Raw genomic sequence first — 55,692 nt, forward strand, 5'->3', positions numbered from 1 at the left:
TCACAAGACCCGGACGGGGTTATAAATTTGGCATTGAACATAGTGCACGCTGTTGAGTTCTCAAGAATCGGACACATCCCGCCTCCACACCACAGAAGGTGCTTCACAACGGAAGTGATCGAAGATGTTGTACCGAGAGCCGGCCTGAATCAGGCGGGCCGTTCGATTTGTTCGTGTCGCCGAGACCGGGTAGGCTTATTAGAACCGAAGTCCCGATCGCCTCCGTGGCAACTCGACTAACTTAGCACATCCGCAGGCCGTGTCAAATCGGCGTCTTCGTGATGCTCGGCGTCAGATCCGGAGATCGTCTGGCCGTCATCGTGCCCGACCGAGGTCGTGCACCGAAGCCGAGGACCTGGATCCTGCGGAGGCTTTGCATCTTACGCTCGCGATCCGCCGCCATCAAGAGACGAATCTCTAACAGGCTTGAGAGCGAGGGGATGGTCATCGCTTGAGGGGGGCCGGCGGGTCACGATGCTCTGCATCCGACTCTCGCTGTCCGCTCCTTTGGGCTGACGAGGAGTTACATTACGTCGAGGTTTCGCGGCCCTGCAAATCGCTCGCCGCCCGGGCGTGTCGCGATTCGGCTCCTCGAGACCGAGCCGAGGGGCCTCAGGCGACGAACGCGCCGGCGAAGCTCTTCTTGCCGCGGCGCAGCACGGCGATGCCGTCGATCAGCGGGAGGTCGCCGAGCACGGCGGTCTCGTCCGGCACCACGGTGTTGTTCACCGAGAGTCCGCCCTGGCCGAGCGCGCGCCGCGCCTCGCCGAGACTCGCGACGAGTCCGGTCTCCACGAAGGCCTGCACGACCGGGGTCGACGCGGTCGCCTCGATCGTCGGCACCGCCTGGAGTGCTCCGCGCAGGATGTCCGCGTCGATCCCGTCGAGCGATCCGCGCCCGAAGAGCGCGGTAGACGCGGCGATCACCGAGGACGTCACCGACTCCCCGTGCACGAGTGCGGTCACCTCGCTCGCGAGAGCACGCTGCGCCTCGCGCTTGAACGGCGCTTCGACACTCGCGCGCTCGAGTCGCTCGATCTCGGTCCGCGGCAGGTAGGTGAAGGTCTTCAGCCGGGCCGCGACATCGCGGTCGTCCGTGTTGAGCCAGAACTGGTAGAAGGCGTAGGGGCTCGTCAGCGCCGGGTCCAGCCAGACGGCGTTGCCCTCGCTCTTGCCGAACTTCGTGCCGTCGGAGTTCATCACCAGCGGAGTCCCGATCGCGTGCACCGACACTCCCTCGGTGCGGTGGATCAGATCCGTCCCGCTGGTGAGGTTGCCCCACTGGTCGCTGCCACCGGTCTGCAGCACGCAGCCGTACTGCCGGTAGAGCTCGAGGTAGTCCAGCCCCTGCAGGATCTGATAGCTGAACTCCGTGTAGCTGATTCCGGCGTCCGAGTTCAGGCGCGCGCTCACCGCGTCCTTCTTGAGCATCGTGCCCACCCGGAAGTGCTTGCCGATCTCGCGTAGGAAGTCGATCGCCGACAGCGGCGCCGTCCAGTCCAGGTTGTTCACCAGGCGCAGGGGGTTCTCCCCCTCGACCGAGAGGAAGCGCGACACCTGCGTCTGCAGGCGGGACACCCACTCGACCACCGTCTCGCGGGAGTTGAGCGTCCGCTCCGCCGTCGGCCGCGGGTCCCCGATCAGTCCGGTCGATCCCCCGACGAGACCGAGGGGCCGGTGCCCCGCGAGCTGGAGCCTGCGGAGAACGATCAGCTGCACCAGGTTGCCGAGGTGCAGGCTCGGCGCGGTCGGGTCGAAGCCGCAGTAGTAGGTGATCGGGTCTCCGGCGAGGAGCTCGCGCAGCGCCTCCGCGTCGGTCGACACGTGGATCGCGCCGCGCCAGACGAGCTCGTCCCACACGTTCTCGAACGAGGGATCGAGCATCGGGGCGGTCGCGGATCCACGGGAGTCCTGATCGGTCACTCGTCCAGGGTAGCGCGGGGCACCGGCGGCGACCGCCGCGCGATCAAGCACTGCGGCTTGATCGCGCGGTATCAAGTGCGCATACTTGATCGGGGAGGTCACCGTGTTCGTCATCACCGCCGATCAGCGCGACAGCCGCCACGACGACGACCGGGTCGACCGGGTGATCGCCGAGCTGCTGGAGGCGCACGAGTCCGCCTTCGTGCTGCCCCCCGAGCGGACGGCCGGCGACGAGTTCCAGTTCGTGCTGGCGGACGCCGACTCCGCCGTCGCCGTGGTGCTCGCCCTCCACCGATCCGCGCACTGGAGCATCGGCCTGGGCATCGGCGCGATCGAGCGGCCTCTCCCCCGGACGACGAGGGCGGCGCGCGGTGCGGCCCACTTCGCCGCGAGGCGCGCGGTCGAGGCGGCCAAGGGGCGGGCGACGCGCGTCTCCCTCGATCCGGAAGGGCTCGGGCCGGAGGACTCGGCCGCGGACTCCGCCGTCCGCGCCTTCCCCTCGGTCCGCGACGCGCAGGCACTGCTCGATCCGCTGCTGCACCTGCGCGACTCGCGGACCCCCGCAGGCTGGGAGATCGTCGACCTGCTCGACGCCGGGCTCTCGCAGAAGGACGCGGCCGAGCGTCTCGGCGTCTCCCCGCAGGCGGTGAGCCTCCGGGTCCGCGCGGCGAGCGCCCGCGCCGACGGGCCGGCGCGCGACGCCCTGGCGCGGCTGCTGACGGTGGTCGACCGTACGCTCGACCCGGACGCGGCGGCGAGCGCCGAGCGCAGCGAGCACTCGTCAGGCGGAGCCGCACTCGCGACCGCGTCCGCACCTGCGTCCGCACCTGCATCCCCATCCGAGAGGACCTCCCGATGACGGCACTCCCAGCCTCGCTCCCCGAGACGCTCTCCGTCGCCGTGCAGTCGGCCTCCTGGACCGGAGTGCTCCTGGCACTGGTCGCCGGTGTCGCCGGATCCGTGCTCGCCGTGCGCCTCCGCCGACCCCCGCTCGGCTGGATCGCACTCGGCGCCGCGGCGACGGCGTTCCTGCTCACCGGAGTCGCCGGCTCCGCCGCTCCCCCGGCCCTCGCCCTCGCCGTGGTCGTGCTCGCGTTCGTCCTCGCGGTGATCGGCGGCGGCCCGGTCGTGCTGCTGACCCTCGACCTCGCGACCACGGACTCGCGCAGCGGCGCGCACGGCGGGATCATGATCGCCGCCACCCAGCGGTCCGGCGCTCCGGGCTCGCCCACCGCCATCGGCCAGCCCATCGAGGTGCTCCGCGGCGGCACGACCATCGGAATGCTCGAGCGGATCGCGACCGCGGGCGCCCTGCTCAGCGGGCTGCCGGAGGGGGTCGCGGTGATCGTCGCCGTCAAGGGCGTCGGCCGGTTCAGCGAGCTGGCGTCGCCGGAGGCGCGGGAGCGCTTCATCATCGGGACCCTCGCGAGCCTCGCCTGGTCGGCGGCACTCGGGATCCTCGCGCGCCTCTACCTGGCGGGCTGACCTCCGCCGGTCGCCGGGCGACGCCGCGGCACCGCACGGCGGTAGGGCGAGACCGTCGGGTCGCCCGTGATCGAGAACCGCCAGGGGAACGCGGCGTCCCCGCCCTCGCCGGAGACCCCGGTCCGCGCGGACGTCTCGATCGGCACCGGATGCTCGCGGGGAACCAGCTCGAACGCCCTCGTCATCGGGTCCCCCGACTCGGCGAGCGCCACCCCGAGCGCCTTGGCGAGCCGCGCGGGACCGCGCGCGAGGTCGCGCGGCCGCACCGGTCCGCGGCGCCGGAGCGCCAGCTCCTCCCCGACCACCACCTCGCCGGCGCGCAGCAGCACGGCGGAGGCGGTGCCCGCGGGCGAGCAGACCAGGTTCACGCAGGTGTGCATTCCGTAGCTGAAGTACGCGTAGACCGTTCCGGGCTCCTGGAACATCGGCGCGTTCCGCGGCGATCGGCGCCGGTGCGCATGCGAGCCGGGATCCTCCCCGAGACCGAGGTACGCCTCGACCTCGGTGAGCCGCACGCCGACGAGGCCCTCGTCGGTGCGGTGCAGCAGCACGGCGCCGAGCAGGTCCGGCGCCACCTCGAGGGCCGAGCGCGAGAGATCGACCGGGGCCGGCATCCCTAGAAGAAGCTCTGGCCCGAGACGACCGTGACGACGATCACCGCGATGATCACGACACCCGCGACGACGACGAGGGTCCGCTGCTGCCACGGCGGCAGCGGCGGGCGGCCGTCGTCGTCGGCGCCGGGCGGGCCCTGGAGCGTCACGAGGCGTCCCCGCGCAGGGCGGATCGGACGACGCGCACGCGCTCGGTCAGCTGCGCGAGCTGCTCGGCCACCCGGTCGGGTGCCGTGCCGCCCACGCCGTCGCGGCTCGCGACCGAGCCCTCGATGCTCAGCACCGAGCGGACGTCGGGCGTCAGCAGCGGCGACACCGAGCGCAGCGCCTCGTCGTCGAGGTCCTCCAGTCCGAGGCCGCGCGTCTCGGCGAGCTTGACCAGCTCGCCGGTGATCTCGTGCGCGTCCCGGAAGGGCACGTGCTTCTTCACCAGCCACTCGGCGACGTCGGTGGCCAGCGAGAACCCCTGCGGAGCGAGCTCGGCCATCCGGTCGGTGTGGAACGTCAGGGTCGCGATCATCCCGCTGAACGCGGGCAGCAGCACCTCGAGCGTCGTGACCGAGTCGAAGACCGGCTCCTTGTCCTCCTGCAGGTCGCGGTTGTACGCGAGCGGGAGCGCCTTGAGCGTGGCGAGCAGCCCGGTCAGGTTGCCGAGCAGGCGACCCGCCTTGCCGCGCGCGAGCTCGGCGATGTCGGGATTCTTCTTCTGCGGCATGATCGACGACCCGGTCGAGTAGCCGTCGTCGAGCGTGACGAAGGCGAACTCCCGCGTGTTCCAGAGGATGATCTCCTCCGCGATCCGGGAGACGTCGATGCCGATCATCGCGCTGACGAAGGCGAACTCCGCGACGAGGTCGCGGCTCGCGGTGCCGTCGATCGAGTTCGGCACGCTCGCGGCGAAGCCGAGCTCGCGCGCGACCGCCTCCGCGTCGAGCCCGAGGGTCGAGCCGGCGAGGGCGCCCGAGCCGTACGGCGACACGTCGGCGCGCACCGCCCAGTCGCGCAGGCGCTCGAGGTCGCGCAGCAGCGCCCAGGCGTGCGCGAGGAGATGGTGCGCGAGCAGCACGGGCTGCGCGTGCTGGAGGTGGGTGCGCCCGGGCATGATCGCCGCGGGGTGCGCCGAGGCCTGCGCGGCGACGGCGTCGATCAGCTGCACCACGTCCTCCGCGATGATCGCGGCGTGGTCGCGGAGGTACATCCGCACGAAGGTCGCGATCTGGTCGTTGCGCGAGCGGCCCGCGCGCAGCTTGCCGCCCAGTTCGGAGCCGGCCTCGAGCATCAGCCCGCGCTCGAGCGCGCCGTGCACGTCCTCGTCGGCGTCGTCCGCGGTGAAGCGGCCCTCGACGACGGCCGTGCGCAGGCGCTCGAGCGCGTCGAGCATCGCGGTCAGCTCGGAATCGTCGAGGTATCCGGCGGCGGCGAGCGCTCGCGCGTGCGCGCGGGATCCGGCGATGTCGTACTCGGCGAGCTGCCAGTCGAAGTGCGTCGACTTCGAGAGCGCGGCCAGCTCGGGCGACGGGCCGCCGGCGAACCGGCCTCCCCAGAGCGCTCCGGCCTCGCCCGCGCGGGCGGAGGGTCGTTCCGTCATGGTTCTCCTCGGTGTCGGCTGTCGAGTCTACTGAGCGGCGTCGGGGGTGCCGGCGCGCTCGAGGAGCCAGACCAGCAGGGCCTTCTGCGCGTGCAGGCGGTTCTCCGCCTCGTCCCAGATCACGCTCTGCGGGCCGTCGATGACGTCCGCCGTCACCTCGTAGCCGCGGTCGGCGGGCAGGCAGTGCAGGAACAGCGCATCGGGGGCGGCGGCGGCCATCGTGCCGGAGTCGACGCGGTAGTCGCGGAAGGTGGCGACGCGCGCGGCCTTCTCCTCCTCCTTGCCCATCGAGACCCAGGTGTCGGTGATCACGATGTCCGAGCCGCTCGCGCCCACGGCGGGATCGGCGGTGGTCGTGGCCGAGCCGCCGGTGGTCGCGGCGATGCGCTGGGCGTCGGCGAGCACCGCGGGATCCGGCGCGTAGTCGGCGGGCGAGACGATGCGGACGTGCATGCCCGCCGTCGCGCCGGCCAGCAGGTAGGAGTGCGCCATGTTGCTGGCACCGTCGCCGAAGAAGGTCAGCGTCAGACCGGCCAGGCGTCCTCGGTGCTCGCGGATCGTCAGCAGGTCGGCGAGGAGCTGGCACGGGTGGAACTCGTCCGAGAGTGCGTTGACCACGGGGACGCGGGTGCCCCGCGCCATCTCCTCGAGCCCGGACTGCGCGTAGGTGCGCCAGACGATCGCCGCCACCTGGCGCTCGAGGACGCGCGCGGTGTCCGACGCGGTCTCCTTGCCGCCGAGCTGGCTGCTCGCCGTCGAGATGATCAGCGGGCTGCCGCCGAGATCGGCGATGCCGACGGCGAAGGAGACCCGGGTGCGGGTGGAGGACTTGTCGAAGATCACCGCGACGGTCTGCGGCCCGGCGAGCGGGGTGCGCGCGAAGCGGTCGCGCTTGAGCTCGACGGCGAGATCGAGGATCTCGGCCTGCTCGGCGGGGGTGATGTCGTCGTCGCGGAGGAAGTGGCGGGTCACGGCTGCTGGTCGCTTTCGATCGGTGGAGGAGGTCGGGTCGGTCAGGCGTCGAGCGCCCGCACCGCGCGGCCGAAGCGGGCGACGAACTCGTCGACGTCGGCGGCGGTGATGATGAGGGGCGGCGCGAGCCGGATGCTGGAGTCGTTCGGCGCGTTCACGATGAGCCCCTCCGCCATCGCGGCGGCGGCCAGCTCGGCGGCGACCGGCTCGGACAGCGCGATGCCGAGGAGGAGTCCGGCCCCGCGGACGCCGGCGATCAGCGGTGAGCCGAGACCGAGGACGCCGTCGGTGATCTGTGCGCCGCGGTCCCGGGCGTTCGCGAGCAGGCCGGCGCGCTCGATCTCCGCGACGACCGCTCCGGCGACCGCGGTGGCGAGCGGATTCCCGCCGAAGGTGCTGCCGTGGTGGCCCTTCTGCAGCAGCTCGGACGCCTCGCCGAACGTCACGAGGGCGCCCACGGGGAAGCCGCCGCCGAGACCCTTCGCCAGGGTGATCGCGTCGGGCAGGATCCCCGCCCGCTGGTAGGCGAACCAGCTGCCCGTCCGGCCGATGCCGGTCTGGATCTCGTCGACGATCAGCAGGGCCCCGCGCTCGCGGGTCAGCTCGCGGGCCCGCTCGAGGAAGCCGTCCGGCAGCGGGAGGACCCCGGCCTCGCCCTGGATCGGCTCGACGATCAGCGCCGCCACCGACTCGTCGAGCGCGGCGTCGAGCGCCTCGACGGTCGCATCGATGTGCTCGACCCCGCCGGGCATCGGCTCGAAGGGCGCGCGCATCGCGGCCTTGCCGGTCATCGCGAGCGCACCCATCGTCCGCCCGTGGAAGGCGTTCCGCAGCGCCAGGATGCGGTGCCGACCGCCGGCCCCGTGCAGCCGGGCGAGCTTGAAGGCCGCCTCGTTCGCCTCGGTTCCGGAGTTCGCGAAGTAGACGCGCCCCGACTCGCCCGCGCCGGTGAGCTCCCGGAGCTTCTCGGCCAGCTCGATCTGGGGAGCGGTGGCGAAGTAGTTGGACACGTGCGCGAGGGCGCCGGCCTGCCTGCTCACGGCCTCGACGAAGACCGGGTGCGCGTGGCCGAGCGAGTTCACGGCGATGCCGCCGAGGAAGTCGAGGTACTCCCGGCCGTCGACGTCCCAGACGCGGCAGCCCTCGCCGCGCTCGAGCACGGCCAGCGGCGCGGCGAAGGTCTGCATCATCGCGGTCGCGTAGCGGTCGCGGGCGGCGTCGGTCCGCCCCGCGGGAGCGGTGGTCGGATCGGAGCCCGGGAGGGCGGGCGCGGAGGCGCCGGGAACGGTGTCGGTGGACATGTCGAGCCTTTCGAGCAGAAGCGGTCCGGCCGCGGAGGCCGTCGGTGCGCGCACCCCGTCGGGGCGGCGCTCGGAGCCGGGGCCGCCGGTGGTCAGCGGCCCGACGTTCGCTCCCGGTCGCGCGGGTCGGCGGAGGCGACGACCTCGGTGCCGACGCCCTCGGAGGTGAAGACCTCGAGCAGCATGGAGTGCGGCACGCGGCCGTCGATGATCGCGGCCTTCGGCACTCCGCCGCGGACGGCGTCGAGGCACGCCGTCATCTTCGGGATCATCCCCGACTCGAGCGAGGGCAGCAGCGCGGCGAGCTCGTCGGAGGCGATGCGCGAGACGAGGGAGTCGCGGTCCGGCCAGTCCGCGTAGAGCCCGGCGACATCGGTGAGGATCACGAGCTTCTCGGCGCCCACGGCGACGGCGAGCGCGGCCGCGGCCGCATCGGCGTTGACGTTCAGCGACTGGGTCGGGTCGTCGGAGTCGGGCGCGATCGAGGAGACGACGGGGATGCGGCCCGCGTCGAGCTGGGCGAGGACCGCTGCCGGGTCCACGGAGATCACGTCGCCCACCAGGCCGAGGTCGTGCTCGACCCCGTCGAGGACGACGCCGCGCCGACGGCCGACGAAGAGCCCCGCGTCCTCACCGGAGATCCCGGCGGCCAGCGGGCCGTACTCGTTGATCCGCCGCACGATGTCGCGGCTGATGCTGCCCGTGAGCACCATCCGCACGACGTCCATCGCCTCCGGGCTGGTCACCCGGTAGCCGCCGCGGAACTCGCTGGTGATGCCGAGCCGGTCGAGCATCGCCGAGATCTGCGGGCCGCCGCCGTGCACGACGACGGGGCGGATGCCGGCGTAGCGGAGGTAGACGATGTCCTGCGCGAAGGCGCGCTGGAGCTCCTCCGACACCATGGCGTTGCCGCCGAACTTGATCACCATCGTCCGGCCGTGGAAGTGCTGCAGCCACGGCAGGGACTCGATCAGCGTGCCCGCCTTGACGGCGATCGCGTCGCGGAGCGCCAGGCTCTCGGCCCCGGTCGGGTTCTCGTCGGCCATCAGCTGGAGTACGCCGAGTTCTCGTGGACGTAGTCGTGGGTGAGGTCGTTCGTCCAGACCGTCGCCGTCGCGTCGCCCGCGTGCAGGTCGATGTCGACCGAGACCGCGCGCGGGGCGAGGTCGACGAGGTCGCGGCTCTCCCCCGGCTCGCCGGCCCGGCAGACCTGCACGCCGTTCATCGCCACGTCGATCCCGTAGGGGTCGAACTGAGCGTCGGTCGTGCCGACCGCCGCGAGCACCCGGCCCCAGTTCGGATCGTTGCCGAAGATCGCGGCCTTGAAGAGGTTGCTCCGCGAGACGGCGCGCGCGACGACGACGGCCTCGTCCTCGGTCGCTGCATGGAGCACCCGGATCGCCACGTCGTGCGCCGCGCCCTCCGCGTCGGCCTGGAGCTGGAGGGTGAGGTCGCGGCAGACCTCGGTGAGCGCCGCGGTGAACTCGGCCTGCTCGGGGCGCACGCCGCTCGCTCCGCTCGCCAGGAGCGACACGGTGTCGTTGGTCGACATGCAGCCGTCGGAGTCGAGGCGGTCGAAGGTGACCCGGGTCGCCGAGCGCAGCGCGGTGTCGAGCTCGGCGGAGTCGAGGACCGCGTCGGTCGTGATGACGACGAGCATCGTCGCGAGACCCGGGGCGAGCATCCCCGCGCCCTTCGCCATGCCGCCGACGCTCCAGCCCTGCTCGGAGCGGACGCTCGCCTGCTTGGGCACGGTGTCGGTCGTCATGATCGCGCGGGCCGCGGCCTCGCCGGCCTCGGGGCCGGTGGCGTCCTCTATCGCAGCGGCTGCCTCGGTCACGCCCGCGGTCAGCTTGCCGAGGTCGAGCTGGTCGCCGATGAGCCCGGTGGAGCAGACGAGGACGTCGCCGGCCGAGACGCCGAGGCTCTCCGCGACCGCCTCGGCCGTCGCGTGGGTCACCTGGAATCCCGCGGCCCCGGTGTAGCAGTTGGCTCCGCCGGAGTTCAGCACGATCGCCGAGACGACGCCGTCCCGCATCACCTGCTCGCTCCAGAGCACCGGGTTCGCCTTGCAGCGGTTGCTGGTGAAGACGGTGGCCGCGTTCTGCAGCGGGCCGAGGTTGTGCACGAGGGCGAGGTCGCGGGCGCCGGTCGACTTGAGGCCGGCCACGACTCCGGCCGCGGCGAATCCGGCTGGGGCGGTGATGCTCACGGCGCGACTCCGTTCGTGCTCAGGCCGAGGGTCTCGGGGAGGCCCAGGGCGATGTTGGTCGACTGGATCGCGGCACCGGCGGTGCCCTTGACCAGGTTGTCGAGGGCGATGACCACGACGGCGCGGCGGGCGCGCTCGTCCACGGCGAGTCCGATCAGCGCGGTGTTCGCGCCGACGGTGTCGGCGGTGCGGGGGAACGTCCCGGCGGGCAGCAGCTGGACGAAAGGCTCGTCCGCGTACGCCGATTCCCAGGCCTCGCGGACGTCCTCGGCCGAGACGCCGGGCGCGAGGCGGGCGGTCGAGGTCGCGAGGATGCCCCGCGACATCGGCACGAGGACCGGGGTGAAGGAGATCGAGACCGGACCGGCCCCGGCGAGCGCCAGGTTCTGCCGGATCTCGGGGTTGTGCCGGTGCCCGCCGCCGACGCCGTAGGCGTGCGCCGAGCCGATCAGCTCGCTCGCCAGCAGGTCGGTGCGCAGGCTCTTGCCCGCACCGGACGGGCCGACCGCGAGGACAGACACCAGGTCGGCGGGCTCGATGACGCCGGCGTGCAGACCCGGTGCCAGGCCGAGCGTGATCGCGGTGACGTTGCAGCCGGGGACCGCGATGCGGCGCACCCCCGCCAGCACGTCGCGCTGGCGACCGGATCCCGGCAGCATCAGCTCGGGCAGGCCGTAGGGCCAGGCTCCAGCGAAGTCGCCGCCGTAGTAGTCGGCCCAGTCCTGCTCGTCGGTCAGCCGGTGATCGGCGCCGCAGTCGACCACGAGGACGTCGTCGGGCAGGGTCGCCGTGATCTCCCCCGACTTGCCGTGCGGCAGCGCGAGGAAGACGACGTCGTGGCCGGCGAGGTTCTCGGTCGTCGTGTCGACGAGCTCGAGGTGGCGGAGCGAGCGCAGGTGCGGCTGGACGGCCGCGAGGGGCTGACCGGCGTTCGAGTGCGCCGTCACCGTGCGCACCTCGAACTCGGGGTGATCGGCCAGCAGGCGCAGCAGCTCGCCGCCCGCGTAGCCGCTCGCTCCGGCCACCGCCACGGAAAAAGTCATGCCCGAGAGCCTACTCGCTGGCGGGACCCGCCTCCGCCGGACGGGGCGGGGCGGCCGCCGGCCGGAGCCGGCGGCCGGGCCTCACGCGCGGGGCTGCGCGCCGAAGCGCTCGGCGGCCAGAGCGGTGCCGCTCTCCTTCGCCGCGCTGGCCTCCGCCGCGGTCAGGGTGCGGTCGGCAGCGCGGAAGCGCAGGGCGAACGTGAGCGACTTCGACCCCTCGGCGACACCCGCACCGCGGTAGTCGTCGACCAGGCGGATCGCCTCGAGCAGCTCTCCGGCGCCCTCGGCCACGGCGGCCTGCAGGTCGGCCGCAGCAACGGCGACCGGGACGACCAGCGAGAGGTCCTGCGTCGCCGCGGGCAGCGCCCCGACCGGGCGCGCCACGACGAGCCGGCCGGCACGGGCGATCAGCGGATCGAGGTCGAGCTCGACCACCGCCACGCGGTGCGGCAGGTCGAGGTCGTCGGCGAGCGACGGGAGGATCTCCCCCGCGTAGCCGATCACGGCGTCCTCGAGCAGCACCTCGGCGGTGCGGCCGGGGTGCAGGGCGGCGTGCGAGCCCTGGCGGATCCGCAGCTCGACACCCGAGGCGGCAGCGACACCGCGGACGACGTCGAGGGCGTCGCGCCAGTCGAAGTCGCGCGCCGCGACGCCGGGCTGGCGCTCGAGCGCCGCACCGGTCAGCAGCGCCGCCACGTGCAGCGGCTGCCGCGGGATGCCCGCGTTAAGCGCCGCCTCGATCTCGGCCGACGGCCGGGCGCCCGCGAGGGGCAGCGGTCCGGAGCCGAACGGGCGGTCGCTCTGCGGCAGGAAGACCGAGCCCATCTCGTACACGGCGAGATCGACCAGACCGCGCGAGCGGTTGCGCGCCGCGACCTGCACGAGACCGGGCAGGAGCGAGAGCCGCAGCTGCCCCGCCGTCGCGTCGAGCGGGTTCGCCAGGGCGACCTGCTGGACCGGCTCGCCGTCGACGGAGCCGAAGCGGTCGTTCATCGCGCGGGAGAGGAACGGATACGACAGGACCTCCACCAGACCGGCCGCGGCCAGCGACTGCGCGACCGTGCGGCGCAGACGCTGCCCCGCGGTGAGGCCGCGGCCGGGAGGCGCGACGGGGAGGATCGACGGGATGCGGTCGTAGCCGGTGATCCGGGCGACCTCCTCCGCGAGGGTGGCGCGGTCGGTCAGGTCGGGACGCCAGCTCGGCGGCGTCACGAGCAGGCCCGCTCCGCCGTCCGCGACGCTCGCGCCGATCTCGGCCAGGGCGCCGCGGATCTCGTCCGGCGTGTACTCGAGGCCGATCAGCCCGGAGACGTAGCCGTCGGGGAGCTCGATGGCCTCCGCGCTGCCCGCCTCGGCGAGCGCGGAGCCCAGCTCGTCGGCGGTGCCGCCCGCGAGCTCGACCAGCAGCTGGACCGCGCGCGCGGCCGCGACCGGCGCGACCAGCGGGTCGACGCCGCGCTCGAAGCGGCGCGACGCCTCGCTCGGCAGCTTGTGCCGGCGGGCCGTCCTCGCGATCGAGACCGGGTCGAAGTTCGCGGCCTCGATCAGCACGTCGGCCGTCGTGTCCGTGATCTCGGTGCGGGCGCCGCCCATGACGCCGGCCAGCCCGATCGGCCCGCCGTCGTCGGTGATCAGCAGGTCCTCCGCGTGCAGGCGGCGGGTCTGGCCGTCGAGCGTCTCCAGCGTCTCGCCGGAGCGGGCCCGGCGGACGACGATGCCGCCCTCGAGCCGCTCGAGGTCGTAGCCGTGCAGCGGCTGCCCGAGCTCGAACATGACGTAGTTCGTGATGTCGACGACGAGCGAGATCGAGCGGACGCCGGCGAGGCGGAGGCGCGCGATCATCCACGGCGGGGTCGGCCGCGACGGGTCGATGCCGCGCACGACACGGGTGACGAAGACGGAGGAGCCGACGCGCCCGCGGATCGGGGCGTCGTCCTCGACCGCGACGGGGAAGACCGGCGCGGAGTCGAGGCGCTCGGGCGCGCTGATCGCGAGAGCCGGGTCGCGGAAGGCGGCGCCCGTCGCGTGGGCGTACTCGCGGGCGATGCCGCGGATCGAGAAGGCGTAGCCGCGGTCCGGGGTGACGTTGACCTCGACAGCGGCGTCGTCCAGGCCGAGCAGGGCGATCGCGTCGGTGCCGACCTCGGGGTCGATGCCGAGGCTCGCCAGGCGGAGGATGCCCTCGTGGTCGTCGCCGAGGCCGAGCTCGCGGGTGGACGCGATCATGCCGTCGGAGACGTGGCCGTAGGTCTTCCGCGCCGAGATCGGGAACGGCCCGGGCAGCACGGCACCGGGGAGCGACACCACGACCTTGTCACCGGCCGCGAAGTTGTGCGCGCCGCAGACGATGCCGCGGACGTCGTCGCCGCCGTCCGCCGCGCGCTCGCCCTCGGGCGCGACGCGGACGGTGCACCAGTTGATCGTCTTGCCGTTCTTCTGCGGCTCGGGCACCAGGTCGAGGACCTCGCCGACGACGACGGGGCCGGACACCTCGAAGCGGTGGACGTCCTCCTCCTCGAGGCCGACCGACACGAGCGCCGCGTGCACGGCCTCGGTCGTGACGCCCTGCTCGAGGTCCACGTACTCGCCCAGCCAGCTCAGCGGGATGCGCATCAGATCACCATCCCGTACTGCTCGCTGAAGCGGACGTCGCCCTCGACCATGTCGCGCATGTCCTTCACGTCGTTGCGGAACATCAGGGTCCGCTCGATGCCCATGCCGAAGGCGAAGCCGGAGTACTCGTCCGGGTCGATCCCGACGGACCGCAGCACGTTCGGGTTCACCATCCCGCAGCCGCCCCACTCGATCCAGCGCGCACCGCCGACGAAGGTGGGGTGCCAGACGTCGAGCTCGGCGCTCGGCTCGGTGAAGGGGAAGTAGTTGGGGCGCAGGCGGATCTTCGCCTCGTCGCCGAACATGATCCGGGCGACGTGCTCGAGCGTGCCGCGCAGGTGCGCCATCGTCAGTCCGCGGTCGACAGCGAGACCCTCGAACTGCGTGAAGACGGGGGTGTGCGTGGCGTCGAGCTCGTCGGTGCGGTAGACGCGGCCGGGGGCGATCACGTAGATCGGCGGCGTGCGCTCGAGCATCGAGCGGATCTGCACCGGCGAGGTGTGGGTGCGCAGCACGAGGTGCGACTCCACCGGCTCGACGAAGAAGGTGTCCTGCATCGCGCGGGCCGGGTGGTCCTCGTCGAAGTTGAGGGCGTCGAAGTTGAACCACTCGTTCTCGAGCTCGGGCCCCTCCGCGATCTCCCAGCCCATGCCGACGAAGACGTCGGCGATCGACTCCTGCAGGAGCGAGAGCGGGTGGCGGGCGCCCTGGCGCGCGAAGGCGGCGCCGGCGGTGACGTCGACGCGCTCGGCGTCGAGCGCGGCGGCCTGCTCGGCCTCGACCAGCTCCGCCTCGCGCTCGGCGTACGCGTCGCCGACCTGCTTGCGTGCCCCGCCGACGAGCTTGCCGGAGGCCGCCTTGAACTCGGGCGGCACGGAGCGCATCAGCGCGTTGAGGCGGGCGAGGGCCGAGCCCTCGCCGAGGTGGGCGGTGCGGGCCGCCTTGAGGGCGGCGGAGTCGGCGGCCGAGCGGATCGCGCTCAGCGCCTCCGCGGTCGCCGTCGCGACGGCCTCGTCGGTGATGGGGTTGCTGTCAGACACGATCCCCCAGTGTAGGGATGCCTCGCGCGGCCCGCTGGCCCGACGCTCGCACCCCGCCGATCGCGGGTCGGCCCCTCCGCTGCGGATCGCGAACCGACTCCACTCCAGCGGCCGACGTATCGAGATCCACCGGCGCCGGAACGGCCGGTGCTGGTCCGCCCCGCGGAGCGGTGGGTCTCGATACGGCCCTGCGGGCCTACTCGACCAGCATGCGCGGGCCCACTCGACTCGACCAGCATGGGCGGGCCCACTCGACTCGACCAGCATGGGCAGGCCCACTCGACTCGACCGGCGTGGTCGGCCCGCCCGAGCAGCGTCAGCGTCTCCCGAAGGGACAGCGTGCAGCTCGCCGCGCGCTGCGAGGCGAACGTGTGAATCGCGTGCCAGCGATTCGCGCCAGCCGAACGTACGACGCCCTGCGGAACGCGCCCACTCAGGAAGCCGACCGCGGTCGGGATCGCCGACGGCGATCCCGACGAACAAGCTCAGTCCTGCGCGGCCAGGAGCGCGGTGTCGGTGGTCGCGCGCGCGGCCGGGTGCCCGGTGCCCTTGCGTCCGCCGTTCTTGGTGCGGATCTCGACCCACTTGGCGATGCCGGAGAGGATGAGGCAGATGCCGATGTAGATCGCGCCGACGACGATGGCGGCGGGGATGATCGGGCTGTCCAGGCTCGGCTGGTTGCCGAGGTAGCGGGCGTAGTAGAGCAGCTCGTTGTACGTGATGATCGAGCCGAGCGCCGTGTCCTTCAGGGCCACGACGAGCTGGGCGATGATCACGGGCAGCATCGAGCGGATGGCCTGCGGGAAGAGGATGAGGCGCATGACCCCGGCCTTGGCCAGGCCGATCGCGTAGCCCGCCTCCTTCTGACCGCGCGGGAGCGACTCGATGCCGGCGCGGAAGATCTCGGAGAAGACGGAGCCGTTGTAGAGGGTGAGCGCGATGACCACGGCGAGGTACGGCGAGAGCTTGAGCCCGGCGAACGGGAGCCCGTAGTACATCAGCATCATCAGGATGAGGACCGGGATCGCCCGGAACAGCTCGATGAAGAGCGTCACCGGGACGTTGATCCAGCGGCGGTCCGACAGGCGTCCGATCGCCAGCAGCAGGCCGAGCACGAGACTGGCGACACCGGCGGTGGCGAACGCCGCGAGGGTCTGCCCGAGGGCCGCGCCGATGCTCTGCCAGACCAGCGGGTAGCCGAAGGCGCGCCACTTGGCCTCGGAGAACTGCCCCGACTCGGCGAAGCGCCACAGCACGAAGGCCAGCAGGGCGACGAGGAGGAGCACGACGACCGCGCCGATCGCGCGGTTGCGGGCGACGGCCCGGGGTCCGGGATTGTCGAAGAGGACGGAGCTCATCGGGCGACCCTCCACTTCTTCTCGAGCTGTCGTTGGACGAGGGAGAGCCCCGTGACGAGGACCACGAAGACCAGGGCGACCCAGAGCACGACGATCAGGCTGTTCTCACCGCGCTCGTTGAGGACGCGGACGATGGTGCCCGCCTCGGCGACCGAGAAGCCCGCGGCGACCGTGGTGTTCTTGAGCAGGGCGATCAGCACGCTCATCAGCGGCGGGATGACCGAGCGGAACGCCTGGGGCAGCACCACCTGGGTCATGGTGAGACCGAAGTCGAGGCCGATCGCGCGGGCCGCCTCGGCCTGGCCGATCGGCACGGTGTTGATGCCGGAGCGGAGCACCTCGGCGACGTAGGTCGCGGTGTACACGCTCAGCGCCGCGATCGCGAGGTTCGTGTACTCGACGTCCGGCAGGTCGAGCTTCGGGTAGCCGAACGCGAAGAAGAACATCAGCAGCGTCAGCGGCGTGTTCCGGATGGTGTTGACGTAGACGGTGCCGACCGCTCGCGCGATCGGGACGGGCGAGACGCGCATCGCTCCCACCACGGTGCCGAGGAGGAGGGCGAAGACGAGCGACACGACGAACAGCAGCAGGGTGTTGCCGAACGCGGGGACGAACACGTCGAGGTTGTTCAGGAGAACATCCATGCTGCGTGCCCTTTCATCGGGGAGGTGGAAGCGGTCGCCGGTGCGGCGTGGGGCAGGAGGAGTCCCGGGGCGCCGCGCTCGGCACCGCCCCGGGACTGCTCAGGGTGTCGGCCTAGTAGGCGTCGACCGCGGGCTGCTCCACCGTGGTGCCGGACTGGCCGAGGGTCTCGTCGTAGATCGCGCTCCAGGTGTCACCGCCGTCGGTCAGCATCTCGTTGATGAAGCCGCGCAGCGCGGTGTCGTCCTTGGCGAGGCCGATGCCGTAGAGCTCGGTGCTGAAGGGCTCGCCGACCACCTTGAGGTCGTCGGGGCGCTGGGCGGCGTAGCCGATCAGGATCGCGCCGTCGGTGGTGACCGCGTCGACCTGGCCGTCGGCGAGGGCGTCGACGCACTGCGAGTAGGTGTCGAACTCCTCGGTCGGCACCTCGGGGTAGTTGGTGCGGATGTTCTGGATCGGGGTCGAGCCGGTCGCGGAGCACACGGTGGTGTCGGCCGAGAGGTCGTCCGGTCCGGTGATCGTGTCGTTGTCCGCGGCGACGAGCAGCTGCTGCCCGGTCTCGAAGTACGGACCGGCGAAGCCGACCTGCTCCTTGCGCTTGTCGGTGATCGAGTAGGTGCCGACGTAGTAGTCGATGTCGCCGTTCACGATCGACGCCTCGCGGTTGGCCGAGGGGATCGGCTGGTACTCGATCTGGTCCTCGGAGAAGCCGAGGGAGGCGGCGACCCACTTGGCGATCTCGATGTCGAAGCCGGAGCGCTCACCGGTCGCGGCGTCGAGGTAGCCGAGACCCGGCTGGTCCTCCTTGACGCCGATGGTCACGGTGTCGTCCGCCGTCATGGCGTCGAAGGTGGGGCTGCCCTCGAGGGTGACGTCGGTGGCGACCTCGTAGGCCGCACCGCTCCCCTCGGAGCCGGAGTCGGAGCCGGCGCCGGTTCCGGAGTCTCCGCCGGAGCAGCCGGCGAGGGTGAGGGCCGCTGCGGCGAGTCCCGCGGTCATGAACATGAGCTTGGTGCGCATGATCGTCCTTCCTGGGGTGTGGCCCGCTGGAGCGGGCGATGTCGGGTCGCTCCCCGCGGTTCGGGGCACGACCTGTCGAACGGCGGCCGGAGCGGGGTCCGCCACGGCGCCGGGGACCTAGTGGGTGATCAGCTTGGAGAGGAAGTCCTTGGCCCGGTCGGTCCGCGGGGCGGTGAAGAACGACTCGGGGTCGGTGTCCTCGAGGATCTCGCCGTCGGACATGAAGACGACGCGGTGCGCGGCCTTCCTGGCGAAGCCCATCTCGTGGGTGACGACGATCATCGTCATCCCCTCCTCGGCGAGGCCGACCATGACGTCGAGGACCTCGTTGATCATCTCGGGGTCGAGCGCCGACGTCGGCTCGTCGAAGAGCATCACCTTCGGCTTCATCGCGAGGGCGCGGGCGATGGCCACGCGCTGCTGCTGGCCGCCGGAGAGCTGCGCGGGGGTCTTGCCGGCCTGGTGGCCGACGCCGACGCGGTCGAGGAGCGCCTGCGCCTCCGCCTCGGCCGCCTTCCGGGAGAGCTTGCGGACCTTGATCGGCCCGAGCGTGACGTTCTCGAGGATCGTCTTGTGCGCGAACAGGTTGAACGACTGGAAGACCATGCCCACGTCGGCGCGCAGGGCGGCGAGCCCCTTGCCCTCCTCGGGCAGGCGCTGGCCGTCGATCGAGATCGTGCCGCCGGAGATGGTCTCGAGGCGGTTGATCGTGCGGCAGAGCGTGGACTTGCCCGACCCGGACGGACCGAGCACGACGACCACCTCGCCGCGGTTGATCGTGAGGTCGATGTCCTTCAGCGCCTGGAACTCGCCGTAGTGCTTCTGGACCCCGTCGAGAATGACGAGGGGCTCGCGGGCGGCTGCGGACGATCGCCCGGCCTGGGAGGGTGCTTCCATTCCGTCAGAGAATCACACGGGCATGGGTGGGTCAAATCATGAGCGGATTCTTAACCAGAGCGCAACAACCGGGGCCCGTTCTCAGCCCATTACCACGCCGAGGTGGTCTTCTCTCAGACTTGGCGCGAGACGTCTCAGGACGAGCGGGCGCCGACAGGTCAGGAGCGGAGTGCGAAGGCGCTCTCGTAGAGGCAGACCGAGGCGGCGGTGGCGAGGTTCAGCGACTCCGCGGCTCCGTAGATCGGCACGGCGACGACGCCGTCCATCAGCTCGAGCGACTCGTCCTCGAGACCGCGCGCCTCGTTGCCGAACACCCAGACCGTCGGCTGCGCGAGGTCGCCGCGCGCGCGGACGTCGAGCAGGCCCTCGCCCTTCACGTCGGCGGCGACGGCGCGCAGACCCGCGGAGCGCAGCCGCTGCAGCACGTCGGGCAGCTCGGCGCCGACCGCGACGGGGAGGTGGAACAGCGAGCCCGTGGTCGAGCGGACGACCTTCGGGTTGTAGAGATCGACGGAGCGGCCGGTCAGCACGACGGCGTCGGCACCCGCGGCGTCGGCGGCGCGGATGATCGTCCCGAGGTTGCCCGGGTCGCGGACCTCCTCGAGCACGGCGACCAGGCGCGGCTCGGACGCCACGACGTCCTTGAGCGAGGTCGGGAACTGGCGGCACACCGCGACGAAGCCCTGCGGGGTGACGGTGTCGGCCATCGCGTCGAGGACGTCCTCGGTCACGTACTCGATCTCGACGTCGGCCTCCTCGGCGGCCGCGGCGATCTCGGGGTGGCGCTCCAGGGCGGTCGGAGTCGCGAAGGACTCCATGAGCAGCTCGGGCCGGTAGCGCAGCGCCTCGGACATCGCCTGCGGGCCCTCGAGGAGGAAGAGCCCCGACTCCTGCCGCGCCGGGCGCCGGGTGAGCTTGGCGACGGAGCGGACACGGGGAGAACGGGGGTTGTCGAGCATGCGGCGAGCCTATCGGCGCGCCGCTGCGGGGCCCGGGCGACACGACGCCCGCGGGGAACGCCAACGCGCAGGGACTCGGTCCGCCGTCCTCACCCGGGAACGACGAAGGGGGCCACGACTCTCGTCGTGACCCCCTCCGGGCAGAACCGGGGAGCGGACTACGCGGCCTTCGGGGCCGAGGTGTCAGCGGGCAGTGCGGCCTTCGCGCTCGCCACGAGGGCGGTGAAGGTCGCGGGCTCGGTGATCGCGAGGTCCGCGAGGATGCGGCGGTCGACCTGGATGCCGGCCAGGGCGAGGCCCTGGATGAAGCGGTTGTAGGTCAGGCCGTTCGCACGGGACGCGGCGTTGATGCGCTGGATCCAGAGGCGGCGGAACTCGCCCTTCTTCGCACGGCGGTCGCGGTACGAGTAGACGAGGGAGTGGGTGACCTGCTCCTTCGCCTTGCGGTACAGACGCGAGCGCTGGCCGCGGTAGCCCTTGGCGCGCTCGAGGATGACGCGACGCTTCTTGTGGGCGTTGACCGCCCTCTTGACTCTTGCCATTTCTCTTTCTTCCTATCGATCCGGGTCGGTGGTGCAGAGGACGGCGGGCAGTGACTGCCGCGCCGGACGACTACAGACCGAGAAGCTTCTTGGCGACCTTGGCGTCCTGCGGGGCGAGGACCTGGTCCTGGTTCAGACGACGGGTGCGGACGCTGGACTTCGACTCCAGGTTGTGACGCATACCGGCCTGCTGCTTCATGAGCTTGCCGGAGCCCGTGACCTTGAAACGCTTCTTGGCACCCGAGTGGGTCTTCATCTTGGGCATGTTCTCTCCTTGTCGACGTCGCACGCGCACTCGGCGGGCGAAACTGGTGCCCCGCGAGCGGGGCGTCCACCGGCCCCGATGACGGGGCGGCGAAGTATCAGACGGACTCGGCCTCGGCCGGGTCCTCTTCGGGGGTGTTGGCCTCGCGACGAGCGGCGCGGACGGCGTTCGCCTCGGCCTTCGCCTCGGACTTGTTCTTCAGCGGGCCGATGACCATCACCATGTTGCGACCGTCGATGGTCGGGGTGGACTCGACCTGGCCGAACTCGGACACGTCCTCCGCGAAGCGCTGCAGGAGTCGCACGCCCATCTCGGGGCGGGACTGCTCGCGACCGCGGAACAGGATCATGGCCTTGACCTTGTCGCCGGCCTTCAGGAAGCCCTCGGCGCGCTTGCGCTTGGTCTCGTAGTCGTGCTTGTCGATCTTCAGGCGGAAACGGACCTCCTTGAGGATCGTGTTCGCCTGGTTGCGACGGGCTTCCTTGAGCTTCTGGGCCTGCTCGTACTTGAACTTCCCGTAGTCCATGATCTTGGCGACGGGAGGCTTGGAGTTGGGAGCAACCTCGACCAGATCCAGGTCTGCGTCCTGCGCGAGTCGCAGGGCGACCTCGATTTTCACGACGCCGACCTGTTCTCCGGCGGGACCCACGAGGCGGACCTCGGGGACGCGGATTCGGTCGTTGGTACGGGGATCGCTGATTGCGTTTCTCCTCTGATCTCGGTGAGTTGCTGCTCTGCAGCCGGATTCTTCATCCGGCGCATCCCGAGAGAGGTGATTCCCGTGCGCAGCGCGTTCGACGCGCTGCGCTGCACCCTACGACGCGCTCCCCGAGACGTGTCTCGAGGACCGCAGCCCTGCCCCCGTTGCCGGAGGCGGAGTGCTTCTGACCCGGTAACCTAGTGAAGCGGTCAAGCGCGGGTGGGAGAATCTCCACTTTCGAACCGAGGACATGCCTCGGAGCCCGCATCACCATAGCAGACTTCCGGCCGGAAGGGCAGCGGGCGGCGCCCGCCTCTCCCCCTCCCCCGCGAGCGCCCCCCTCGAGCACCGCCTCGGGGCGCCCGTGAGCGCCGGTCCCACCGAACGAAGGACCCATGGCTCAGCACGACGACGACTACGCCCGACGGTTCGGCGACGACTCCTCCGACGTGGAGGCGGCCCGCGACATCGCCGAGGTGCCCGCGGTCGAGATCATCACCACCGCCGCGGTCCACCTGATGAGCGCCGCCGCGGTGAAGTGCGGTCTCGCCGACGAGCCGGGAGCCCAGGTGGACCTCGACGAGGCGCGCAAGCTGATCAACGCGCTCGCCGGTCTAGTCACCGCGGGGGCGCCCGACATCAGCGACATGCACGCGCGCAGCCTGCGCGACGGGCTCCGCACGCTCCAGCTCGCGTTCCGCGAGGCGTCGCCGATCGCCGATCCGATCGGCAAGGGCCCGGGCGAGAAGTGGACCGGCCCCGTCACCTGAGCCGTGGCTCCCGGGCTCAGCCCGCGGAAGCGGACGCGAGCTGCAGGGTCATCGAGTCGACCCGGGCCGCGACGACCTCATCTGCGGCCCAGCGCTCCCCCAGTCGCGCGACGAGGTCGCCGAGCGCACTGCGGTCGAGACCCGGCCGCAGCTCCAGCACGATGACGAGCTCCGGGCCCGACAGCCGCTGACGGGCGTCGCCCGGCCGCACCGCGAGCGACACGACCGCGTCCTCGGCGGCAGCGCTCGCCCCCAGTGCGGCGAGGACCTCCGGGTCGCCCGGGCTCGGTCGCCACGGTGCCCCGCCGGCGATCGCCCAGAGCGCGGGGCGGCGCACCGCGAACTCGTGCGGAGAGGCGGGGTCGAGCACCATCAGCTCGGTCTCCTCCGCCACGGCGGCCAGCGCCGCCCGACGGCCGTCCACGGGGACCGGCCGCGCCAGCGGATCCCAGCGCCGCATCGCGTCGACGTCGCTGAAGACGGGGAGCACCGTGCGCCCGTCCGGACCCGCGACGGTCACGATCGAGAGCTCCTGCGACTTGTCGGCCCGCAGGCCGCCGACTCCCTCGGCCTCCTCGCCGAGCCTCGCGACCAGGGGGATCAGCAGGCGGGAGACGCGCAGAGCGTCGACCACCGCCTCCGGCCCCGCGTCCGCGGAGGCGAAGGCGTCGAGAGCGCGGACCAGCTCCTCCGGGGCGCTGCCGTCGTCGTCGGAGGACGCGGCCTGCTCGAAGTGCCGACCGGCCCACGGGGTGCCGGCCGAGTCGGTCAGGTGCGCGGGGAGCGCACGCCCCTCACCCGAGGGCGAGCCGGTCACTCGGAGGCGACGTCGAGCGCCTCGGCGAGCGTGAACGCTCCGGCGTAGAGCGCCTTGCCGACGATCGCGCCCTCGAGTCCCTGCGGGACGAGGTCGCGCAGGGCGGCGATGTCGTCGAGGTTGGAGATGCCGCCCGAGGCGATCACCGGGCGGTGCGTGCGCGCCATGACCTGCTCGAGCAGCTCGAGGTTCGGGCCCTTGAGGGTGCCGTCCTTGGTGACGTCGGTGACGACGTACCGGGTGCAGCCGGCCTCCTCGAGGCGCTCGAGGACCTGCCAGAGGTCGCCGCCCTCCTTGGTCCAGCCTCGGGCCGCGAGGGTGGTGCCGCGCACGTCGAGCCCGACGGCGATCTGGTCGCCGTACTGGGCGATGACGCTGGCGGCCCACTCCGGGTTCTCCAGCGCGGCGGTGCCGAGGTTGATGCGCTTCGCACCGGCGTTGAGCGCCGACTCGAGGCTGCGGTCGTCGCGGATGCCGCCGGAGAGCTCGACGTTGACGCCCTTGACCTGGCGGATGACCTTCTTCATGATGCCGTGGTTGTCGCCGCGGCCGAAGGCGGCGTCGAGGTCCACGAGGTGGATCCACTCGGCACCCTGGTCGGCCCAGTCGCCGGCGGCGTCGATGGGGTCGCCGTAGTTGGTCTCGGTGCCCGCCTCGCCCTGCGTCAGGCGGACGGCCTTGCCGCCGGCCACGTCGATCGCGGGGAGAAGGACCAGGCCCGGGGCCTTGGTGAACTCGCTCATCGTCATCCTCAGTCTCGGAGCTGGTGCGGTCGCAGCGCCTGGGGCGCCGCCGACCACCGGCCGATCCTAGTTCGTGCGGAGCCCGCCCAGCCAATTGGAGAGCAGGCGGAGCCCAGCGGCACCCGACTTCTCGGGGTGGAACTGCGTCGCGGACAGCGGGCCGTTCTCCACCGCGGCGATGAACGGGCCGCCGTGGTCGGCCCAGGTCACCGCGGGCCGCGGGAACGGCGGCATGACGTCCAGCGTCCACTCGCGGGCGCCGTACGAGTGCACGAAGTAGAAGCGCTCGTCCTCGATGCCGTCGAACAGGCGCGAGCCGGCGGGGACCTCGACGGTGTTCCAGCCCATGTGCGGCACGACCTCGGCGGGGAGCAGATCGACCGTCCCCGGCCACTCCCCCAGACCCTCGCTCTCGACACCGCGCTCGACACCGCGCTCGAAGAGGACCTGCATGCCGACGCAGATGCCGAGCACCGGGCGGCCGCCGGCGAGGCGCATCTCGATGATCTCGCCGCCGCGCGCCGCCGTCAGTGCGGACATCACCGCGCTGAACGCGCCGACGCCGGGGACGAGCAGACCGTCGGCCTCGAGGGCACGGGTGCGGTCGGAGGTCAGCTCCACGTCGGCGCCGGCGAGCTCGAGCGCCTTGACGGCGGAGTGCACGTTGCCGGAGCCGTAGTCGTAGACGACGACCGACGGCCGGGCGCCGCTCACAGGGCGCCCTTCGTCGACGGCACCCCGGCGACGAGCGGATCGAAGGCCTTGGCCTGGCGGAACGCGCGGGCGAACGCCTTGAACTCGGCCTCGGCGATGTGGTGCGGGTCGCGGCCGCCGAGCACGGTGACGTGCACGGTCAGCCCGGCGTTGAAGGCGATCGCCTCGAAGACGTGGCGCACCATCGAGCCGGTGAAGTGCCCGCCGATGAGGTGCAGGGCGAAGCCCTCGGGCTCGCCGCCGTGCACGAGGTAGGGGCGGCCGGAGATGTCGACGACGGCCTGGACGAGCGCCTCGTCGAGCGGGACGAGCGCGTCGCCGAAGCGGGAGATGCCCGCCTTGTCGCCGAGCGCCTGCTTGATGGCCGTGCCGAGGACGATGCCGATGTCCTCGGCGGTGTGGTGGATGTCGATCTCGATGTCGCCGGTGGCGCGGACCGTGAGGTCGGTCAGCGAGTGCTTCGCGAAGGCGGTCAGCAGGTGGTCGAAGAAGGGGACGCCGGTCGACAGGTCCGCGACACCGGTGCCGTCGAGATCGATCGACAGCTCGATGCTCGACTCGCTGGTGGCACGACGGAGGGTGGCGGTGCGCCCGGGATCGGCGCTCGAGGAGGTCATGCCTCCAGTCTATTCGGGGCGCCGCCGACCCTCCGGGCGGCTATTCGCGGGCGAGCGCCACCGCGGGATCCGCCGCCGGGGCGGGCAGCGCGGCGACCGCCTCGAGGAAGGCGGTGGTCTCGGCCTCGGTGCCCGCGCTCACCCGCAGGTGGTTCGGGATGCCGACGTCGCGGATCAGGATGCCGCGGGCCAGGAGGGCCTCGAACATCGCACCGGGGTCGGCGACACCGCCGAAGAGCACGAAGTTGCTGCCCGTCTCGTGCGGTGTGTAGCCGAGGGCGCGCAGGCCGTCGATCATCCGGTCGCGCTGGACGATGATCTCGCCGACCATCGCGAGCATCTCGTCCGCGTGGGCGAGCGCGGCCGTCGCGGCGGCCTGCGTCAGCGCGGAGAGGTGGTACGGGAGGCGGACCAGGCGGAGGGCGTCCACCACGGCGGGGTCGGCGGCGAGGTAGCCGAGCCGGACGCCGGCGAAGGCGAAGGCCTTGCTCATCGTCCGCGAGACCAGCAGACGCGGGCGGCCCTCGAGCAGGCTGAGCGCGGTCGGCGCGTCCCGGCCCGCGAACTCGGCGTAGGCCTCGTCGACGACGACGATGCCGTCGGTCGCGTCGTACACGGCGGCGATGGTCTCGAGGTCGAGCGGAGTGCCGGTCGGGTTGTTCGGCGCGCAGAGGAAGACGATGTCGGGCGCCTCGCGGCGGACCGCCTCCGCGGCGTGGGCTGCGCTCACCCGGAAGTCGGCCTCGCGCTCGACACCGATCCAGCGGGTGCCGCTGCCGGAGGCGAGGATCGAGTACATCGAGTAGGTCGGCGAGAAGCCGAGCAGCGAGCGACCGGGACCGCCGAACGCCTGGAGGATGTGCTGGAGGACCTCGTTGGAGCCGTTGGCGGCCCAGATCGAGTCGGCGGTCAGCCCGTGGCCGAGGTAGCCGGCCAGGGAGTCGCGCAGCTCGCGGAACTCGCGGTCGGGGTAGCGGTTGACCGTCCGGAGGGCGACGGACACCCGCTCGACGATGTCGGCGATGACGTCGTCGGGGACGGGGTGGGTGTTCTCGTTGACGTTGAGCGCCACGGGCACGACGGCCTGCGGTGCGCCGTAGGGCTGCTGCCCGCGGAGGTCGTCGCGGAGGGGGAGATCGTCGAGAGTCGTCACCCGGGAATGCTAGCGGGGCGGTCTCGGCATGCGGTCAGCCCGCGATGTCGTACTGCGCCGGGATGGCGAGGCGCTGGCCGGGCTCGAGCCCGGCATTCGCCAGCTGGTTGAGCGACTGGATGTCGGCGACGACGTCGCGCGGGTCGGACCGGGGCGCGAGCTCCTCCGCCAGCGACCACAGGGACTCGCCCGCGCGGACCGTGACGTACTGGAACTCGACGTCCGCGCTCTCGCCGGACGCGACCGCTCCGCCGCCGTTGAGGCCGAAGACGAACGCGCCGGCGACGAGCGGCAGAGCGCCCAGGGTCGCGAGGACGGCGCGGCCGCGGCGGGTGAGGCGAAGACGCGTGCGCGCTGCCGGCTGGGCCGTCGCTGCGGAGATGCCGTCCTGCGCGGTGAGGGGGCGCTGCATCGTCGAGTGCTGCGTGGGCAGGTGCTGTGCGGTCATGTGATCGCTCCTTTCAGCAGGGGTTCGGGCCGGGGCCTCGGCCGGGAGGACCCGGTCCGAACCTCTGTTCCGAATATATCTTCGAATACCGCGACGGGCAAGACCCGGTCGCGCCGCATCCGATGCTGGATCGCGCGACACACTCGAACGAATGTTTCGAACGCGGACCCCCTCCGGATACAGTTTCGAGAGTCCGCAGTCAGTACAGCAGCGACCACCGACATCGGTGCTCGGCTCGGGCGCAGAGGGCGCGCACGCGGCGTGCGCACCGAGAGAGGGACGATCGTGAGCGACGCGCAGACGGCCGGAGCGAAGCCGGCCAGGACGACGACTCCGGCGCCGAAGGCGAAGGCGACCGCGGCGGCGAAGCCCGCGGCCGGGCGCCGGCGCAAGAACCTCAGCGCGAAGCAGCTCGCCATCCTCGACGCCATCCAGCGCTCGGTGTCGAGCCGGGGCTACCCGCCGAGCATGCGCGAGATCGGCGACGCCGTGGGCCTCGCCTCCCTCTCGAGCGTCACCCACCAGCTGAACCAGCTCGAGCTCAGCGGCTACCTGCGCCGGGACCCGAACCGGCCCCGCGCTCTCGAGATCCTCATCGACGTGCCGAGCTCGACCGAGGACGACGGCTCGTTCGAGTCGACCGCGACGGTCGCCGACGCGGCGATGGTGCCGCTCGTCGGCCGCATCGCGGCGGGCGTGCCGATCATGGCGGACCAGCAGATCGACGAGGTGTTCCCCCTCCCCCGGCAGCTGGTCGGCAAGGGCGAGCTCTTCATGCTCAAGGTCGTCGGCGAGTCGATGATCGACGCCGCCATCTGCGACGGCGACTGGGTCGTCGTCCGCTCGCAGCGCACCGCGGAGAACGGCGAGATCGTCGCGGCGATGCTCGACGGCGAGGCGACCGTCAAGGTGCTCCGCCAGCGCGACGGCCACACCTGGCTGCTCCCGCGCAACTCCAACTTCGAGCCCATCCTCGGCGACGAGGCCGAGGTCCTGGGCAAGATCGTCGCGGTGCTCCGCTCGGTCTGACGAGGCGGAGCGCACGCGCACGAGGGGCGGACGGCATCGCGCCGTCCGCCCCTCGTGCGTTCCGGAGGCTCTACTCCGCCGCGGCGTCCGCGAGCAGCGCACGGCGCGCCGCGGTGGCCGCCCCCACGAGGTTCCGCAGCGACGCGACCGTCTCGTCGTAGCCCCGCGTCTTCAGCCCGCAGTCCGGGTTGATCCAGAGTCGGCGCGCGGGAATCCCGTCGAGGGCCGTGCGCACGAGCTCCGCCACCTCCGCCTCGCCCGGCACGCGCGGCGAGTGGATGTCCCAGACGCCCGGCCCGATCCCCCGCGGGAACCCGGACCGCTCGATGTCGGCGACGACCTCCATCCTCGACCGCGCCGCCTCGATGCTCGTGACGTCGGCGTCGAGCCGGTCGATCGCGTCGATGACGACACCGAACTCCGAGTAGCAGAGGTGCGTGTGGATCTGCGTCGCCGTCCGCGCACCGGCGGTCGCGAGGCGGAACGCGCCGACCGACCACTCGAGATACGCCGGCTGGTTCGCCTTCTCGAGCGGCAGGAGCTCACGCAGCGCCGGCTCGTCCACCTGGACGATCCGGATGCCCGCGGCCTCGAGATCCGCGATCTCGTCACGGAGGCTCAGCGCCACCTGCTCCGCCGTCTCCTTCAGCGGCTGATCGTCGCGCACGAACGACCAGGCGAGGATCGTGACCGGCCCGGTCAGCATCCCCTTCACCGGACGCTCGGTCAGCGACTGCGTGTACCCCGACCAGTCGACCGTGATGGGAGCGGGGCGCGAGACGTCGCCCCACAGCAGGGAGGGCCGCGTGCAGCGGCTGCCGTACGACTGCACCCAGCCGTGGCGGGTCACCGCGAAGCCGTCGAGGTTCTCGGCGAAGTACTGCACCATGTCGTTGCGCTCCGGCTCGCCGTGCACCAGGACGTCGAGGCCGATCTCCTCCTGCAGGCGCACGACGCGCTCGATCTCCTCGCGCATGCGGGCCGTGTACTGCTCCTCCGTCAGCTCGCCGCGGAGCAGCGCGGCGCGCGCGGTGCGGATCTCGCGCGTCTGCGGGAACGAGCCGATGGTCGTCGTCGGCAGCGGCGGCAGGCCGAGGGCCTCCTCCTGCGCGGCGAGACGCTCCTCGTACGACGCGCGCCGGTAGTCCTGGGGCCGCAGAGCCGCCGCTCGCGCGCGCACCGCTCCGTCGCGCACCCCGGGCGCCGAGCGCCGGTCCTCGAGGGCGTCACTCGCGGCGCGGAGTTCCGGCTCGATGACCGCGCGCCCGCCATCGAGTCCACGGGCGAGTGCGGCGACCTGCTGCACCTTCTGGTCCGCGAAGGCGAGCCACGAGACGAGCCTGTCGTCGAGGTCCGTCTCCTCGGCCACGTCGTGCGGCAGGTGGAAGAGCGAGGTGGAGCTGGCGACGGCGACCTGCGCGGACAGCGCGCCCAGCGACTCCGCCGTCTCGAACGCCGCCGCGAGGTCGCCGCGCCAGACGTTGTGGCCGTCGATCACCCCCGCGACCAGCACCGTGCTCTCGAGACCCCGCGTGGCGGACGGCGCCGCGCCCTTCACCAGATCGACGCCGACGGCCTCCACCGCCGAGGCGGCGAGAACGGGAAGGGCGTCGCCGAGGTCGCCGTAGGGCGCCGCGACGAAGAGCGCCGGCCGCTCGGCAGCATCGCCCAGCACCCGGTACGCCTCCTCGGTCGCGGCGAGGACGCGCGCACGATCGACGTCGATCGACTCGGACACCAGGGCCGGCTCGTCCAGCTGCACCCACTCCGCTCCCGCGGCGCGCAGCCTCGCCAGCAGCTCCGTGTACACGGGCAGCAGGTCGGCGAGACGCGACAGCGGCTCGAAGCCGGCCGGCGCCGTCGCGCTCGGCTTGGCGAGCAGGAGGTAGGTGACTGGGCCGACGAGGACGGGCCGCGTCGTGAAGCCGGCCTCGCGCGCCTCCGCCACCTCGCGCACCCGGCGCGTGTCGGCGAGCGAGAACACGGTCTCGGGGCCGATCTCGGGGACCAGGTAGTGGTAGTTGGAGTCGAACCACTTGGTCATCTCGAGCGGCGCCCGCTCGCCGTCCCCGCGGGCGAGCACGAAGGAGCCGGCCAGATCGACCGCGCCGTCGACGACGAGGTCGGCGAAGCGCTCCGGGATCGCGCCGACCGCCAGGGTGGTGTCGAGCACCTGGTCGTAGAACGAGTGCGCCTCGGGGATCGACGAGTCGTCGCGGCCGAGGCCGAGGTCGACGAGGCGCTCGCGGACGGCCCCGCGGAGCCGGGCGGCGGTGTCCTCCAGCTCGGCCGCGTCGATCGACCCGGTCCAGAAGGCCTCCACCGCCTTCTTCAGCTCGCGGCGGCGTCCGATCCGCGGGTAGCCGAGGACGGTTCCGGTCGGGAAGGCGGGTGGGGTGCTGCTCATGATGATTCCTCCGTGGTGGGCGTGATCGGGGGCGGACCGACCGGGGTGGACATGGTCGGGAACGGCGCGGGGGCGGGCAGGAGCCCGCTCTCGGCGAGGACCCCCAGCACCGCCTCGTGCCGGTTGAAGGCGTAGAGGTGCACGGCGGGCGCGCCGCCGGCGACGAGGGTGCGGACCATCGCGGCGGCGTGCTCGACGCCGATCCGCACCCGCGCCTCGTCGTCGGGCTCCACGTCGAGGGCGATCGCGAGATCGGCGGGCAGGTCCTCCCCGCTCAGCTCGAGCATCCGGCGCAGGCGCTCGGGGCTGGTGACCGGCATCACCCCGGGGATGATCGGCATCGTGACGCCCGCCGCTCGGGCCCGCTCGACGAAGCGGAGGTAGTCGGCGGGGTGGAAGAACAGCTGCGTGATCGCGAAGGCCGCGCCCGCCGCCTCCTTGGCGAGAAGCGCGTCGATGTCCTGCGACCGCGATCGCGAGCGTGGATGCCCGTTCGGGAAGGCGGCGACCGCCACCTGCGCGCGGGGGCGGCTCGCGACATCGACGCGCTGCGCGTTCGGCAGCACCGTCACCGCTCCGTACGGCTCGCGCTCGGCCTGCACGCGGTGGATCAGCTGCACCAGCTCAGCGGCGCTGCCCAGCTCTCCGAGGAACGGCTCGTCGTCCGGCCGGTCGGCGGGCGGATCGCCGCGCAGGGCGAGGAAGCGGGTGACGCCCGCTTCCAGGAACTCGTGCACGAGCCGGTTCGCCTCGGCGTGGGTCGAGCCGACGCAGGTGAGGTGCGCCAGCGGCTCGGCCGTCGTGCGCTGGCGGAGGTGGCGGAGGATGTCGAGCGACGCGCTGCGCGAGGAGCCGCCTGCCCCGTAGGTCACCGAGACGAAGGAGGGCCCGGTGGCGGCGAGCCGGTCGGCTGTCCGCTCGAGCGCCCGGGCACCGCTGGCGGTCCGCGCGGGGTAGAGCTCGAAGGAGAACGGGACCCGCGGCCGACAGAGGGGGTCCGGAGCGCTCTCCGAGTGGTTCGACGGCACCGTGACACCCTCCGTTCCTCGCCGCGGCCGGTGCGTCCGGCCGCGATGACGCGGTCTGGGCGGGTGCCGGGCTCGGCTGTCGCTCACAGCGCCGGATGGCGCCTCGCGGACCACAGTAGGAACGTGCGGGCGGCGCGTCGACGTGCGTGACGCGGTGTGAACGAGCGTGACGCCGCGTGTCGTCGCGAGGGGCGGAGACGGCCGCGCTGACGGCAGCACGGAGCGCCGCGGCGACACGACGAAGCGCCCGCCGCCACGGAGTCGATCCGTGATGGCGGGCGCTGGGGCGCGTGCTCGGGCTCTACGCCTCGACGGCGGCGGCCGGAGCCGCGAAGTCGCCGAGCGAGCCGGCGAGGTCCTCGTGCACGAGGGCGTGCACGTGCGTGCCGCCCTCGACGTACTGCGTCGACAGGATGCGCCCGTTGCGGTGCAGGGACGAGACCACGTCACCGCGGTCGTACGGGACGAGCAGGTCGATCTCGATCTGCGGCTCGGGCAGGATCTCGGCGATCTTGGCCTGGAGCTCGTCCATCCCCTCGCCGGTGCGCGCCGAGACGAACACGGCGCCGGGAGCGAGGCCGCGCAGGACGAGCCGGGTGCCCTCGTCCACGAGGTCGGACTTGTTGAACGCGATGATCTCGGGGATGCTCCGCGCGCCCACCTCGCCGATGACGTCGCGGACCGTCGCGATCTGCCCCGCCGGGTCCGGGTGCGACGCGTCGACGACGTGGACGATGACGTCGGAGTCGGCGACCTCCTCCAGCGTCGAGCGGAACGCCTCGACCAGCTGATGCGGCAGGGCGCGCACGAAGCCGACGGTGTCGGCCAGCGTGTAGCCGCGGCCGTCCGGTGTCTCCGACTTGCGCACGGTCGCGTCGAGCGTGGCGAAGAGCGAGTTCTCGACCAGGACGCCCGCGTGGGTCATCCGGTTGAGGAGGCTCGACTTGCCCGCGTTCGTGTAGCCCGCGATCGCGACCGACGGAACGGCGTTCCGCTTGCGGTTGGCGCGCTTCGCCTCCCGAGCGGGCTTCATCGCGGTGATCTGCTTGCGCAGGCGCGCCATCCGGGTGTGGATGCGGCGGCGGTCGAGCTCGATCTTCGTCTCACCGGGACCGCGCGAGCCCATGCCCGCACCGGCGCCCACCTGGCCACCGGCCTGGCGGGACATCGACTCGCCCCAGCCGCGCAGGCGCGGGAGCAGGTACTCGAGCTGCGCGAGCTCGACCTGCGCCTTGCCCTCGCGGCTCGTGGCGTGCTGGCTGAAGATGTCGAGGATGACGGCCGTGCGGTCGATGACCTTGACCTTCACCACGTCCTCCAGCGAGCGGCGCTGGCTCGGAGCGAGCTCGGTGTCGGCGACGACCGTGTCCGCGCCGAGGGCGGCGACGAGCCCGGCGAGCTCCTCGGCCTTGCCCTTGCCCAGGTAGGTGCTCGGATCGGGGTGGGGGCGCCGCTGCAGCAGGCCGTCGAGCACGGTCGCTCCGGCGGTCTCGGCCAGGGCGGCGAGCTCGTGCAGCGAGTTCTCCGCGTCCTCGATCGAGCCCTGCGAGTACACGCCGATCAGCACCACGTTCTCGAGGCGCAGCTGGCGGTACTCGACCTCCGTGACGTCCTCGAGCTCGGTCGAGAGGCCGGCGACGCGCCGCAGCGCCTGCCGGTCGTCGCGATCGAACTGCTCGCCGTCGCTGGTCTGCTCGGTGTCGCGCTCGACGTCGTTCCCGGCGCTCTGCAGCGCCTGGGCTCCGCCCGCGACGAACCGCGAATATCCCGACGAGCGCGACTGCGCGTTCGCCAGGACCCGCGAGACGACGTCCACGGCCTCGGTCGTGTCGGTCTCGTTCAGGTCTTCCGTCATCCGGATAACACTAACTCCTCAGCTGTTGATAAGTTCACTTCTCATGGCCGCCGAGCACTACTTCACGAGCACTCCCGACGGCGACCTCCGACCCCGGAGGATCAGCGCCCGGATCGCCGGCCGCGACCTGGAGGTCACGACCGCGGGCGGGGTGTTCAGTCCCGGCCACGTCGATCTGGGCACCCGGGTCCTGCTGGACGCGGTCCCCGACGCCCCCGCGAGCGGGGACCTCCTGGACCTCGGCTGCGGCTGGGGACCGATCTCGCTCGCCCTGGCGCTGGGCTCCCCCGACGCCCGGGTGTGGGCGGTCGACGTCAACCAGCGGGCGCTCGAGCTCGTCCGCCGCAACTGCGCAGAACTCGGTGTCACCAATGTCAACGCCGTCCTGCCCGAGGATGTTCCCGAGGACGTCCGCTTCGCGGCCGTCTGGTCGAATCCCCCGATCCGGGTGGGCAAGGCGGAGCTGCACGCTCTGCTCGAGCGCTGGCTCCCCCGCCTCGAGCCGGAGGCGGAGGCGTGGCTGGTCGTGCAGCGGAACCTCGGCGCCGACTCGCTGCTGACCTGGCTGACGGAGACGTTCGAGGGCCGGCTCGAGGTCGACCGCATCTCCTCCGCCAAGGGCTTCCGGGTCATCCGCACCACGCGGACGGCCTGACCGCCGGAGCCGCGGCGGCTCCCGCCCGCTAGTCGATCCGGATCGTGCCGGTGTAGACGAGGTCGGCCGGGCCGGAGAGGCCGACGTGCTCGCCCTCCTCGGTCGGGAACATCGTCACGCCGAGGGTGCCGCCGGGGACCTCGACGCGCCAGGACTGCGGTGCTCGCGCGCCCGCCCAGTAGCGGACCGCCAGGGCCGCCGCCGCGGCGCCGGTGCCGCAGCTCAGCGTCTCGCCGCTGCCGCGCTCGTGCACGCGCATGCGGATCCGGCCGATCCCGTCGTGGACCAGGGGCTCGCCCGGCACGACGAACTCGACGTTGGCTCCGTCGGCCGGCTCCGGTTCGACCTGCGGGATGTAGCTGAGGTCGGCCTCGTCCAGCTCCTCGTCGTTGCTCAGAGCCACGACGATGTGCGGATTGCCGAGGTCGAGCCCCAGACCCGGGCGGGGCACCTTCAGCTCCTTGGCCCGGACGAGCGGCTCGCCGCCCGCGAGCTCCCAGCGGCCGAGGTCGACTTGGAACCCGGCACCTCTGCGCGTGACGTCGCGGACGCCGGCGCGCGTGCCGATCGGGAGGGTGTCGCCCTGCTCCAGCACGGCGAGGCCGCCGGCGAGGAGGAACGCGGCGTACACGCGGATGCCGTTGCCGCACATCTCGGCGATGGAGCCGTCGGCGTTGCGGTAGTCCATGAACCACTCGGCCTCCGGCTCCTGCTCGAGCGCGGCGGCGCCGTCGGGGAGGGAGCGGGAGCGGACCGCGCGGATGACGCCGTCGGCGCCCACGCCGAAGTGGCGGTCGCAGATCATCGCGATCTGCGCGGGCGAGAGGTCCACCTCACCGTCCGGGTCGCTGAAGAGCACGAAATCGTTGCCGGTGCCCTGGCCCTTGGTGAAGTGCAGCTCGATCGTCATGGCGCTCAGCCTAGCGAGGCGCCCCGGCGTCGACCTGGGCGAGGGCGACCGCCTGCTCGACGAGGTCGGGGGCGTCGGAGGGCAGCCAGTGCGCGCCCTGATAGCGGCGGAACCAGCTGTTCTGCCGTCGCGCATAGCGCCGGGTGAGTGCCTGCGTCGACGCGACGGCCTCCTCCCGGGTCAGCTCCCCCGAGCGCTGCGCGAGAGCCTGCGCGTAGCCGATCGCGCGGCTCGCCGTGATTCCGCGCTCGATGCCGAGCGGCACCAGGCGCTCGACCTCGTCGAGCATGCCGTTCGCCCACATGCGCTCGACCCGGCGGTCGAGCCGCTCGACGAGCACCTCGCGCGGTGTGGAGAGCGCGAGGACCGTGGTCGGCCGCCACGGGACGGGGGTGTCGGACATCAGGGCGCTGTGCGGTGAGCCGGTGAGCTCGGTGATCTCGAGGGCGCGGACGATCCGGCGGACGTTGTGCGGGCCGATCCGCTCGGCGACGTCGGCGTCCACGGCGCGGAGGCGCTCGAAGAGCACGCCTGCACCGTCGCGCTCGGCCGTCTCCTCCAGTGCCCGGCGCACCGCCGGGTCGGTCCCGGCGAAGGAGAACTCGAAGATCACGCTCGAGACGTAGAGTCCGGAGCCGCCGACGAGGATCGGGACGGCGCCGCGGGCCAGCACGTCGTCGACGACCGCGCGGGCCTCGCTCTGGTACCGGGCGACGGAGGCGTCCTCGGTGACGTCGAGGACGTCGAGCAGGTGGTGCGGGACGCCCTGCCGTTCCGCCGGCGGGAGCTTGGCCGTCCCGATGTCCATGCCGCGGTAGAGCTGCATCGCGTCGGCGTTCACGACCTCGGCGGCGCCTCCCGAGGCGCGGACCGCGGCGGCGAGGGCGAGCGAGAGATCCGACTTGCCGGTGCCGGTGGCCCCGACGACGGTGAGGAGCGCGGGTGCCCCCGGCTCAGCGCTCGCCATCGAGGGCGTCGTAGATCGGGGTGGTCAGCGCCTGGGGGGCCGCAGGAGCGAGCGGACGCAGGCGGAGCGAGGGCAGTCCGAGGGAGACCTTGGGGGCGGCACCGGAACCGGGAGCGGCGGGCACGCCGCACGACTCCGTCTGCGCGCGGTCCCACGCGTCACCGGCCCGCGTGCGGCGGACCTGCAGCGGCGCACCGTCGAGGGAGTCGGCGATCAGGTAGAACGGCGCGGCGCGGGTCACCTCGACGCTGACGACGTCACCCGGACGCGGCTGCTCGGAGCCGGCCGGAACGTCGAAGTGCACCAGGCGGCTGTCCTCGGCGCGGCCGCTCAGGCGGTGGGTCTCGCTGTCGCGGCGGCCCTCGCCGGTGGCGACGAGCACCTCGACCCGGCGCCCGACGACGGTGCGGTTCTCGCTCTCGCTGATCGAGTCCTGCAGAGCGGCGAGGCGCTCGAAGCGCTCCTGCACCACGGCCTTGGGGATCTGGTCCGGCAGAGTGGCCGCGGGAGTGCCGGGCCGGATCGAGTACTGGAACGTGAAGGCGGAGGCGAACCGCGACGCCTCGACGACCCGGAGGGTCTCCTGGAAGTCGGCCTCGGTCTCGCCGGGGAAGCCGACGATGATGTCGGTGCTGATAGCGGCGTGCGGGATCCGGTCGCGCACGCGGTCGAGGATCCCGAGGAAGCGCTCGGAGCGGTAGGAGCGGCGCATCGCCTTGAGGATGCGGTCGGAGCCGGACTGCAGCGGCATGTGCAGCTGCGGCATGACCGCGGGCGTCTCCGCCATCGCGTCGATGACGTCGTCGGTGAAGGCAGCAGGGTGCGGGCTGGTGAAGCGGATCCGCTCGAGACCCTCGATGGTGCCTGCCGCGCGCAGCAGCTTGGAGAAGGCCTGGCGGTCGCCGAACTCGACGCCGTAGGAGTTCACGTTCTGCCCGAGGAGGGTGACCTCGATCGCGCCGTCGTCGACGAGCGCCTGGATCTCGGCGAGCACGTCGCCGGGGCGGCGGTCCTTCTCCTTGCCGCGCAGGGCGGGGACGATGCAGAAGGTGCAGGTGTTGTTGCAGCCGACGGAGATGGACACCCAGCCGCTGTAGGTCGAGTCGCGCTTGGTGGGCAGCGTCGACGGGAACACGTCGAGCGACTCGAGGATCTCGAGCTGGGCCTCGTCGTTGTGGCGCGCGCGCTCGAGCAGGCTCGGCAGGGCGCCCATGTTGTGCGTGCCGAAGACGACGTCGACCCACGGCGCCTTCTCGAGGATGACGTTCTTGTCCTTCTGAGCGAGGCAGCCGCCGACCGCGATCTGCATGCCCTCGTGCCGGCGCTTGACCGAGGCGAGGTGACCGAGGTTGCCGTAGAGCTTGTTGTCGGCGTTCTCGCGGACGGCGCAGGTGTTGATGACGACGATGTCGGCCTCGGCCCCGTCGGCGGACACGTAGCCGGCCGCCTCGAGCGAGCCGCTGAGCCGCTCCGAGTCGTGGACGTTCATCTGGCAGCCGAACGTGCGGACCTCGTAGGTCCTCGGTCGCGCGTCGACGGGAGGGGCGATGACCGGACCGAGCGTGCTCATGGTGTGCGATTCTACGCGCCGCTCCGGCCGCCACCGGCGACCCGAGCGGCGCGAGTGCTCAGCGGAAGCGGACGCTCGAACCGGGCTTGCGGACGGTCTCGCGGACGACGCGCTGCACGAGCGCGCCGGAGTAGCCGCGCCGGGCGAGGAAGCCGCTGAGGCGGCGCTCCGCGACCTCGTCGGAGAGCGAGCGGAGGCTCGGCAGGCGCTTGCGCGCGAGCTCCATCGCCGTGCGGTACTCGTCGTCGCCGTCGAGCTCGTCGAGCGCTGTCGCGATCGCGTCGGGATCGAGCTTCCGGGCGCGGAGCTCCTGCATGATCGACGACCGGCCGAGCTTCTTGCGCTCACGCAGCTGCAGGACCAGCGACTCGGCCATCCGGTAGTCGTCCAGGTAGCCGAACCGTGCGAAGCGCTCCAGGATGTCGAGCGCGTCCTTCTCGGCGACGCCCTCGGTGTAGAGGCGGGCCTCGACCTCGGCGACCGAGAGGCTCTTGCGGGAGAGACCCCGGACGATGCGGTCGGCGATCTGCTCCGGGTCGGGCTCCTCCGGGAGGTCCTCCACGAAGGAGTCCTCCTCGACGGCCTCGTCCTCCTCGTCCACGACGGTGTCGGCCTCTGCGATCTTCTCGCGCCGGCCGGCTCGGCCGGGTGCCGCCGTCGGTGGGACGTCACGACGGGCGACGTGCGCCGACAGCTCGGCGATCGCGTCCGCTCCCGCCGCCGGCGCGGCCGCCTCCTCGGCGGCCGCGCCGTCCTTCACCCAGGGGAGGAAGGCCACGGGCCGGCCCTGTGGCTCCTCCGCGGCCCACTCCCCCACGGGCTACGCGCCCTTCCGGACGGGCGCCTTGGTCTCGCGGACCGGCTGCTTCGTCTCGATCGCGACCGGGGTCACGTCGGCCACCGCGTTGGGGTCGGCCACGACACCGAGCTTGATCAGGATGCGCTTCTCGATCTCGGCCGCGATGTCGGGGTTGTCGATGAGGAACTGACGCGCCTTCTCCTTGCCCTGGCCGAGCTGGTCGCCGTCGTAGGTGTACCAGGCGCCCGACTTGCGGACGATCTCGTGCTCGACACCGAAGTCGATCAGGCTGCCCTCTCGGGAGATGCCGATGCCGTAGAGGATGTCGAACTCGGCCTGCTTGAACGGCGGCGCCATCTTGTTCTTGACGACCTTGACGCGGGTGCGGTTGCCGACCGCGTCGGTGCCGTCCTTCAGCGTCTCGATGCGGCGGATGTCGAGGCGGACCGAGGCGTAGAACTTGAGCGCCTTGCCGCCCGCGGTGGTCTCGGGGCTGCCGAAGAAGACGCCGATCTTCTCGCGGAGCTGGTTGATGAAGATCATCGTGGTGTTGGTGGTGTTGAGCCCACCGGTGAGCTTGCGCAGGGCCTGCGACATGAGGCGGGCCTGGAGGCCGACGTGCGAGTCGCCCATCTCGCCCTCGATCTCGGCGCGGGGCACGAGGGCCGCCACGGAGTCGATGACGATGAGGTCGATGGAGCCCGAGCGCACGAGCATGTCGGCGATCTCGAGCGCCTGCTCACCGGTGTCGGGCTGCGACACGAGGAGAGAGTCGATGTCGACGCCGAGCTTCTTCGCGTACTCGGGGTCGAGGGCGTGCTCCGCGTCGATGAACGCCGCGATGCCGCCGTTGCGCTGCGCGTTGGCGATCGCGTGCAGGGTGAGGGTCGTCTTTCCCGAGGACTCGGGGCCGTAGATCTCGACGATGCGGCCGCGCGGGAGCCCGCCGATGCCGAGCGCGACGTCCAGCGCGATCGAGCCGGTCTGGATCACCTCGACGGGAGCGCGCTCGTCGCTGCCGAGGCGCATGACGGCGCCCTTGCCGAACTGGCGGTCGATCTGGGCGAGTGCGGTCTCGAGGGACTTCTCGCGGTCTGAGGAACTGGGCATGGCCGTCTCGCTCTCGTGTCGTGGTGGTATCGCCTACAGGCTGTCGTGTCGTACCGGGCACCGTCCGCGGGCGAATGCCTGCGGATGCGGTCCCGGCCGGTTGCGACAAGGCGGTGAAGCAGTCCGATGACGTGCTGTCGACGGTAGGCCCGACCACCGACATCGGCGCCGAGCCGGACCGCTTCCGTGGAGACGGAGGCGATCCTGCTTCTGGTGAGGAGCTTAGACCCGTTCGAACAGGGATTCGATGGTGGCGCGCCCGGCGTGTCGAACACGACTTCGGCGCGCGTCTGTCCGGGTGTCCCCGAGAGCCGTCAGTGCCGGCGCTTCGCCGGATCGATCCCGTGCCAGCGGCCCTCGGGCACGTCGTTCGCGCGGCAGAGCGCGATCCACACCTCGCGGGGCTCCGCGCCGTCGCGGAGGGCCTTCTGCGCGGTCCGCCCGCCGAGCTCGGTCAGCACGAGGTCCGAGACGAGCACGCGCGCGTAGGCGGGGCCGAACTCGTCGTCGACCAGCTGCTGGAACTCGCTCAGGCGCATGCGTCCACGGTAACAACCCGTTCCGGTGCGCGGGCCGACGGTCTGGAGTGCACGGGCGAGCACCACCGCCGGGAACGACGAAGGGCGCCGGAGCCGGAGCTCGGGCGCCCTTCGCGAGATGCGGGTGCGGTGGGTGGGAGGGTGGACGGACTCGCTACTGCGTGACGAGGTCCGCGTCGAACCCGGCGACCATGTCGGCCGGGATGGTGTCGGGGATCGTGTCGATCCCCTCGATGACGGCGAGACGGTCGCCGACCTCGCGCATGATCACCGATATCGGGGTGTCGAGTGCGTCGGCCACCGAGGCGAGGATCTCGGACGACGCCTCCTTCTGACCGCGCTCGACCTCGCTGAGATAGCCGAGAGCGACACTCGCCTTGCTCGCCACCTGGCGCAGGGTGCGACCTTTCTGCAGGCGAAAGTCCCTGAGGACATCGCCGATCTCCTGACGAACTAGAACCACTGGACCCTCCTTCTCCACGTCAACCGCTTCTCGCGCACCGCTTCGATCAATGCCGGAGCACGAATTCGAAGGGGAAGTGTACGAGAGAGCCGGATAGCTGTTCACTACCCGGCTCGTGTGAGTCGACTCTAATACCGGATGACTGGACTTTGCGTGTGAGCGACGTCAGATGTAACCCGGCCGAAACCCCCTGCATTCCAGGATTCCGGACGGGTTCAGGGACTCGCGGACGTCACTCGGACGAGGCGACGAGCTCGAGCGCCAGAGCGAGCGCCGCGGCCACGGAGGCGGCGCGGATCTCGGGCCGTCCGCCGTCGAAGCGGTGCTCGCGCACCAGCTCGACTCCGTCGAGCACCGCGGCCACGAACACGGTGCCGACCGCGGATCCGCCCTGCGGCTCCGGCCCGGCGACTCCGGTCGTCGACACCCCGACGGTGCGCGCTCCGGGCTCCCCGAGCTGCCGGGCGACGCCGCGCGCCATCTGCACGGCGACGTCGGGGTCGACGGGCCCCTCCCGCTCGAGCAGGCCGGCGTCGACGCCGAGGAGGCGGTGCTTCAGGTCGGTGGCGTAGGGCACCACTCCCCCGCGGTAGACGGCGGAGGCGCCGGGAACCTCGACCAGCGCGGAGCTCAGCGCACCGCCGGTGAGCGACTCCGCGACCGCGAGGGCGAGGCCGCGCTCCCGGAGCGCGAGCAGCAGCCGCTCGGCGCTCATCGGCGCCCGCGGGCGGCCCGGCTCTGGCGCGCCGCGTCGGCGAGGTAGTCGATGCCGGTCGCCACGGTGAGGATCACCGCGGCGGTCATCGTGAGGCCGTTCAGCCAGTGCACCCACTCGCCGAGGAAGGTCCAGAGCGGCAGGAGCGCGAGCGAGATCGCGACGGACTGCACGATCGTCTTGAGCTTGCCGCCGCGGGAGGCGGGGATCACCCGATCGGAGAGCACGGCCATCCGGAAGACGGTGATGCCGACCTCGCGGACCAGGATGACGATCGTCACCCACCACGGCAGCTCGGCGAGGATCGACAGACCCACCAGCGCCGCTCCGGTCAGCACCTTGTCGGCGATGGGATCGAGCAGCTTGCCCAGGTCGGTCACGAGCCCGCGGCTGCGGGCGATGTGACCGTCGATGCCGTCGGTGGCGATCGCGACGATGAAGAGCAGCGCGGCGGCGATGCGCACGCCGCCGTCCTCGCCGCCGTCCGCCAGCAGCAGCCAGAAGAAGACCGGGGCGAGCAGGATGCGCACCACCGTGATCGCGTTGGGCAGGTTCCAGTTGCTCGGCGCCGCGTCGGAGCGTGCGGTGGGGCTGGTCATCGGTGTGCGCCGTTCCTCGGGGTCCTCGCGTGCGGTCGGGTCATCGCTCAGTCGCGTCCGGTGAGGGCCCAGGCGTCGTCGTCGGAGCCCTCGTCGTCGTCGTGGTAATCGGTCGCCGCCGGGCCGGTGGGCTCGGCGAGCGGGTCCGCGTAGGCGTCGGGCGCGGCGGGCGACGGCTGGGCCGCGTGCTCGCCTGGCTCCTCGCCGCGCATGCGGGCGAGGACGCCGGGCAGCTGCTCGGCGGTCACCAGCACGTCGCGGGCCTTCGAGCCCTCGGAGGGGCCGACGACCTCGCGCGACTCGAGCAGGTCCATCAGGCGTCCGGCCTTCGCGAAGCCGACGCGCAGCTTGCGCTGCAGCATCGAGGTCGAGCCGAACTGGGTGCTCACCACGAGCTCCGCGGCGGCCATCAGCAGCTCGAGGTCGTCGCCGATGTCGGAGTCGATCTCCTTCCGCTGCGCCTGCACCGTGATGTCCTGGCGGTACTCGGGCTGGGCCTGGCGGGTGACGTGCTCGACGACCTTGGCGATCTCCTCCTCGCGCACCCAGGCGCCCTGGACGCGCATCGGCTTGTTCGTGCCCATCGGCAGGAACAGGCCGTCGCCCTGGCCGATGAGCTTGTCCGCGCCGGGCTGGTCGAGGATGACCCGCGAGTCGGTGACGCTCGTGACGGCGAAGGCGAGGCGGCTCGGCACGTTGGCCTTGATCAGGCCGGTCACGACGTCGACGCTCGGCCGCTGGGTGGCGAGCACGAGGTGGATGCCGGAGGCGCGGGCGAGCTGGGTGATGCGGACGATCGAGTCCTCGACGTCGCGCGGCGCGACCATCATCAGGTCGGCGAGCTCGTCGACGACCACCAGGAGGTACGGGTACGGCCGCAGCACGCGGTTGCTGCCGGCGGGGAGCTTGATCTCGCCGCTGCGCACCGCCGCGTTGAAGTCGTCGATGTGCCGGTAGCCGAACGACGCGAGGTCGTCGTAGCGCATGTCCATCTCCTTCACGACCCACTGGAGCGCCTCGGCGGCCTTCTTGGGGTTCGTGATGATGGGCGTGATGAGGTGCGGGACGCCGCCGTAGATCGTGAGCTCGACGCGCTTGGGGTCGATCAGGACCATGCGGACGTCCTGCGGGCTGGCGCGCATCAGCAGGCTCGTGATCATCGAGTTCACGAAGCTGGACTTGCCGGAGCCGGTCGAGCCGGCGACCAGGAGGTGCGGCATCTTGGCGAGGTTGGCCACGACGTAGCCGCCCTCGACGTCCTTGCCGACGCCGATCGTCATCGGGTGCGAGGACGTGGTCGACGCCGCGGAGCGCAGGACGTCGCCGAGGGAGACGATCTCGCGGTCGGTGTTCGGGATCTCGACGCCGATCGCGCTCTTGCCCGGGATGGGCGAGAGGATCCGCACCTCGTTGCTGGCGACCGCGTAGGAGAGGTTCTTGCTCAGCGCGGTGACGCGCTCGACCTTGACGCCGGGGCCGAGCTCGATCTCGTAGCGGGTCACCGTCGGGCCGCGGGAGAAGCCGGTCACCGTCGCGTCGACGTTGAACTGCTGCAGCACCTCGGTGAGCGCCCGGACCATCTCGTCGTTCGCGGCGGAGCGCGCCTTCGACGGCGTGCCCGTGGACAGCGCAGAGGCCGAGGGCAGGCGGTAGGGCGTGTCCTCCTCGAAGGAGGAGTCGAAGCCGGCGGTCGAGTCGGCGTCGACCGGGGCGATGGGGCCCGTCTCGATGACGGGCGGCAGCGGGACGGCCGGGGCGACGTCGAGGTCGTCGAGGGTGATGACGCCGGTGGCGTCGTCGTCGACCACGCCCAGCGGGATGCGGGTGGTCGCGGTCTGATCGTGGCGGGCGAGCGCGGCCTCGGCCGACTCCGCCTCGGAGACGACCTCGGTCGCGTAGGAGCGGGTCGGCGGGTGGGCGTCCTCGCGGTCCTCGGACGCGGGCTCCTCGAGTGCGGTGTCGAAGCCCTTGCCCCGACCGCGTCGCTTCCGGCCCCGGGGCTCGTCGTCCTCGTCGCCGAGCGCGTCGATCGGCAGCTCGGCCTGCACGGTGGGCTCGTCCTCGCGGCCGGAGTCGGTGCGGCGCCACCAGGGCAGCTCGCCGCCCTCCTCCTGCTCGTCGTCGGCCTTCTCGCTCTCGGCCTTCGCGGCCGCCTTGGCGGCGGCCCTCTCGGCCTTCAGCCGTGCGCGCTCCTCGTCGTCGAGGACGGGGGCGCCGAAGAGGTAGCCGTAGAGCTCGCGCGAGCGGGCCGCGATCCGGTTCGGCGGGGTCTTGGTGATGATGAACAGGGAGAGCAGGACGACCAGCGCGAGCAGCACCGTGGCACCCGGCACCGTCGCGAGCGCCGCCAGGGGCGCACCGACGAGCCAGCCGAGCACGCCGCCGGCGGCGGCCATCTGCTCGATGCCGGAGCCGGGCATCGGCGAGCCGAGGTGCACGTGGCAGAGGCCGGCCGAGGAGATCAGCAGGACGGCGAGACCGACGCCGATGCGGCCGTTGTCGTCGACCGAGCGGGGGTGGCGGAAGAGCCAGAGCGAGAAGAGCAGCAGCACCACGGGGAGCACGTAGGCGACGCGGCCGAACAGCCCGCCGAAGCTCCAGGCGTCGAGCACCAGGGCGACCGGGTCCGTCGCGAGGAACCACTCGACCACGGCGCCGGCGATCGCGAGCAGCAGGAGCAGGAAGGGGACGCCGTCGCGGCGCTCCTCCTTCGCGAGGCGCTCGGGGCCGAGTGCCCGCGCGGCGCCGCCGGCCAGGTGCGCGAGCGCCATCCAGACGGTGACCAGCGGGTTCGTGCGCGGGGCCGAGCTGAACGCGACCGTGCTCTTCTCGGAGGATGCGCGCCCGGAGCCGCGGCCGGAGCGCGGGGTGCCCGAGCGCGCGGGGGCGCCCGCCTTCGCGCGGGAGGTCGTCTTCGGAGTGGTCGCCATAGGGCCACCGTACCCGCCGCCTCCGTCATCGCCGCGGACCCGCGCCGCGAGGCCCGCGAGGGCGGGAGGGAGCGCGCGGCTCCGCTCAGCGCAGGGTCGCCACCATCGTCTCCGCGTCGCCCCGGTCCTCGACGGCGCTGAACCCCTCGCTCCGATAGAGCCTGCGGGCGAAGTTGTCGGTGGAGACGTTGAGCGAGAGGCGCGCGTAGCCGGCGGCGCGCGCCTGCTGCAGCGCGGCGCGGAGCAGGCCGCGGCCCACGCCCTGCGCGCGCCAGACCGGGCGCACTCCGAGGGTCAGCTCCGGCACTCCCGGCGCGACGAAGCCGCGGCCGGGCACCGCAGCGCTGAACAGCCGGAACCAGCAGGCGCCGATCCGCTCGCCGTCGGCCGTCTCGGCGACCGAGCCGAGGTCGCCCGGGCGGGGCCAGCCGGCGACGTAGCGGCGCGTCGCCTCGTCCTCGAGCACGTCGATGCGGGTGCGGGCCGCGGTCCAGTTCCAGTTCGCCGCGTCGACGAGCATGTCGGCGAGGAAGGGGGCGTCGTCCCTGCGGGCGGGACGGATCGAGTGGTCCATGCGAGGTCTCCGTGGGGGCTCGGGTCTGGCATGCGGTGCGGGCGTGCAGCCCGCGGTGGGGGTGGGACGGGGTGCTTGCTGGTGGGGCAGGGGGCGGGAGCGGCGGGTCGGGGGCCGCGGACGGGCGGAGCGGCGGGGAGGGCGCGGGGCGCCCCCGCTCCGGCGGGTCAGGCCTCGATGACGAGGGGCACGATCATCGGGCGGCGGCGGTAGGTGGTGTTGACCCAGCGGCCGACGACGCGGCGGATGCTCTGCGAGAGCGCGTGCTGGTCGCTCACTCCGCTCTGCACCGTCTCCTCCAGCGCCCTGGCGATCCGCGGCTTGACGTCGTCGAAGACGCTGTCGTCCTCCGCGAAGCCCTTGGCGTGGATCTCGGGACCGACGACCATCCGGCCGGTGCCCGCCTCCACGACCACGATGATCGAGATGAAGCCCTCCTCGCTGAGGATGCGGCGGTCCTTGAGGTCGGCGTCCGTGATCTCGCCGACGGACGAGCCGTCGACGTAGACGAAGCCGAGATCGAGCTGGCCGGCCACAGTCACGACGCCGTCGCGGAGGTCGAGCACCGTGCCGTCCTCGGCGATGATCGTGTTCTCCTCGGCGATGCCGGTGGCCTGGGCGAGCTTCGCGTTCGCGACCAGGTGGCGGTACTCGCCGTGCACGGGCAGCACGTTCAGGGGCTTCAGGATGTTGTAGCAGTAGATCAGCTCGCCGGCCGCGGCGTGACCCGAGACGTGCACCTTGGCGTTGCCCTTGTGCACGACGGTCGCGCCGAGCTTGGTCAGCCCGTTGATCACGCGGTAGACGGCGTTCTCGTTGCCCGGGATGAGGCTCGACGCGAGGATGACGGTGTCGCCCTCCCCCGGCTGGATCTGGTGGTCGAGGTTCGCCATCCGGCTGAGCACCGCCATCGGCTCGCCCTGCGAGCCGGTGGACATGTAGACGATGCGGTCTTCGGGGATGTCGCCCGCCTTCTTGACGTCGATGAGGACGCCCTGCGGCACCTTGAGATAGCCGAGGTCGGCCGCGATGCCCATGTTGCGGACCATCGAGCGGCCGAGCAGCGCCACGCGCCGCCCGTTCGCGTGCGCGGCGTCGAGCACCTGCTGCACCCGGTGGACGTGGCTGGAGAAGCTCGCGACGATCACCCGTCGGGTCGCCTTCGCGATGACGCTCTCGATGACCGGGCCGATGTCGCGCTCGTTGGGCGTGAAGCCGGGCACGTCGGCGTTGGTGGAGTCGACCATGAACAGGTCGATGCCCTCCTCGCCGAGCCGGGCGAAGGCGCGGAGATCGGTGATGCGGCCGTCGAGCGGCAGCTGATCCATCTTGAAGTCGCCGGTGTGCAGGACGGAGCCGGCATCGGTGATGATCGCGACGGCGAGCGCGTCGGGGATGGAGTGATTGACCGCGACGAACTCGAGCTCGAAGGGGCCGAGGTTCTCGACGTCCCCCTCCTTCACCGCGAGCGTGTACGGCTTGATCCGATGCTCCTTCAGCTTCGCCTCGACCAGCGCGAGCGTCAGGGTGGAGCCGATCAGCGGGATGTCCCGCTTGAGCTTCAGGAGGTACGGCACGGCGCCGATGTGGTCCTCGTGGCCGTGGGTGAGCACGACGCCGACGATGTCGTCGAGGCGGTCCTTGATCGGGCCGAAGTCGGGGAGGATCAGGTCGACGCCCGGCTGGTTCTCCTCGGGGAAGAGCACGCCGCAGTCGACCACGAGGATCTTGCCGTCGATCTCGAAGATCGTCATGTTGCGGCCGATCTCGCCGAGGCCGCCGAGCGGGACGATCCGCAGCGTGCCGGCCTCGAGCGCGGCAGGAGTGATCACGGGACTGGGCATGCGCCCTCCTCTTCCTCGGTCGGGAGTCGTCCGTGCCGCTCGTGCGGCGTCAGCGTGTGGTGCCGGCGACCTTCGGCAGCGCGCCGCCCGCGGCGGCGTTGCGGTCGGGCCGGAAGTTGCGGAAGTCGACGCCGGGGATGTCGCGGACGAGGCCGAGCTCGTCCTCGATCAGGGCGGCCTCCGACTCCTCGGGGCCGACCAGCGGCAGGCGCACGCGCGGCGAGGAGATGCGGCCGAGGCCGTGCAGGATGTACTTCGCCGCGACGGTGCCGGGGACGTGGGTCATCACGGCGCGCACGAGCGGCTCGAGCTGCTGGTGCGCGAGGGTGGCCGCCTTGAGGTCGCCGGAGTTCACGGCGTCGACGATGGTGCGGTAGGGCGAGGCCGCGATGTTGGCCGTCACGCCGATCAGGCCGGTGGCACCGATCGCGAGCTCGGGCAGGACGTTCGCGTCGTCGCCGCAGAAGTACATCAGGTCGGTCTGGTTGAGGACGCGGCTGACCTCCGAGAGGTCGCCCTTGGCGTCCTTGACGGCGAGGATGTTCGGGTGCTTCGCCGCGCGGAGGATCGTCTCGTAGCGGATGGGGACGCCGGTGCGGCCGGGGATGTCGTAGAGGATGACCGGGAGGTCGGTCGCGTCGGCGATCATCCGGAAGTGAGTGAGGATGCCCGCCTGGGTCGGCTTGTTGTAGTACGGCGTGACGATCATGTTGCCGTCGGCGCCGGCCTTCTCGCTCTGGCGGGCGAGCTGCATCGCGTGCGCGGTCTCGTTCGAGCCGCCGCCGGTGATGATCTTCGCGCGGCCCGCGGCGACCGCCTTGCCGACCTCGACGAGGCGGATCTTCTCCGGGTCGGTCAGCGTGCTGGTCTCGCCGGTGGTGCCGGTGACGACGATGCCGTCGGCGCCCTTGGCGATGCAGTCGTCGATGTGCTTCTCGACGCCGGGCCAGTCGACCTCGCCGTCGGCGGTGAACGGGGTGACCAGGGCGACCAGGACCTGGCCGAAAGGATTCTCCGGAGTTGACACGAGCCAAGGGTAACGGGTCGGCGGCGGGGCGCCGCGGCGGTTCTGCGCCGCCGGTGCCGGGCAGGGCGGCGGGTGCCGGTTCGATCTGCAGGCGCTCGTCCGATCTGCAGGCGCTCGTCCGATCTGCAGGCGCTCGTCCGATCTGCAGGCGCTGGTCCGATCTGCAGGTGCTGCCCGGCCGATCGGGCCCGGACCCGCGCCGGGTGTGTCCACAGGTGCCGGATCGCCTGCAGATCGGACCTGTCCCGCTGACCGCCGGCGGAGGACGTCAGCTGCGGACGTGATCTCCGCGGGAGAGGGCGGCGAGGATGTCCGCCTCCACGAGGTGCCACTGGTCGAGGACGAGGGCGGTGCGGTAGTGGCGGACGCGGTAGCCGAGCAGGCCGAGCTCGACGTCGCGCACGTTGTCGCCGTCCGCCTCGTGGAACGCGGCTCCGTCCACCTCGAGGGCGAGGACCTCTCCGAGCAGGAAGTCCACGCGGCGGCGCCCGATGCGCACCTGCTGGCGGAACGCGATCCCCGCCGCACGCAGCCGGAAGGCGACCATCGACTCCAGCCCGCTCTCGGAGGACGCGCCGGCCCAGCGGAGGAGCCGCCGGAGCGTCGTCGGCAGGCGGGCCAGGATTCGCGATCTGCCCTCGGAGCCGAGGAGTCGCCGGTGCAGGGCCGATTCGAGGAGGACGAACGCGAACTCAGCACCCTGGCAGGTCGCCGCTTCGACGATGCAGTCCTCGATCGCCTGCACCAGCGTGCACGGGCGCGGCGCCTCCATCGACCAGTGGACGACGACATCGGGATCCGGGACGAGCCGGACGGTGTGACGGTCCGGGTCGCGCAGTCGCGAGGTGTGAGCGCGGACGGCGACGTGCAGGCCGCGGAAGCGCGGCACCCACAGCCCGTGCGCGGCGGCGGCGTTCGCGCACGCGAGGACTCCGCCGACGCGGAACGCCCGCTCGACTCCGGTGTCGACGCCGGGAAGGGCGTACCAGCCCTTCCGGATGCGGACGAGCGCACCCGACTTCACCGCATCGCGCAGCTCGCGGGCGGTCGATCCCTCGCGGAGGAACTGCTCGGTCTTCACGAGGCCGCCGGAGCGGAGGACGGAGCTGGAGGACGGGCGCACCAGGCGAGCGTGTCCCGCGGGCAAGCGGCGTGGGCTCCGTGTGCGCCGATCAGTGGAGAACGGGAGGGTACGGCTCCTGTGGAGGAGCCAGGTCCGGAGGGACGACGTCCGATCTGCAGGCGATCCGAGCTCGCCCGGCCAGGCTCACGCGCCTCGGGGCGGGTCGGCCGTCCGATCGCCTGCAGATCGGACCAGGACCTGCGGATCAGACCCGGACCTGCAGCGCGGACCAGGACCTGCAGAACGGACCAGGACCTGCGGATCGGACCGGAGCCTGCAGATCGGACCAGGACCTGCGGATCGGACCAGGACCTGCGGATCGGACCAGGACCTGCAGAACGGACCGGGACCTGCAGAACGGACCAGGACCTGCAGAACGGACCGGCGCCTGCAGATCGGACCAGGGCCTAGAGGAGGGGCGGCGGGGTGGGCGGGGTCGGGGCCAGGGGCGGCGGGTGCCGGGCGCCGGCTAGGGGGCGACGCGGCCGTTCGCGGTGAAGGCGGCGGCGGTGAGGGGCATCAGCTGCTCGAAGTGCTGCTCCATCTGCTCGGCGGCCATCTCGATCTCGCGCTGCGGGAAGGAGGGGAACGTCGAGTCCTCTCGCTTGGTGCGCAGGGAGAGGAAGTTCATCAGCGAACGGGCGTTGAGCGTCACGTACATCGACGAGTAGATGTTCAGCGGGAGCACGATGCGGGCGACCTCGCGGGCCACGCCCTCCTGGAGCATCCGCTGGTACGCCTCGAAGGCCTGGATGCTGGCGCGGCGGGTCTCGGCGACGACGAGCTCGGTCTGCTCGGGGGTGCCGGGCTCGAAGGAGTAGGCGCCGGGCTTGCCGACCTGGACGAGGTTGCGCTGGGGTCCGGGGACGTAGAAGACGGGGCGGAGCTCGCGGTAGCGGCCCGACTCCTCGTTGTAGGAGGCGATGCGGTGCCGCATGAACTCGCGGAAGACGAAGATCGGCGCCTGCACGTAGAACGTCATCGAGTTGTGCTCGAAGGGCGAGCCGTGGCGGTCGCGCATCAGGTAGTTGATCAGGCCGCGGTCGCGCTTGCCCTGCAGCTCGGCGTCGGCCGACTCCTCGTCGAGGGCGGCCGCGAGGGTCTTCTCGCCCTGCGTCGAGACGCGGGCGGCGAAGAGCACGTCGGAGTCGTGGGCGCTGGAGCGGACGAGCTCGACGACGACATCGGAGCGGAAGATCGGGGTGCTGTCGGAGGCGCTCTGGTCGGTCACGGCTTCGACCCTAGAGCACCGCCCTCCGACGCAGAGCGCAATGGAAGGGCGTGCAGCCCGGTCGCCGCCTACCGTGATCGCGTGGACCCTCTCTGGATCGCGGCCGCCATGCTGGGACTCGTCGCGCTCGGAACCGCCCTCGGGCTGCTGCTGCGACGTGCCGCCGGGCGTGTCCGCGCCCGGCCCGCGACGTCCGCCGAGCACATCGATCCCGCCGAGCTCGTCGACGGCGCGGTCCTCGGCCGGCGCGCCACCGTCGTGCAGTTCTCGACGGACCACTGCGCCCGCTGCCCCGGCGTGCACCGGATGCTCGCCGAGCTCGCCGGCGGCCGCGAGGGCGTCGTGCACCTGGACGTCGACCTCACCCGCCGGGCCGATCTGGCCGGCCGCTTCCGCATCCTGCAGACCCCGACCCTGCTCGTCCTCGACGCCGACGGAGTGCCCCGGAGCCGCATCGCCGGTGCTCCGGCCCGGGCCGTCGTCGTCGCCGAGCTCGACCGACTGGAGACAGCATGACCACCACCCCGCCCGCCGGCTCGGTCGATCCGCGCGGACCGCGGTTCGCCGCGTCCGTCACCGCCGTGCTGCTGCTCGCGGCCGTGGGGCTCGGCCTCTCGGCGCCGGTGCCGACGGAGTCCGCGGCCGCGCGTCTCACCCAGCCCGGATTCCTGCTGCTCGCGGTCATCGCCGCGCTGTTCGCCTGGTCCGCCGCCCGCGGCATCGGCTCCGGCCCGTGGGCGGTCGTCTTCCGCAGGCTGGTCCGGCCGCGCATCGCGCCCCCGTCCGAGTGGGAGGACGCGCGCCCGCCGCGGTTCGCGCAGCTGATCGGCCTGATCGTCACGGGCGCAGGCGTCGTTCTCCACCTCGCAGGCGTGCCCGGTGCGGTGCCGATCGCCGCAGCGATCGCCTTCCTCGCCGCCTTCCTCAACGCGGCCTTCGGCCTCTGCCTGGGCTGCGAGCTCCACCTCCTGCTGGTGCGGGCCGGGGTCCTCGGGCGCACGGCCGGCTCCCGGGCCTGAGGCCCTAGGCTGAATCCCGCTTCGCGGGCGGCCCGCGACGGGCCTCGGGAGGCACCATGAGCGGATTGACTGCACGTCACTCGGATCAGGACGGGACCGGCGGCGCCGGCGAGTCCCCCCGGCGCTCCACCCGCACCGCGGCCGAGCGGTCGTCGGCGCTGCCCGGCGACGCGGCAGGGACGCACACGGCGGAGCGCGCCCAGGAGGAGACCGCTCCCCCGCAGCGCCTCCGGGTGCTGATCTCGGGCGCGAGCGGCATGATCGGCTCGGAGCTCGTGCGGCAGCTGCGCTCGGACGGGCACCAGATCTTCCGCCTCGTCCGGCACGCGCCGACCAGCCCGGACGAGTTCCACTGGGCGCCGGCCTCGCACATGCTCGACTTCAGCGTGCTCGACCGGGTCGACGCCGTGATCAACCTCTCGGGCGCCTCGATCAGCCGCCTCCCGTGGACCTCCTCCTACAAGCGGGAGATCCTCGACTCGCGGGTGCAGGCGACCCAGACCATCACCGACGCGATGCGGATGGCCTCCACTCCCCCGTCGATCCTGCTGAACGCGTCCGCGGTCGGCTACTACGGCGACCGCCCCGGCGAGGTGCTGACGGAGGAGTCCTCCCGCGGCGACGGCTTCCTCGCCGACGTCGTCGAGCGCTGGGAGCAGGCCGCGCTGCTCGCTCCCGAGAGCACGCGCGTCGCGATGATCCGCACCGGGCTGGTGCTCGGGCAGGGCGGTGCGCTGAAGCCGCTGCTCCCGCTGACGAAGCTCGGGCTGAGCGGACCGCTCGGCGGCGGCGAGCAGGTCTGGCCGTGGATCAGCCTCTACGACGAGGCCGCCGCGATCCGCCACCTGCTGACCTCGTCGCTGTCCGGACCGGTGAACCTCGCGGGGCCCGAGGCCGCGACGGCGAACGACGTGATGAGCACTCTCGCCGAGCTGCTGCACCGGCCGTTCAAGCTGCCGGTGCCGGAGAAGATCATCGAGCTGGCGCTCCGCGACGCCGGGCACGAGCTCCTGCTCTCGAGCCAGGAGATGGTGCCGCAGCGACTGCTGGACGACGGCTTCGTCTTCCGCCACCGCACGGTGGCCGACGCGTTGAAGTGGGTCCTGGCCTGAGCCGGAGGCCCGTCTGATCGCCGTCGCGACTCAGACGGGCTGCTCGTGCTCCAGGGCGATCGAGCGGCGGATCGCGCCGCGGGCCCGCTTGCGGTCACCGCTGGCGTCGTAGGCGAGACCGAGCCGGTACCAGGCGCGCCAGCTGTCCGGGTTCTCGTCGACGTCGGCCGCGTAGCGCGGGAAGAGGGCGTCGGCCTCGGCGCGGTCGAGCCGACCGGTCGCGCTCGACTCGAGCACCTCGGACGGCAGGGCGTCCTCCGCCTCGAGCCGGCGGGCCAGCTTCTCGGCCCGGACGCCGAAGGACACCTCGCGCACGAGACCCCAGACGCCCACCCCGCCGAGCACGAGCAGCCCGACGCCCATCGCGATGCCGGGGACGGTGCCCGCGGCGAAGGCGACGTAGGAGTACTGCAGGCAGACGAAGAGGTAGAGCGCGAGGAGCACCGCCATCAGGCCGACGCCGACGCGGGTCCTCACGGGGCGCTCGTCGCGGCCGCGGCCTGACCGGAGGGGGCGTCGTCGCGGATCGCGGGCTCGTCGCGGACCCGCTCGGCGAGGGGTGCCGCGTCGAACGCCGCGCGGAGGTCGATCAGCGCGTCGAGCCCGACGACGACGCCGGTCGTCGTCCGGACGGCCTCGAGGGCGCGGAGGATGCCCGCCTCGTAGGAGGCGGACGACGTGGTGTCGTGCCGGACGGTGACGGTCTCGCCGGTGCCGCCGAAGACGACCTCCTGGCGCGCCTCGACGCCGGGCAGACGCAGGCTGTGCACGGGGATGCTCGCGACCTGCTGGCCGCGGGCGCGCTGATCGGTGTGCGGCGCCTGAACGGGGCCCAGCTCGGCCCGCGCGCGCAGCAGCAGCTCGGCGGTGCGGACGGCGGTGCCGGAGGGCGAGTCGACCTTGCGGGCGCCGTGGGTCTCGATGATCTCGACCGCGTCGAAGAAGCGGGCGGCGACCGTGGACAGCGCGGTGGCGAGCACCGAGCCGAGCGAGAAGTTGGGGATGATCACGACGCCGGCGCCGGGCTGAGCGTCGACGCTGCGGCGCAGAGCTGCGATGCGGTCGCCGGTCCAGCCGGAGGTGCCGACGAGGACCTTCCGGCCGTTCGCGACGGCGAGGTCGACGATCTGCTGGCTGACCGCGGGGAGCGTCATGTCGACGACGACGTCGGCGGCGAGCATCTCGCGGGGGTCGCTGCGCGAGCCGAGGCGGGCGACGAGGTCGAACTCCTCGGACGCCTCGAGGAGCGAGCAGGTGAGGGAGCCGAGTTTGCCGGTTGCACCGACGACGGCGACGGAGGTGGTCACCGTGCAAGCCTAACGACCGCTGCCGACGGGGAGGGTGCGGGCGGTGTCGGAGGGTGGCTCATGGTGGTCGAGCAGGTCCGGAGGGGCGTGTCGAGACTCACGCCGGACGGTGGGTGGATCTCGATACGCCCGCTGCGCGGGCTACTCGATCAGCATGGACTGGGAAGGCGCGTCTCGTGCTGGTCGAGCAGGCACGCAGGGGCGTGTCGAGACCCACGCCGGTCGGTGGGTGGATCTCGATACGCCCGCTGTGCGGGCTGGTCGATCAGCATGGAGGGCGGGGTCAGTAGGCCTGGGCCTCGGGGAGGCCGGTGCGCAGCTCGACGGGGAGGTGCGCGAGGTCGTTGTGGACGACCAGCACCGGCGGCTTGCGCGAGCGCACGCGGATGATGGTGAGGCCGCAGTTGGCCTGGTTGACGCCGAGCCAGCGCCAGTCCGGGGCGTCGAAGACGTGACGGACGAACCAGCCGATGACGAAGTTGTGCGTGATCAGCAGGTCGTGGCGGTCCTCGCGCGACGGGGCGAGGAACTCGGCCACGGCGTCCTGCATCTGCGCGTGCCCGGCGTCGATCTCGGCCGGCGTGACGCTGCCGAAGAACGGCTCGAAGGCGCGCGGCATGTCCGGCGTCGGGCCGGAGGGGATGCAGTCGAACAGCAGCGAGGACGGCTCGATCGACAGTCCGGGCAGGACCGCGCGGAACCGCGCCGCCGTCTCCTCCGCCCGCCGCAGCGGCGAATGCCACGCCCCGGTGAAGGGGACGCCGCCGAGGCGCTCGGCGATGAGGCGCGCCTGGCGCTCGCCCCTGGCCGACAGCGGCCCGTCGGGCATGCCGTGCTCGGCGTCCTGCTGCTCGCCGTGGCGGACGAGATAGATGTAGTGGGACACGGAGGTCCTCCCTGGTGCGGCGCGACGGTGCGCGGTCAGCGGGTGTTCGTGGAGCGGATCAGGCCGCGGGAGCGCTCTCGGTCTCGGCGATGCCGGCGAAGGTCGACTCGTCGACCGCCCCGACGGCCGAGATCGACGACGGCCCCCTGGCCAAGTCTGCCGCGAGTGCCTGGACGTCCTCCGCGCCGACGAGGGCGAGTCGACGCAGGCTCTCGTCGAGGTCGACGAACTCGCCGAAGGTCAGCTCGGAGCGGCCGAGGCGGGACATCCGGGTGTCCGAGTCCTCGAGGGCGAGCGCCGCGGCGCCCGAGAGCTGGCCGCGGGCGCGGGCGAGCTCGTCGGCGGTGACGCCGTGCTCGGCCAGCCGGGCGACCTCGCCGAGCAGCAGCTCCGCGACCGTGCCCGCCTTCGAGGGCGTGCAGGCGGCGTAGAGGCCGAAGAGGCCCGCGTCGGAGTAGGACGGTGCGAACGAGTAGACGGAGTAGGCGAGGCCGCGCTTCTCGCGCACCTCCTGGAACAGCCGCGAGGACATCCCGCCGCCGAGGATCGAGTTGAGGACGCCCATCGTCATGCGGCGCTCGTCCGCGGCGGCGAGCCCGGGGAAGCCGATCAGCAGGTTCGCCTGCTCGGTCGGGCGGTGCACGATCGAGAGCGGGGTGCCGCGGGTGAAGGCGGCCGAGCCGCCGACCCGGCGCTCGACGGGGGCGGCCGGAGTGCTGAGGTCCCAGCCGTCGGCGGCGAGGACGCGCTCGAGCTGGGCGACCAGCACCTCGTGGTCGACCGCTCCCGCGACCGTGACCACGAGATCGCGCGGGCGGTAGGCGGCCCGGTAGTGCGCCCAGACGGCGTCGCGGGTGGCCTCGCCGATGATCGCCGGGGTGCCGCCGATGGGGCGGCCGAGCGGATGGTCGCCGAAGACGGCCTCGAAGAGCCGCTCGCTGGCGACGTCGGCCGGGTCGTCGTCGGCCATCGCGAGCTCCTCGAGGATGACGCCCCGCTCGGTCTCGAACTCGCCCGCGTCGAGCAGGCTCGAGGTGACCATGTCGCCGATGACCTCGACCGCCATCGGCAGGTCGCGGTCCTGCACCTTGGCGTAGTAGCAGGTGTACTCCTTGGCGGTCATCGCGTTGTGCTCGCCGCCGACCGAGTCGAACGCCACCGCGATGTCGAGCGCGGACCGGGTTCCGGTGCCCTTGAAGAGCAGGTGCTCGAGGAAGTGGGTCGAGCCGAAGTTGGAGGGCACGGCGGGCAGTCCGTCGCGCGCGGGGAGGGCAGGGGCCTCGTCCCGCGATCCCGCCGCGACCCAGAAGCCGATCGTCGCGCTGCGCGCCCCCGGCATCGCCTCGCTGAGGATGCGGACACCGCTGGAGAGGACCGTCCGGCGGACCAGCGAGCCGCCGGCGGCCCCGATGGTCGTCTCCGGCTGTTCGAGAGGGAGTGCGACGCCGTGGTTCATCCGGGACAGCCTAGGCCACCCGGACGACGGCGGGGCGGCGCGGCCCGTCAGCGGCGGGCGCGCTCGAGGGCGGCCAGGTGGCCGTCGTCCAGCTCGAGGGT

56 protein-coding genes (1 of these 56 only partly in view) are annotated in these 55,692 nt (G+C 72.2%); 8 read left to right on the forward strand and 48 right to left on the reverse strand.

Translation table 11 applies throughout. From position 1 onward, the window contains the following. Positions 1 to 612 precede the first annotated feature (612 nt). The gene (gene tyrS / locus HQQ82_RS15195) at positions 613 to 1,884 is read right to left on the reverse strand and encodes a tyrosine--tRNA ligase (protein WP_173235263.1); all 1,272 of its coding nucleotides are present in this window, start codon (positions 1,882 to 1,884) and stop codon (positions 613 to 615) included. Between the two features lie 142 nt (positions 1,885 to 2,026). On the opposite strand from tyrS, the gene HQQ82_RS15200 reads away from it, so the two are divergent. After that, complete coding sequence (locus HQQ82_RS15200; protein WP_216848671.1) at positions 2,027 to 2,782, forward strand: helix-turn-helix domain-containing protein; 756 nt, start codon at positions 2,027 to 2,029, stop codon at positions 2,780 to 2,782. Continuing rightward, positions 2,779 to 3,408, forward strand: a complete 630-nt coding sequence (locus tag HQQ82_RS15205) for a hypothetical protein (protein ID WP_254071565.1) — start codon at positions 2,779 to 2,781, stop codon at positions 3,406 to 3,408. The genes HQQ82_RS15200 and HQQ82_RS15205 overlap by 4 nt, the downstream gene beginning before the upstream one ends. Here the strand turns inward: HQQ82_RS15205 and HQQ82_RS15210 are convergent. The 18 genes from HQQ82_RS15210 to infC all read right to left on the reverse strand — a co-directional run bounded on the left by HQQ82_RS15210 (position 3,393) and on the right by infC (position 21,174). Continuing rightward, positions 3,393 to 4,022 (reverse strand): DNA-3-methyladenine glycosylase, encoded by a 630-nt coding sequence (locus tag HQQ82_RS15210; protein ID WP_173234722.1) that lies wholly within the window; start codon positions 4,020 to 4,022, stop codon positions 3,393 to 3,395. The two genes, HQQ82_RS15205 and HQQ82_RS15210, sit on opposite strands and share 16 nt — an antisense overlap. A 2-nt stretch (positions 4,023 to 4,024) precedes the next feature. Next, complete coding sequence (locus HQQ82_RS15215) at positions 4,025 to 4,171, reverse strand: hypothetical protein (RefSeq protein ID WP_173234724.1); 147 nt, start codon at positions 4,169 to 4,171, stop codon at positions 4,025 to 4,027. Next, complete coding sequence (gene argH, locus HQQ82_RS15220) at positions 4,168 to 5,610, reverse strand: argininosuccinate lyase (RefSeq protein ID WP_173234726.1); 1,443 nt, start codon at positions 5,608 to 5,610, stop codon at positions 4,168 to 4,170. Before argH ends, HQQ82_RS15215 begins: the two co-directional genes overlap by 4 nt. Positions 5,611 to 5,637: 27 nt before the next feature. Next, positions 5,638 to 6,582, reverse strand: a complete 945-nt coding sequence (gene argF / locus HQQ82_RS15225) for an ornithine carbamoyltransferase (protein ID WP_173234727.1) — start codon at positions 6,580 to 6,582, stop codon at positions 5,638 to 5,640. A 41-nt stretch (positions 6,583 to 6,623) separates the two neighbouring features. Beyond that, on the reverse strand, positions 6,624 to 7,883 hold the full coding sequence (locus HQQ82_RS15230; protein WP_173234729.1) for an acetylornithine transaminase: 1,260 nt from the start codon (positions 7,881 to 7,883) through the stop codon (positions 6,624 to 6,626). A gap of 92 nt (positions 7,884 to 7,975) precedes the next feature. Beyond that, on the reverse strand, positions 7,976 to 8,929 hold the full coding sequence (argB, locus tag HQQ82_RS15235) for an acetylglutamate kinase (protein ID WP_173234731.1): 954 nt from the start codon (positions 8,927 to 8,929) through the stop codon (positions 7,976 to 7,978). Then, on the reverse strand, positions 8,929 to 10,095 hold the full coding sequence (gene argJ / locus HQQ82_RS15240) for a bifunctional glutamate N-acetyltransferase/amino-acid acetyltransferase ArgJ (protein ID WP_173234733.1): 1,167 nt from the start codon (positions 10,093 to 10,095) through the stop codon (positions 8,929 to 8,931). The genes argB and argJ overlap by 1 nt, the downstream gene beginning before the upstream one ends. After that, positions 10,092 to 11,138, reverse strand: coding sequence for an N-acetyl-gamma-glutamyl-phosphate reductase (gene argC, locus HQQ82_RS15245; protein ID WP_173234735.1), 1,047 nt, complete (start codon positions 11,136 to 11,138; stop codon positions 10,092 to 10,094). The genes argJ and argC overlap by 4 nt, the downstream gene beginning before the upstream one ends. Positions 11,139 to 11,219: 81 nt before the next feature. Continuing rightward, positions 11,220 to 13,751 carry a phenylalanine--tRNA ligase subunit beta gene (gene pheT, locus HQQ82_RS15250; RefSeq protein ID WP_173234737.1) on the reverse strand — a complete coding sequence of 844 codons (2,532 nt, stop codon included), beginning with the start codon at positions 13,749 to 13,751 and terminating at the stop codon, positions 11,220 to 11,222. Next, positions 13,751 to 14,791, reverse strand: a complete 1,041-nt coding sequence (pheS, locus tag HQQ82_RS15255) for a phenylalanine--tRNA ligase subunit alpha (RefSeq protein ID WP_173234739.1) — start codon at positions 14,789 to 14,791, stop codon at positions 13,751 to 13,753. The genes pheT and pheS overlap by 1 nt, the downstream gene beginning before the upstream one ends. 485 nt (positions 14,792 to 15,276) lie before the next feature. Further along, on the reverse strand, positions 15,277 to 16,149 hold the full coding sequence (locus HQQ82_RS15260; RefSeq protein WP_173234741.1) for an amino acid ABC transporter permease: 873 nt from the start codon (positions 16,147 to 16,149) through the stop codon (positions 15,277 to 15,279). Beyond that, positions 16,146 to 16,793: an amino acid ABC transporter permease gene (locus HQQ82_RS15265; protein WP_173234742.1), complete on the reverse strand. Its 648-nt coding sequence runs from the start codon at positions 16,791 to 16,793 to the stop codon at positions 16,146 to 16,148. The genes HQQ82_RS15260 and HQQ82_RS15265 overlap by 4 nt, the downstream gene beginning before the upstream one ends. Before the next feature lie 112 nt (positions 16,794 to 16,905). After that, complete coding sequence (locus HQQ82_RS15270; RefSeq protein ID WP_173234744.1) at positions 16,906 to 17,811, reverse strand: glutamate ABC transporter substrate-binding protein; 906 nt, start codon at positions 17,809 to 17,811, stop codon at positions 16,906 to 16,908. Positions 17,812 to 17,928: 117 nt separating this feature from the next. Further along, positions 17,929 to 18,708 (reverse strand): amino acid ABC transporter ATP-binding protein, encoded by a 780-nt coding sequence (locus HQQ82_RS15275; protein WP_173234746.1) that lies wholly within the window; start codon positions 18,706 to 18,708, stop codon positions 17,929 to 17,931. Positions 18,709 to 18,866: 158 nt separating this feature from the next. Next, a complete protein-coding gene (locus HQQ82_RS15280) occupies positions 18,867 to 19,667 on the reverse strand; it encodes an RNA methyltransferase (RefSeq protein ID WP_173234748.1) in 801 nt (266 codons plus the stop codon). A gap of 158 nt (positions 19,668 to 19,825) precedes the next feature. Beyond that, positions 19,826 to 20,209, reverse strand: a complete 384-nt coding sequence (gene rplT, locus HQQ82_RS15285; protein ID WP_123444519.1) for a 50S ribosomal protein L20 — start codon at positions 20,207 to 20,209, stop codon at positions 19,826 to 19,828. Positions 20,210 to 20,279: 70 nt separating this feature from the next. Continuing rightward, positions 20,280 to 20,474 carry a 50S ribosomal protein L35 gene (gene rpmI, locus HQQ82_RS15290; RefSeq protein ID WP_056042364.1) on the reverse strand — a complete coding sequence of 65 codons (195 nt, stop codon included), beginning with the start codon at positions 20,472 to 20,474 and terminating at the stop codon, positions 20,280 to 20,282. A gap of 97 nt (positions 20,475 to 20,571) precedes the next feature. Beyond that, complete coding sequence (gene infC, locus HQQ82_RS15295; RefSeq protein ID WP_173235265.1) at positions 20,572 to 21,174, reverse strand: translation initiation factor IF-3; 603 nt, start codon at positions 21,172 to 21,174, stop codon at positions 20,572 to 20,574. 395 nt (positions 21,175 to 21,569) lie between these two features. Here infC and HQQ82_RS15300 point away from each other — a divergent pair, with 395 nt between their 5' ends. Then, on the forward strand, positions 21,570 to 21,944 hold the full coding sequence (locus HQQ82_RS15300) for a DUF1844 domain-containing protein (protein ID WP_133963637.1): 375 nt from the start codon (positions 21,570 to 21,572) through the stop codon (positions 21,942 to 21,944). A 16-nt stretch (positions 21,945 to 21,960) separates the two neighbouring features. Here HQQ82_RS15300 and HQQ82_RS15305 read toward each other — a convergent pair whose 3' ends face one another. From HQQ82_RS15305 to HQQ82_RS15330, 6 genes are all read right to left on the reverse strand, one after another. Next, positions 21,961 to 22,761 (reverse strand): SseB family protein, encoded by an 801-nt coding sequence (locus HQQ82_RS15305; RefSeq protein ID WP_367947965.1) that lies wholly within the window; start codon positions 22,759 to 22,761, stop codon positions 21,961 to 21,963. Then, positions 22,758 to 23,504, reverse strand: a complete 747-nt coding sequence (gene priA, locus HQQ82_RS15310) for a bifunctional 1-(5-phosphoribosyl)-5-((5-phosphoribosylamino)methylideneamino)imidazole-4-carboxamide isomerase/phosphoribosylanthranilate isomerase PriA (RefSeq protein WP_123705565.1) — start codon at positions 23,502 to 23,504, stop codon at positions 22,758 to 22,760. The genes HQQ82_RS15305 and priA overlap by 4 nt, the downstream gene beginning before the upstream one ends. Before the next feature lie 66 nt (positions 23,505 to 23,570). Further along, on the reverse strand, positions 23,571 to 24,218 hold the full coding sequence (gene hisH / locus HQQ82_RS15315; protein WP_173234749.1) for an imidazole glycerol phosphate synthase subunit HisH: 648 nt from the start codon (positions 24,216 to 24,218) through the stop codon (positions 23,571 to 23,573). Further along, a complete protein-coding gene (gene hisB / locus HQQ82_RS15320; RefSeq protein WP_173234751.1) occupies positions 24,215 to 24,835 on the reverse strand; it encodes an imidazoleglycerol-phosphate dehydratase HisB in 621 nt (206 codons plus the stop codon). The genes hisH and hisB overlap by 4 nt, the downstream gene beginning before the upstream one ends. Before the next feature lie 40 nt (positions 24,836 to 24,875). Beyond that, entirely contained in the window at positions 24,876 to 25,988 is a 1,113-nt protein-coding gene (locus tag HQQ82_RS15325) for a histidinol-phosphate transaminase (protein WP_173234753.1), read from the reverse strand. A gap of 34 nt (positions 25,989 to 26,022) precedes the next feature. Next, a complete protein-coding gene (locus tag HQQ82_RS15330) occupies positions 26,023 to 26,436 on the reverse strand; it encodes a LysM peptidoglycan-binding domain-containing protein (RefSeq protein WP_254071566.1) in 414 nt (137 codons plus the stop codon). Between the two features lie 285 nt (positions 26,437 to 26,721). On the opposite strand from HQQ82_RS15330, the gene lexA reads away from it, so the two are divergent. Beyond that, the gene (gene lexA, locus HQQ82_RS15335; RefSeq protein WP_173234755.1) at positions 26,722 to 27,465 is read left to right on the forward strand and encodes a transcriptional repressor LexA; all 744 of its coding nucleotides are present in this window, start codon (positions 26,722 to 26,724) and stop codon (positions 27,463 to 27,465) included. Positions 27,466 to 27,535: 70 nt separating this feature from the next. On the opposite strand, the gene metE is transcribed toward lexA, so the two are convergent. The 3 genes from metE to hflX all read right to left on the reverse strand — a co-directional run bounded on the left by metE (position 27,536) and on the right by hflX (position 32,755). Further along, positions 27,536 to 29,872, reverse strand: coding sequence for a 5-methyltetrahydropteroyltriglutamate--homocysteine S-methyltransferase (metE, locus tag HQQ82_RS15340; RefSeq protein ID WP_173234757.1), 2,337 nt, complete (start codon positions 29,870 to 29,872; stop codon positions 27,536 to 27,538). Continuing rightward, entirely contained in the window at positions 29,869 to 30,900 is a 1,032-nt protein-coding gene (locus HQQ82_RS15345) for a methylenetetrahydrofolate reductase (protein WP_173234758.1), read from the reverse strand. The genes metE and HQQ82_RS15345 overlap by 4 nt, the downstream gene beginning before the upstream one ends. Before the next feature lie 301 nt (positions 30,901 to 31,201). Next, positions 31,202 to 32,755 (reverse strand): GTPase HflX, encoded by a 1,554-nt coding sequence (gene hflX / locus HQQ82_RS15350; protein WP_173234760.1) that lies wholly within the window; start codon positions 32,753 to 32,755, stop codon positions 31,202 to 31,204. A 43-nt stretch (positions 32,756 to 32,798) separates the two neighbouring features. On the opposite strand from hflX, the gene HQQ82_RS15355 reads away from it, so the two are divergent. Then, positions 32,799 to 33,410 carry a class I SAM-dependent methyltransferase gene (locus HQQ82_RS15355; RefSeq protein ID WP_173234762.1) on the forward strand — a complete coding sequence of 204 codons (612 nt, stop codon included), beginning with the start codon at positions 32,799 to 32,801 and terminating at the stop codon, positions 33,408 to 33,410. A 28-nt stretch (positions 33,411 to 33,438) separates the two neighbouring features. Here HQQ82_RS15355 and dapF read toward each other — a convergent pair whose 3' ends face one another. The 15 genes from dapF to thyX all read right to left on the reverse strand — a co-directional run bounded on the left by dapF (position 33,439) and on the right by thyX (position 49,811). Next, complete coding sequence (gene dapF, locus HQQ82_RS15360; RefSeq protein ID WP_173234765.1) at positions 33,439 to 34,320, reverse strand: diaminopimelate epimerase; 882 nt, start codon at positions 34,318 to 34,320, stop codon at positions 33,439 to 33,441. Between the two features lie 10 nt (positions 34,321 to 34,330). After that, entirely contained in the window at positions 34,331 to 35,287 is a 957-nt protein-coding gene (miaA, locus tag HQQ82_RS15365) for a tRNA (adenosine(37)-N6)-dimethylallyltransferase MiaA (RefSeq protein ID WP_173234767.1), read from the reverse strand. Continuing rightward, complete coding sequence (miaB, locus tag HQQ82_RS15370) at positions 35,274 to 36,857, reverse strand: tRNA (N6-isopentenyl adenosine(37)-C2)-methylthiotransferase MiaB (protein WP_173234769.1); 1,584 nt, start codon at positions 36,855 to 36,857, stop codon at positions 35,274 to 35,276. Before miaB ends, miaA begins: the two co-directional genes overlap by 14 nt. 58 nt (positions 36,858 to 36,915) lie before the next feature. Further along, entirely contained in the window at positions 36,916 to 37,635 is a 720-nt protein-coding gene (locus tag HQQ82_RS20400) for a regulatory protein RecX (protein WP_173234771.1), read from the reverse strand. 42 nt (positions 37,636 to 37,677) lie between these two features. After that, positions 37,678 to 38,766, reverse strand: coding sequence for a recombinase RecA (gene recA / locus HQQ82_RS15380; protein ID WP_216848673.1), 1,089 nt, complete (start codon positions 38,764 to 38,766; stop codon positions 37,678 to 37,680). 314 nt (positions 38,767 to 39,080) lie between these two features. Next, on the reverse strand, positions 39,081 to 39,305 hold the full coding sequence (locus tag HQQ82_RS15385; protein WP_173234773.1) for a DUF3046 domain-containing protein: 225 nt from the start codon (positions 39,303 to 39,305) through the stop codon (positions 39,081 to 39,083). A 154-nt stretch (positions 39,306 to 39,459) separates the two neighbouring features. Further along, positions 39,460 to 39,768 carry a helix-turn-helix domain-containing protein gene (locus HQQ82_RS15390; protein WP_068207524.1) on the reverse strand — a complete coding sequence of 103 codons (309 nt, stop codon included), beginning with the start codon at positions 39,766 to 39,768 and terminating at the stop codon, positions 39,460 to 39,462. A 232-nt stretch (positions 39,769 to 40,000) separates the two neighbouring features. Next, the gene (locus HQQ82_RS15395; protein ID WP_173234775.1) at positions 40,001 to 40,483 is read right to left on the reverse strand and encodes a CinA family protein; all 483 of its coding nucleotides are present in this window, start codon (positions 40,481 to 40,483) and stop codon (positions 40,001 to 40,003) included. Then, the gene (pgsA, locus tag HQQ82_RS15400) at positions 40,480 to 41,082 is read right to left on the reverse strand and encodes a CDP-diacylglycerol--glycerol-3-phosphate 3-phosphatidyltransferase (RefSeq protein WP_173234777.1); all 603 of its coding nucleotides are present in this window, start codon (positions 41,080 to 41,082) and stop codon (positions 40,480 to 40,482) included. The genes HQQ82_RS15395 and pgsA overlap by 4 nt, the downstream gene beginning before the upstream one ends. Positions 41,083 to 41,129: 47 nt before the next feature. After that, positions 41,130 to 44,012, reverse strand: coding sequence for a DNA translocase FtsK (locus HQQ82_RS15405; RefSeq protein WP_173234779.1), 2,883 nt, complete (start codon positions 44,010 to 44,012; stop codon positions 41,130 to 41,132). Between the two features lie 85 nt (positions 44,013 to 44,097). Continuing rightward, positions 44,098 to 44,586 (reverse strand): GNAT family N-acetyltransferase, encoded by a 489-nt coding sequence (locus HQQ82_RS15410; protein ID WP_173234781.1) that lies wholly within the window; start codon positions 44,584 to 44,586, stop codon positions 44,098 to 44,100. Positions 44,587 to 44,753: 167 nt separating this feature from the next. Beyond that, positions 44,754 to 46,430 carry a ribonuclease J gene (locus HQQ82_RS15415; RefSeq protein WP_173234783.1) on the reverse strand — a complete coding sequence of 559 codons (1,677 nt, stop codon included), beginning with the start codon at positions 46,428 to 46,430 and terminating at the stop codon, positions 44,754 to 44,756. Positions 46,431 to 46,479: 49 nt separating this feature from the next. Further along, positions 46,480 to 47,457 carry a 4-hydroxy-tetrahydrodipicolinate synthase gene (dapA, locus tag HQQ82_RS15420; protein ID WP_173234785.1) on the reverse strand — a complete coding sequence of 326 codons (978 nt, stop codon included), beginning with the start codon at positions 47,455 to 47,457 and terminating at the stop codon, positions 46,480 to 46,482. A gap of 268 nt (positions 47,458 to 47,725) precedes the next feature. After that, entirely contained in the window at positions 47,726 to 48,580 is an 855-nt protein-coding gene (locus HQQ82_RS20405; protein WP_173234787.1) for a type IV toxin-antitoxin system AbiEi family antitoxin domain-containing protein, read from the reverse strand. A gap of 469 nt (positions 48,581 to 49,049) precedes the next feature. Continuing rightward, positions 49,050 to 49,811 carry an FAD-dependent thymidylate synthase gene (thyX, locus tag HQQ82_RS15430; RefSeq protein WP_173234788.1) on the reverse strand — a complete coding sequence of 254 codons (762 nt, stop codon included), beginning with the start codon at positions 49,809 to 49,811 and terminating at the stop codon, positions 49,050 to 49,052. 81 nt (positions 49,812 to 49,892) lie between these two features. Between thyX and HQQ82_RS15435 the strand changes: the two genes are divergently transcribed. The 3 genes from HQQ82_RS15435 to HQQ82_RS15445 all read left to right on the forward strand — a co-directional run bounded on the left by HQQ82_RS15435 (position 49,893) and on the right by HQQ82_RS15445 (position 51,942). Continuing rightward, positions 49,893 to 50,327 carry a thioredoxin family protein gene (locus HQQ82_RS15435; RefSeq protein ID WP_367947966.1) on the forward strand — a complete coding sequence of 145 codons (435 nt, stop codon included), beginning with the start codon at positions 49,893 to 49,895 and terminating at the stop codon, positions 50,325 to 50,327. Continuing rightward, positions 50,324 to 50,830: a DUF4395 domain-containing protein gene (locus HQQ82_RS15440; protein ID WP_173234790.1), complete on the forward strand. Its 507-nt coding sequence runs from the start codon at positions 50,324 to 50,326 to the stop codon at positions 50,828 to 50,830. Before HQQ82_RS15435 ends, HQQ82_RS15440 begins: the two co-directional genes overlap by 4 nt. A gap of 233 nt (positions 50,831 to 51,063) precedes the next feature. Beyond that, complete coding sequence (locus HQQ82_RS15445; RefSeq protein WP_367947990.1) at positions 51,064 to 51,942, forward strand: TIGR01777 family oxidoreductase; 879 nt, start codon at positions 51,064 to 51,066, stop codon at positions 51,940 to 51,942. Between the two features lie 30 nt (positions 51,943 to 51,972). Here the strand turns inward: HQQ82_RS15445 and HQQ82_RS15450 are convergent, their stop codons facing one another. From HQQ82_RS15450 to HQQ82_RS15470, 5 genes are all read right to left on the reverse strand, one after another. Continuing rightward, entirely contained in the window at positions 51,973 to 52,419 is a 447-nt protein-coding gene (locus HQQ82_RS15450) for a hypothetical protein (protein WP_173234793.1), read from the reverse strand. Beyond that, on the reverse strand, positions 52,416 to 53,249 hold the full coding sequence (dapB, locus tag HQQ82_RS15455; RefSeq protein ID WP_173234795.1) for a 4-hydroxy-tetrahydrodipicolinate reductase: 834 nt from the start codon (positions 53,247 to 53,249) through the stop codon (positions 52,416 to 52,418). Before dapB ends, HQQ82_RS15450 begins: the two co-directional genes overlap by 4 nt. Positions 53,250 to 53,532: 283 nt before the next feature. After that, entirely contained in the window at positions 53,533 to 54,135 is a 603-nt protein-coding gene (locus tag HQQ82_RS15460) for a histidine phosphatase family protein (RefSeq protein ID WP_173234797.1), read from the reverse strand. 58 nt (positions 54,136 to 54,193) lie between these two features. Then, entirely contained in the window at positions 54,194 to 55,591 is a 1,398-nt protein-coding gene (locus HQQ82_RS15465; protein WP_173234799.1) for a pitrilysin family protein, read from the reverse strand. A 47-nt stretch (positions 55,592 to 55,638) separates the two neighbouring features. Further along, positions 55,639 to 55,692: the 3' end of an aldo/keto reductase gene (locus HQQ82_RS15470; RefSeq protein WP_173234801.1), read on the reverse strand. Its footprint extends 933 nt past the window's final position; 54 of the gene's 987 nt are visible here — the last part of the coding sequence; the start codon falls outside the window, past its right edge; the stop codon is at positions 55,639 to 55,641.

The sequence above is a fragment of the Rathayibacter sp. VKM Ac-2856 genome (assembly GCF_013205055.1).
Classification (GTDB): Bacteria; Actinomycetota; Actinomycetes; order Actinomycetales; family Microbacteriaceae; genus Rathayibacter.

Bases quoted from the DNA above. Each gene is read 5' to 3' on its own strand.
- tyrS (WP_173235263.1), bottom strand. From the start codon at position 1,884: ATGCTCGATCCCTCGTTCGAGAACGTGTGGGACGAGCTCGTCTGGCGC.
- HQQ82_RS15205 (WP_254071565.1), top strand. From the start codon at position 2,779: ATGACGGCACTCCCAGCCTCGCTCCCCGAGACGCTCTCCGTCGCCGTG.
- HQQ82_RS15210 (WP_173234722.1), bottom strand. From the start codon at position 4,022: ATGCCGGCCCCGGTCGATCTCTCGCGCTCGGCCCTCGAGGTGGCGCCG.
- argH (WP_173234726.1), bottom strand. From the start codon at position 5,610: ATGACGGAACGACCCTCCGCCCGCGCGGGCGAGGCCGGAGCGCTCTGG.
- HQQ82_RS15230 (WP_173234729.1), bottom strand. From the start codon at position 7,883: ATGTCCACCGACACCGTTCCCGGCGCCTCCGCGCCCGCCCTCCCGGGC.
- argB (WP_173234731.1), bottom strand. From the start codon at position 8,929: ATGGCCGACGAGAACCCGACCGGGGCCGAGAGCCTGGCGCTCCGCGAC.
- argC (WP_173234735.1), bottom strand. From the start codon at position 11,138: ATGACTTTTTCCGTGGCGGTGGCCGGAGCGAGCGGCTACGCGGGCGGC.
- pheT (WP_173234737.1), bottom strand. From the start codon at position 13,751: ATGCGCATCCCGCTGAGCTGGCTGGGCGAGTACGTGGACCTCGAGCAG.
- HQQ82_RS15260 (WP_173234741.1), bottom strand. From the start codon at position 16,149: ATGAGCTCCGTCCTCTTCGACAATCCCGGACCCCGGGCCGTCGCCCGC.
- HQQ82_RS15265 (WP_173234742.1), bottom strand. From the start codon at position 16,793: ATGGATGTTCTCCTGAACAACCTCGACGTGTTCGTCCCCGCGTTCGGC.
- HQQ82_RS15270 (WP_173234744.1), bottom strand. From the start codon at position 17,811: ATGCGCACCAAGCTCATGTTCATGACCGCGGGACTCGCCGCAGCGGCC.
- HQQ82_RS15275 (WP_173234746.1), bottom strand. From the start codon at position 18,708: ATGGAAGCACCCTCCCAGGCCGGGCGATCGTCCGCAGCCGCCCGCGAG.
- HQQ82_RS15280 (WP_173234748.1), bottom strand. From the start codon at position 19,667: ATGCTCGACAACCCCCGTTCTCCCCGTGTCCGCTCCGTCGCCAAGCTC.
- rplT (WP_123444519.1), bottom strand. From the start codon at position 20,209: ATGGCAAGAGTCAAGAGGGCGGTCAACGCCCACAAGAAGCGTCGCGTC.
- rpmI (WP_056042364.1), bottom strand. From the start codon at position 20,474: ATGCCCAAGATGAAGACCCACTCGGGTGCCAAGAAGCGTTTCAAGGTC.
- HQQ82_RS15300 (WP_133963637.1), top strand. From the start codon at position 21,570: ATGGCTCAGCACGACGACGACTACGCCCGACGGTTCGGCGACGACTCC.
- priA (WP_123705565.1), bottom strand. From the start codon at position 23,504: ATGAGCGAGTTCACCAAGGCCCCGGGCCTGGTCCTTCTCCCCGCGATC.
- hisB (WP_173234751.1), bottom strand. From the start codon at position 24,835: ATGACCTCCTCGAGCGCCGATCCCGGGCGCACCGCCACCCTCCGTCGT.
- HQQ82_RS15330 (WP_254071566.1), bottom strand. From the start codon at position 26,436: ATGACCGCACAGCACCTGCCCACGCAGCACTCGACGATGCAGCGCCCC.
- metE (WP_173234757.1), bottom strand. From the start codon at position 29,872: ATGAGCAGCACCCCACCCGCCTTCCCGACCGGAACCGTCCTCGGCTAC.
- hflX (WP_173234760.1), bottom strand. From the start codon at position 32,755: ATGACGGAAGACCTGAACGAGACCGACACGACCGAGGCCGTGGACGTC.
- HQQ82_RS15355 (WP_173234762.1), top strand. From the start codon at position 32,799: ATGGCCGCCGAGCACTACTTCACGAGCACTCCCGACGGCGACCTCCGA.
- dapF (WP_173234765.1), bottom strand. From the start codon at position 34,320: ATGACGATCGAGCTGCACTTCACCAAGGGCCAGGGCACCGGCAACGAT.
- miaA (WP_173234767.1), bottom strand. From the start codon at position 35,287: ATGGCGAGCGCTGAGCCGGGGGCACCCGCGCTCCTCACCGTCGTCGGG.
- miaB (WP_173234769.1), bottom strand. From the start codon at position 36,857: ATGAGCACGCTCGGTCCGGTCATCGCCCCTCCCGTCGACGCGCGACCG.
- recA (WP_216848673.1), bottom strand. From the start codon at position 38,766: ATGCCCAGTTCCTCAGACCGCGAGAAGTCCCTCGAGACCGCACTCGCC.
- HQQ82_RS15385 (WP_173234773.1), bottom strand. From the start codon at position 39,305: ATGCGCCTGAGCGAGTTCCAGCAGCTGGTCGACGACGAGTTCGGCCCC.
- HQQ82_RS15395 (WP_173234775.1), bottom strand. From the start codon at position 40,483: ATGAGCGCCGAGCGGCTGCTGCTCGCGCTCCGGGAGCGCGGCCTCGCC.
- pgsA (WP_173234777.1), bottom strand. From the start codon at position 41,082: ATGACCAGCCCCACCGCACGCTCCGACGCGGCGCCGAGCAACTGGAAC.
- HQQ82_RS15405 (WP_173234779.1), bottom strand. From the start codon at position 44,012: ATGGCGACCACTCCGAAGACGACCTCCCGCGCGAAGGCGGGCGCCCCC.
- HQQ82_RS15410 (WP_173234781.1), bottom strand. From the start codon at position 44,586: ATGGACCACTCGATCCGTCCCGCCCGCAGGGACGACGCCCCCTTCCTC.
- HQQ82_RS15415 (WP_173234783.1), bottom strand. From the start codon at position 46,430: ATGCCCAGTCCCGTGATCACTCCTGCCGCGCTCGAGGCCGGCACGCTG.
- HQQ82_RS15440 (WP_173234790.1), top strand. From the start codon at position 50,324: ATGACCACCACCCCGCCCGCCGGCTCGGTCGATCCGCGCGGACCGCGG.
- HQQ82_RS15465 (WP_173234799.1), bottom strand. From the start codon at position 55,591: ATGAACCACGGCGTCGCACTCCCTCTCGAACAGCCGGAGACGACCATC.